Consider the following 57,553-nt stretch of genomic DNA (forward strand, 5'->3'; position numbering starts at 1 on the left):
TCCTTCCCGAGGAGCTCCTTCCCGAGGAGCATGCCGGCGGCCCGGCTGATGTTCATAACCTGGCCGTTGTCGAACTCCAGCAGTTCCACCCGGTTGGTCGAGGACGCCCAGTTCTTGATGGTGATCTTGTCCTCGATGTCCTTGATCACCAGGGTGTCGTTGGCAAGGTCCCTGATCGAGATGATCAGGTCGTTGCCGTACTTCTGGACAATGATGTCCTCGATCCCGATCCCGGCGCCAAACCGGATCCGGTCYCCAAGCATCATACCGCCGACACTGCTTCCGGGATCCGAAATAGTATCTTTCCCATCGCCCCTTCCAAAGGAATAGCGATCATCCGCAGTCGTTCCCTTGAGCTTGTCCGCACCTGACGTGCCCAGGATGATGACCGATTTGCCGTCGGCATTTATAAGTGTGCGACTAACTTCCGCTACCGATCCATCAGGTTTGTAAGTCGTCGTGACGCGAATTACGCTGCCGTCGGCCTGTGTGGTTGTTTCATCCTTGAGATCTATAGTTCCATCGTTATTGTTGTCCTTCAGGAGGCTGATGATATTGCCGTCAGCGCTGACGGTCATCGTACCCGTGGCGATCGTGGCGCCGGCACTGTTAGTATCGACTATCGAGGTGACGGAGCGACCATCCATCAGGATGCGGGAGGTCTCGACATGCTCGTAGGTGCCATTATTATCGTAGTCGCTTTTGACGACCTTGGTCAGACCGTCGGCGCCGAAGGTTGTCGACAGCTTCGCCGCGACAGCGGAATTCCACGTAATGACCCTCGGATCCAATGATGGCGTCAACGCGGCTTGAGTATTGACGATTGTTGCAGTCCATGCACCTGTTACATCCCACACGACAGTTTCCGTGTGGTCGACGTCGCCATCGCCATCGTCATCTCGGGTGATGGTCTGGGTTCGGCCGTCGGCGCTGGTAACGGTTGTCTCGTTTCGCATCATTGTATTGGATGCGGTATAATTCGTGGCAATCTGTTTCGAGCTGCCGTCGGCATTCTTGGTAGCGACCAAAACCCGCGTCTGGTCAAACGCACCGTCGCCGTCAAAATCCCAATGTAGGGTCGATGTTCTTCCATCGAAGCTCACGGTTTTGACCGTCCGACTCGCTAGGTTTCCGTTGCTCAAGTAATTGGAGATCGTCGTGATCGAGTTTCCGTCGATCGATTGCTCCTTGAGTTCGACCTGGTCGATCTTGCCGTCTCCAAGGAGATCACGCTCGGTCAGCGAGGTCAGTCCGTCACCTTGGACGGTTTTGGTGACGATTGCGGTTACGCTACCATCGGCGGCTTGTTCGGTGGTTACGGTGCGGCTCCCAGTATCGGCCAGGGATTTCGTGGATGCCGTTCGCGTGCGGTCGAAGAAACCGTCGCCATTCAGATCTTCTTGCACGGTCAGCGTCCGACCATCGGCGCTGGCCAGGGTCACGTATTTGGAAAGCGTCGAACCGTCCGACTTCTTGTTGACGACGGTGCGCGTGCGGGTGCCGTCGGGGTTGATCACAGTGATGTCTGTGAAGGTCTCTGTGGTGTTGCCACCAGGCGCAGCCGTTATCCGCGAGACGGATGTGGACAGGCCATTGCCCGAGATTGTGGTCACCTCCTGCATCGTCATGGCGCCGGCAGCGTAGTTGGTGACAGTCCGAGTCTCCGAGCCGTCCTCGTTGAGTGTGATGATGTCCGTCTCGCTCTTGCCATACGAGCCCGAGCCGGTCAGATCCCACTGTCGATTGATGCTAAGGCCATTACCGCTGGTGGTAATGATGGCCTTGTTGCGCAGCGTCCTAACTTCGGACGACGCGTAGGTAACATTGAACTCCGAGACTGTCCGAACACGGCTGCCATCGACATTGGTAGCCGTGATATCTGTCAACGCCCAGTCGAGGCGGTTGAGCGATGCCAAGGACTGCGGCATATGTTCACGCGTTATCGACAGACCATCGGCACTTGTCGTCACCCTCGTCTCGCCGACGACGGTCGATCCGCTGTAATCGATATAGGTTGCTACCGAGCTACCTGTGGGCATGATAGTGACGGTGACGATCTGATCGTTGACCGAATTGCCGTCTAGGTCGGTGGACGTCGTTTTGATCAACCCGTGGTTGCTGACCGTGACAGTGACTTTATCGTTGAGGACGTTGCCGGTCTTGTAGTTGGTGGTGGTGACGACGCTGCTGCCGTCGGCGTTCAAAACCGTCCTCTTCACCTCCTTATGCGAGAAGGCGCCGTTGCCGTTTCCATCCCAAATGCTGGTTACAGTCAGGCCGTCGGCGCTGGTGTCGATCGTGGTGCCGTGCTGGAGTGCATGGCCTCCGTCGAGTTCGGTGACCTTGCGCGTCGAGCTCCCGTCGGCATTGTGGACGGTCGCGTCGGTGATCTCTCGCTCGTAGACGGAATCGCCATCGAGATCGACTTGCACAACACTGATCAGGCCGTTGCCGCTGACCGTTGAGACCGCCTTGGACTCCAACTGCCCGGCGTCGAACGTCGAGGCCGTCGTCGTCTTGCTTCCGTTGCTATTGACGAGAATGGCGGTCGTTTGATCGTTGACAGCGTCGCCATCGAAGTCGGCGTCGATCGTCACCGCCTTCTGATCGGTCGCTGTCGTCGTCACTACCTTCGAGATCAGCACCGAACCGGGTAGCGTATGAAGGCTTTCAGTTTTGATCGTGCCGCCATTGGAGTTCAAGGCGAGGGTGTCGACGCTCTTGACGTCCATGATGCCGTCGCCGTTGTAGTCCGTCTGGGTGACTACAGACAGCCCCGTGGCACTGATGTTGATCGTTTTTTGGCTAAGGACCGAGGCGTTCTGGGCAGTTTCAACAATTGTTTGTGTAGCCGATCCGTCGGCATTGAAACCTGTCAAGCCGGAGACGATCCGCTCGTAGACGCCGTTGCCGTCGCGATCTGCTTTGGTGTTGATCGAGTATCCGGTTGCATCGGTCCAGACGTAGCTTTTCGACAACACGGTATTGTTCGCACTGAGATTGGATACGATATGCGTCGTCGACGAGTCGGCATTGATCGCGGTGACGTCGGTGACGAGGCCATCCCAGGTGCCGTCGCCGTTGACGTCCGTCTTGGTCGTGATCGATAGCTTGCTGGCGGAAGTGACCTGCTCGACGTTGCTCTTCAGCGTGCCGTTTGCGTTGTATTCGCTGTTCGTCAGCATGCGGACGCCGTCGATACCAATGGAATCCACCACCGTCACATCGTTATGGAAGTCGCCATTGGCATCGGTCTGCGTCTTCAGCGTCCGCTTGTCGGCGCTGAGAGTTGACGTCGTCTTCTGCATCATCGAGCCGTTGCGACTGGTGGCAATGGCAGTCGTGGTGCGGCTGCCGTCGCCGTTCAGCACGACTGTCCTGGTCGCCGTCGAATCGAAATACCCGTCACCGGTGAGGTCCTGCTGCGCCGTTGTCGTCAGGCCGTCGGCGCTCCGCGTCGTCACGGTCTTAGCGATCAGAGTATCGTTGCCACTTTTCAGAAGCTCGGTAGCAGTGCTACTGCCGTCGCCGTTCAGCGTTACAGCATTGCTTTTCGTGCGGTCGTAGAAACCGTCGCCATCGAGATCGGTCCGCGTGGTAACCGAGAGCCCGTCGGCGTTGGTGTTTATTTGTTCCTGGCCGAGGAGCGTGCCGTTTGAGGCGAGCACCGACGACGTCTTGGTGGTTGCGCCCGTTCCGTCGGCGAGAATCGAGGCGGTGCGATCCCAGGCGCCGTCGCCGTTGATATCCTCGTTCAGTGATATCGTACGCTGGTCGTTGCTGACCGACTGCACCGACTTCGACAAAAGCGTATTGTCGCCGCTCGTTACCGTCTTGGTGGTAACGCGTGTCCCGCCTGCATCGACACTCACCTGGCTCAAGATACGGTCGAGGACGGTGTCGCCGGTCAGATCCTGCTGCACTATATTCGACAACCCGTCGCCGGAGGTCGTGGTTATAGTCCTGCCGTGCAGCGTGTCAGTTCGGTCCCGCTTTTCTTCGGTGATGACGACATCGCCATTTGCGAGCATGGTGGTGACATAGCTCTGCTTGACGTCCACCAGCGCGTCGCCGTTCTTGTCGGTATCGACGGTTCGGATCGCACCGTTGGCGCTGGTCGACGTTGTCTCGCTGGAGATCAGCGCGTTATCGCCACCGCGGTCGCTGACGGTCTTCGTCCGGCCGCCGTCGCCGTTGACGACCGTCGCTTCCGTTCGGGTCAGTTCATAGGCGCCATTGCCCTCGCGGTCCGTCTTGATGGTCTTCGTCAGGCCGTCGGCGGTGACGGTGATCAGCACGTCCTTCAAAAGCGCGCCGCTGACGGAAAGCTCCTTCGTCCGCGTCGACGAACTGCCGTCGGCATTCTCGGTATATTGCTGCGTTTGGTTGTTGACGCCGTCGCCGTCCTGGTCGAGTTCGGTCAGTACCGACTTCAGATCAGCGCTGGTGGTCGTCTTCATCCTGTACGCCAGCGATCCGTCGGCGCGGAAGGTCGAGACGGTCTCGCTCTTCGAGCCGTCACCGTTCAACACCCGCTGCACGCTCTGGGAACGATCGACAACCGCATCGCCATCGTCGTCGTACTGGGTCGTGGTGGTCAGGCCATCGGCGCTGACAGTGATGACTTCCTTGAAGGCGAGGCTGCCATCTGGATTGTAGGCCTTGAGATCCGTCGTCGTCGAACCGTCTGCATTGGTCGTCGGTGTGCGGACGATCTTGTAGCCCTTGTCCTCCATGGCGAAGGCAGCATCGCCGACCAGGCCGGTCGTGCCATCGGCGCGGGTGAAGTTCGAGGTTCCAGCAATGGCAGACCCATCCATAAACGACTGTCCGCTTCCGGTCGCAGTTAAATCTATGGACACGATGCCCAGTGCCGCAAGCGTCACCAACTGGCCGTTGACCATAATCCGAAAGTCGGACCAGCGTGCGTCGCCGCTGTCGAGTTCTCCGTCGTGATCGGTATCGAATACCTTTTTCAGAGCGTCAAAATCGCTCTCTGAACCAGGATCCCATTCGGTAAAGATGAATTCTTTCTTGTCGCTGATCTTTTCGTCGCCGTCAGCATCCAGAACCAGCACGCCGTCGCCCGCATCGACCCAGGCAGTCCGGTGCTCGTAGCCGTCGCCCTCCATCTCGACGAATGTATGGGACGTGTTCAACTGCTCGATTGAAAGACCATCGCCGTCAAGATCGAACAAAACCGGTTTGCCGCTTGACGTGCCACCTGGGCCTGATTGTTCATTCTCTTGCGACTCTCCACCGCCGGACTTGCCGGAAATGCCAGCCGATGGGCTGCTTGGGCGCGATGTCGGAACCGGGCCGATCTCCGGCAGACTAGGGTAACCGCCGGACGATTGAGTTGATGGAAATCCATAACTGACGCTGTGGGATACAAAATCATAGGCGATGAATTCGCTTTGTGGAGCTACGCGATCCGGTCTGGGCGTCGGCACCGGCCCGATTTGCGGCAAACTCGGAAAATTCTCTGACGAAGAGTCGTCCCAATAATAGGTCGCTGGATTCTGGTTGTCCCGCCACGGGGACATAACACTTGGCAAACTATCCGGTCTCGGCGTTGGGACCGGTCCGATTTGCGGCAAATCGGGATAGTTGCTTGAACTGCTCCATTCACCATATGTCGCCGGATTCTGGTTGTCCCGGCGCGGGGACACGGCACCCGTCAAACTGTCAGGCCTCTGGGTCGGCACTGGCCCGATTTGCGGCAAGTCGGGATAGTTATCTGAGATATTCCAGTCGCCGTAGGTCATTGGATTTTGGTTGTCGCGGCGAGGAGCATTTAGCGCCCTCATTTGATCCAGCACGTCCCTACCGTCCAACACCTCCGTCCGAAAATTTTCCCTTTTGAACCCCCCGTCATTAAAATATGTGGTCCGGTCGGTCGACAGGATATCTCCCTTGCCATTCCTGCCTAATATCTGGGTTCTTTCGACGACGGTGGAGTTGGGCGTCGTGTATCGATTTTCGACAGGTAGACCACGTGCGATATAAGGGTCGAGTGGGGCGAAAGGCTTTCCTAGATTCTTGATAAATGCTTCTGCGCCCGTTTCACCCAAATAGCCCCCAATTACGCCGAGTGCGAGCCCGCCAACGAGACCCCCAACGGGGCCAGCAACCATAAAGCCCACGCCGGCGCCCACTTCCCCTAACGCGAATCCCCCCGCAACAGAGCCCGCCAAACCTGCCGACTCCTCCAACACGTTCTGGTGTGTCCCATTTTTCCACGCATCAATGACATCGACTGAACCTATTAACGCTCCGGCGCCGGTCCCTAAATATCGCCCCATGTTGAGACCGGTAAAAAGGTCGACGATCCCATACTTCAACGACATCGTAAAATCGAGGATGAAGGCAACGTCGTCGTCAATACCAAAATCAGGTTGCTGATCTTCTGAAGAGCTGCTCATGGCTATCTCTTATTCAAACGATGAAATAATGCTGCGGTTGAAAAGGCGCACGCTTGAGAGAAAAAAGTAGACATTCCCAAGAGAAATGGGAAAAAATATGCCGTAAAGAAGCGAGACGTGCCAACATATCTTTTTTCAGAAATCCCAACGTGATGGAATAGCAATATGTACGTCAATAAAAAAGCAATAAGATAAAATATCAGCACGCCAATTATCATTCCATTTTCGTATTTTCCGACGAAATATACCGTTTTTTTCTTAGAAAATACAAATATCGCGGAAGAGAATACGATTATGTTCGAGACTATATAACTCAGAACTCCGCTGATATAATAGAACCCGGAAAAATTGTCGTATTTATTTAAATCTTGGAATCGATCTTGAAATGATTTACTCAAATTTAAAGTAGCAAACAATAAATCTTTAAAAAATCCAATAGATAAAAAATACCCTAATAAATATGTCGAGGACGCGACCATTATTATCGATGCTATAGTTGCAATATTTATGTACCTCTGAAGTTGAGGGTGGTCTTTTATGTGGAAGGGGAAAATTTTACTACTGTCGATTTTTGGCATTTTAAGCTCTGAGATTTCGCGGGCTAATCCAGTACAGCAAAAATAACAATTTGCGTGCCCTAACCCTGTACTACATAAGCCCCACCCACAAACCTCGCCCCTGCCGCCTTCATCAATCGATCCGTCGCCTTGATGTTCGAGCCGGTTGTCACGTGAATGGAGGAATGGCTCGCATTGAGCGAGACTGCCCATTGCCTGACAGCGGCGACGAGCGCCAGAAAGATCTTCGCCCGCCGGACCGGCCCCAGCTTCAGGTCTACGGCGATCACGTGCACATTGGCAAACAGCGGACCGTCGGAAAGCATATACGAATCCGCAGTCGCCCACGCCACACCCGACGCCACACCGCCCCATTCCGCTACAATACCGACCATACGCGGCGGACGAGAGAGGATCGTCTCGAAGTGCTTTTTCAGCTTCCAGTCGGAAAAAGGCTGGCTGCGAAACACCGTGGTCGCATGATGCTGGATCATGATGTCGCGTACTACAGGTATGTCCCCCTCGTCAAAAAGGCGAACACGCAGACCAGAAACAGATTTCCGGTCAGCCTCGATTTCTGGGCGAGCGAAAGCGCTCGCGGAAAGCGATTGTTGTGAAATGTCCATAGATGATTTTGCCCCAAACCCTATCAACAGGGAAGGCATCGCACTGCATCCGATGGTTGTCAATCGAGGGTGTGAAAAATATTAACGAAGTAAACCCGATACGCTGCGACAGCCGCTTCGCGGAAGACTTCATAGTGGCATCCTCGATGTTGATACCTGGGGTGACGCTCGTGAAACAACGGGTGAGCGCTGTACCAGGCTGATGGCGAAGCCGAAGCCAGGCAAGCTGGACGATAGTTATTCGTAGCCTCGTGTTCCTAGCTTTCGATACTCTTTGCTCGCCTGTTGCAACCGTGTTGCGCGGACTTGTTTGCACCACAGGCGCAACACGCTGAAAAGCGCAGATGCGCCAAGCACTTAATATCTTGAAAGAAATGGTGCCCGGAGGCGGATTTGAACCACCGACACGCGGATTTTCAATCCGCTGCTCTACCAACTGAGCTATCCGGGCATCGAGGCCTTAGGCCTTCCGGCCGAGGCCGGCGGGGGTCATTTCCCCCGGAGCGAGCGGGGTTATAACATCTTGTTCGGCCATGTCCAGCGCCAGAACCCACTTTTTTGAGAGGTTTGCGAAAATCGCGATTTCCTGAACAAAAACAGGCGCGATCTGCCCGGCTCAGTCGTCCGAACCGTCGGCCTTGGTCTCATCGTCCGAGACCGGAATGGCGTAGGAGCCCGTCAGCCAGCGCGACAGGTCCAGCGTGCGGCAGCGGTCGGAGCAGAAGGGATAGTGGTCGCGCGCCGATGGCTTGCCGCATTCCGGGCAGGGTCTCGTCTTGCGGAGCGGCTCGACCTTGCCACCGGTCTTGATCGGTTCGGATGTCATTTTAGAATACTCCTTTCTACAGGGGGGCGTGGCGCTTCGGCAGCTTTTGATTGCCGAAGACACCCTGCAGGCGCAGCCGGAGCACCTTTCGGCATGCTCCATCGGCTTGCTCTATTGGCCTGCGCCGTCTGAACCAGCCTTTTCAGCCTTCCGGCCAGGCCGCCGCCACGTCGAAGCCTTCGCCGGTCAAAAGCCCCGTCACCTCGAAAAGCGGCAAGCCGACGACGTTGGTGTAGGAGCCGACCAGCTTCTGCACGAACGATCCGGCAATTCCCTGGATCGCGTAGGCGCCCGCCTTGCCGCGCCATTGCCCGGACGCGATATAGTTGTCGATCTCGCGGGTGGAAAGCCGCTTGAAGCGCACCTTGGTCTGCACCACCTTCTGGCGGAACTGGCCGCCGGGGGTGATCAGGCAGATGCCGGTATAGACCCAGTGTCCGCGCCCGGAGAGCAGGTGCAGGGCAGACGAGGCCTGCTCCGTATATTCGGTCTTTTCGAGAATGCGGCGACCGACGGCGACCACCGTGTCGGCCGACAGGATATAGCTGTGCCGCCAGGCCGGATCGTTGCGGATGGCGCCGAGCGCCGCTTCGGCCTTTTCCGTCGAAAGCCGGCGGGCGAGCGAGCGCGGATGTTCGGATTTCTTCGGCGTCTCGTCGATATCCATCGGCATCAGCCGCGCCGGCGCGATGCCGGCCTGGTTGAGGAGGTCGAGACGGCGCGGAGAACCGGAGGCCAGTATCAGCTTTTGTTCCAGCGCCATGAGAGCCCGCCGCGGATGAAGGGATTTTACTTGAAGCGGTAGGTGATACGGCCCTTGGTCAGGTCGTAGGGCGTCATTTCGACAAGCACCTTGTCACCGGCGAGAACGCGGATACGGTTCTTGCGCATGCGGCCGGCTGTATGGGCGATGATCTCGTGTTCGTTTTCGAGCTTCACGCGGAACGTCGCGTTGGGCAGGAGTTCGGTCACGACGCCCGGGAATTCGAGGACTTCTTCTTTAGCCATCTATAGTTTTTCTTCCTGTGTTGGGTTGGGCCGGCAACGCTTTTCGCGCCCGCCCGGAAATTTGCGCGGAAACTACACAATCGTGTCCGCTTTGTGAACCTCGCTTGCGCGCTATTCTCAATGTCGTTTCAAGTCACATCCGGCAGGCCGTTTCAGGCGGTCTCGGCGGGGTGCCGGCTGATGCCGGAAAGCCGCTCGTCGATCAGCCGCCAGAGGTGGTCTCGAACCTCACGATAGGCATCGAGCATCTGGTCGCGGGTGCCGGTCGCAGCGGTCGGATCCATGGTCGGCCAATAGACCACGTCGACGGCATTGGCCCGGGTCAGTTCCAGCGCGGCATGGTGGGCTTCCGGCGTCAGCGTGACGATCAGGTCGAAAAAATCGTCCTCGAGCTCTTCGAGCGTACGCGGCTGGTGGCGGCCGATCGAAAGGCCGACCTCCTCCAGCACCGCATCCACGAAGGGATCGCGCTCTCCGGAGCGCACGCCCGCCGACTGGACGTAGATATCGGGTGGCAGCAGCCGCTTTGCAATGGCCTCCGCCATCGGCGAACGGATGATGTTGAAGCCGCACATAAAAAGGATGGCGCCCGGTCTCTTGGTTTTGGTCTCCGGCGCGAGCACTGCTTCCATGCTCAACCGCGCCAGTAAAGCACGCAGACCAGCGTGAAAAGCCGGCGGGCCGTGTTGAAATCGACGCGGATCTTGCCGTCCAGCCGGTCCATCAACGTCTGCGAGCCTTCGTTGTGGACGCCGCGCCGACCCATGTCGATCGCCTCGATGCGGCTCGGGGTAGAGGAACGGATCGCCTCATAATAGCTTTCGCAGATCATGAAGTAGTCCTTGATGATCCGCCGGAAGGGCGTCAGCGACAGGATATGGGTCGCGACCTCGTCGCCCCTTTCGGTGGTGATGCCGAGCACCAGCTTGGCGTCGACGAGCGAGAGCTTCAGCTTGTAGGGGCCGCCGGCATGGCCGGACGGCTCGAAGGAGTTTTCCTCGACCAGGTCGAAGATGGCGACCGCCCGCTCGTGCTCCACATCGGGCGTCGAACGCCCGATCGAGTCGTCCAGGACGACATCGTAAAGCCGGAAGTCGCCTCGCCCCATCCGTCAGCCCTCGTCGTCGAGGGGCAGGCCGTTCAGGCGGATTGCGACGGAACGGGCGTGCGCATCGAGCCCTTCGGAATGCGCAAGCGTGATCGCCGCCGGCGCCAGCTGGCGCAGCTGATTCGGCCCAAGCCGCAAAATCGAGGTGCGCTTGACGAAATCGAGCACCGAAAGGCCCGAGGAAAAACGGGCCGAACGGGCGGTCGGCAGCACGTGGTTTGAGCCGCCGACATAATCGCCGATCACTTCCGGCGTATGGCGGCCGACGAAGATCGCGCCGGCATTGCGGATGCCCGGCAGCAGCGCGTCAGGATCGGCAACGGCGAGTTCCAGGTGCTCGGCGGCAATCCGGTTGGCGAGCGGTAGCGCCGCCTTGAGGTCCGGCACCAGGATGACAGCGCCGAAATCGCGCCAGCTCGCCGCGGCGGTTTGCGAACGCGACAGGGTTTTCAGCTGGCGCTCGACCGCCGCCTCCACCGCCTTGCCGAGCCCGGCGTCATCGGTGACGAGGATCGACTGGGCGCCGGCATCATGTTCGGCCTGGGCGAGCAGGTCCGCGGCCAGCCAGTCCGGATCGTTTTCGCTATCGGCAATGACCAGGACTTCCGAAGGACCGGCGATCATGTCGATGCCGACCGTGCCGAAGACATGTCGCTTGGCGGCCGCCACAAAGGCATTGCCGGGGCCGACGATTTTGGCGACAGGGGCGATCGTCTCTGTGCCATAGGCGAGCGCTGCCACGGCCTGGGCGCCGCCGACGCGGTAGATCTCGGTCACGCCGGCGATGCGGGCGGCGGCCAGCACGGCGGGATTGATCGTACCGCCGTTGGCGGGCACGACCATGACCACGCGCGGCACGCCGGCGACCTTTGCCGGCACCGCATTCATCAGCACCGAGCTCGGATAGCTGGCGGTGCCGCCGGGAACATAGAGGCCGACCGCCTCGATCGCCGTCCAGCGGGAGCCCAAGCCGACGCCGATCGCGTCCTCGTAGATGTCGTCCTTCGGCATCTGGCGGGCATGGTGGCGCTCGATACGCTCGGCGGCGAACTTCAGGGCGCCGACGACCTTCCGGTCGGTCTCGGCGAAGGCGGCGTCGATCTCGGCCTCGGTCACCTTTATTCCGACCGTGGCGAGGTCGATACCGTCGAAACGGGCGGAATAATCGATCAGTGCCTGGTCGCCGCGGGCGCGCACATCGTCGATGATGGCGCGTACCACCGTATTCACATCTTCCGAGACCTCCCGCTTGGTCGAGAGAAATGCGGAAAACTTCGCCTCAAAATCCTGCGACGCCTGATCCAACCAGATTGCCAAGCGGATATCCCTTCCAGCTCAAAAAACGATGTTATCCCGCTCAGACCGTTCGGGCAAAGGGGCCAGATCAGGGATGACGGGGCTTCGACGCCGTTTCCCATGCGCCGCCGACATCCGCAAGAGCAACTTCGATGCATTCGACATCGAGCGCAATCGTCGATTTGCCGGAAAGCACCAGTTCGATCGTCCCTTCCGGGCCGTCGCCCTTCTGCGAGAAGGTGATCGCCAAAAGCGACAGGACCTCGTCTTTCCGGCCGCGATTGACGCCCGTCGAGCGCACCGCCTCGACCCGCTTGAAGACGATGGCCGAGCGGCGGCGTTCGAAACTTTTACGTTTTTTCTCACCGGCATTTTCCCAGACGAAGCGGTTGGCCGCGAGCGAGAAGTTTCGTTCGGGCTGCGACCAGCGCACGTCACCCACCTTGAAGACCGCATCCTGCATATGGGCGGAAATGACACCCAGGTCGTCCGGGTCGAGGGCCAGCAGCTTCAAGTCGGTCATCGCTTCCAATATCCATTAAGAGGCGCGCGTTCACGCGAATGTTCCTGGGACTTGAGATAGGATGTGGCGAGCCAAGAAGCAACGGCGGCAAGCGAGACAGCACCAGGCCCTATCGCCAGCTGCTTTCGTCCTTGAATCAATCGGACCCTCATTAGCAAACATCTACTTCGCCGCCTCCGCGCTGAGCTACCGCCGGCCGCGAAGAACATCGTCGCCCCCATATCTTGGTCCGCCCAAATAATTTTGCCGTGCCAGCTCGTCGATCAGTTGATAAACGTCACAGGCTGAGAATGGAGCCTTTACTAGATCCCACATCTCCGATTAATGAAGACATTCTTTTTCGTTGGGCAACATGCATATGCAGATTAGATACGAAATGCGGCCGGGTGCTTAAGCGACGAGTTGTGCAACTGCTAGTCGCAAGTGCGATCAGCGTGCTGTCTATCTTCCTGCTGATGAGGGCGGTGGATTGGCGACATGCGGTTGAGATCTTCCATCAGGGGGCATCCGTTCGCTGGCTTGCCCTGTTTCCAATCGCCGCAATCGGCATCGTGGTCCTTTGCGGACTTAGATGGCGTATGATGGTTGGATCCAACCTCAACAGTGGTGCCGCTTTCATCGCTGCCATCCTGGGACTGGGCGGGAATATGCTCCTTCCTGCCAGAGGTGGCGACCTAGTGCGGGCCCATTACACCCGGGAAAAGGCCAAGATCCCCTATTCGAGTATCGTTAGCAGACTTCTTGTCGAGAAAGTGATCGACTTGTCTACCGTTTTCGCACTTGGAATAATTGGTATCTTCGTAGTTGGAGGTCCTTATTCCATACGTGATTCCAGTGTTTTGGTCTGGGCCATCGTGATAGGAGGAGGCAGTACTGCGCTTTTTGTTATAGTGCTGGTGCGATTCCAAAGTGCCCTGGTATCGATATTGCAACCGTTGTTCCGGCTCGTGCGCACGCCGCATTTCTTTGAAAAGCATGTTGTTCCATTGCTCAGCGATGTCAGAGAAAGCCTGTCCTTCTCGCTCATGACGGTACCTGCAATAATAACGCTAGCTATGTGGCTTTTTGTTTATTCACCTGCGTATATCGTAGTTGCCAATTTCACCGGAGTGGTGCTTTCCTATCAGGAAGCGCTACTTGTGCTGTTTGCTGGCACACTCGGTCTTATGATCCCCGCGGCCCCCTCCGGTATTGGAACATATCACGCTTCGGTCGTCTCGGTCTTTATTCTCATGGGGCGCCCAGCATCCGAAGGGCTGTTGCTTGCCACGGCTGTCCATTTCCTGTTCTTTCTAGTCTATGCCATTCCTGCATTGTTGATGTTCGGCTGCATAAGTGCCGCCCGCATGCTGCCAAGGAACGTTGAATGAGACGCTATTTCTACACCTTGCTTCGAAGGTATCTATCTCTATTTGTCCTCGATCAAAACGTGGTCGTTGAAATCGATCCGACTACGAATGCAATCGTTGGGGAAATGCCCAATGGCCGAATTGCGTTTCGCAATCTACCGGGAGCAGGATCTCCGACAAGTTCTTTCCCGGTTGAGAAAGTAATCGAGTTTTCGCAGATAAGGGATGCAGAACCCGAGTATCTCGTCATAACCGGGCTGATCCACTATGAGCGCGATATCCAAAGCCTCTTCCGCAGCGTCCGGGAGGTTTGTCCGCCTGATTGTCGTTTGTTGTTGACTTACTATAGCAGCTTATGGAAGCCGCTTGCCACGCTTGCCTCCAGACTTGGGTACCGGACAAAGGCACCCGAACCGAACTGGCTCGCTCATGAAGATGTAAGCAATCTCCTGACCCTTGAGGGTTTCGAGCTTATTCGTTTGGACCAAAAGGTCCTGATCCCACTCTACGTTCCCGTGATCAGCAATTTTGTGAACCGTTATCTTGCACCTTTGCCGATTATCCGTAATTTTTGTCTGCTAAATATAGCTTTGGCAAGGCCGGTGCTCGATGTTGCACCTTCTATTACTCCCTCGGTTTCCATCGTCGTGCCTGCCCGAAACGAAGCACTTAACATCGAGTCGATTGTCACTCGTATTCCGCCGATGGGACCTGAGGACGAGATCATCTTTATCGAAGGAAACTCGACAGACGGCACTTGGGAGGCGATCAAGGCCGCTCAGGCGCGTCACCCGGAGCGGCGAATTCTCATCGGTCAACAGGAGGGCAAGGGAAAAGGGGATGCCGTACGCAAGGGATTTGCGATGGCAACGCGGGATATATTGATGATCCTCGATGCCGACATGACAGTCCCACCAGAGGATCTTCCCAAATTTTTCGATGCGATTAGAAGCGGCAAGGGTGAATTCATCAACGGTACCCGCTTGGTATATCCGATGGAAAAGAAAGCGATGCGCTTCTTCAACCTTCTCGGTAACAAGTTCTTTGCTGTGGCCTTCTCATTCGTCCTGAGCCAGCGCTACAAGGACACGCTCTGCGGAACCAAGGTGATTAGCCGAAGCAATTACACGAAACTAAGTTTCAACCGCTCGTTCTTTGGCGATTTTGACCCATTCGGCGATTTCGACCTGATCTTCGGGGCGGCAAGAATGGGGCTCAAGATCATTGAGGTGCCGATCATCTACCGCGAGCGGCAGTACGGTGAGACGAATATTTCCCGTTGGCGTCATGGCACAATTCTGCTCGCGATGCTCATCTTCGCGGCGCGTAAGATAAAGTTTCGCTGACATGGAAAGCACTTCCTATGAATCTGATCTTGAGGAAACGCTGGGCAACCGCGAGCGACTGCGATCCAATCCCAATCTGTTATACTGGTACGAGCAATTGTATCGATATCAGTTCGCTTACGAGCCCGGCATTGAATCGGCCAAGATCCTCGAAATCGGAAGCGGTACCTCACCACTCAAGCAATTTGTCCCTAATGTCACCACATCCGATGTGCTGGCCCTTGACTATCTGGACCTGGTTTTCGATTGTCACCGCATTCGCGATCTCGCCGAGATTCCAGACCGGAGCGTTGATGTCATCACGATGACAAATGTTCTTCATCATCTGAAAGATCCTCTAGCATTCCTACGTGACGCAACCGCGAAGTTGGTTCCAGGTGGTCGAGTCTATTTTGCAGAGCCGTTCTTTTCGGTTCTTTCGTATCCGATGTATCGGCTGCTTCATCACGAACCCGTTGATTTCAACATCGAGAGACCTGTGCTGAACCGGGTGCATGGTCCTCTTTCGACTTCGAACCAGGCGATGCCGCATATGATATTCTTTTCGCGGCCGGAGTGGCTCGCGGAACTGGGGGATGTTTACGATCTCAAACAGACGGATGTGCGATATTTCTCAGGTATTTCCTATCCGCTCACCGGTGGCATATCACGGCGTTTTCCGATTCCGGCACCCATATACAAACTCGTCCACAGCATCGATCAGGCGCTGGTGAGGCGTCTCCCACGTGTTCTTGCGTCGTTCTTTGTCGGGACCCTGGTAGCCTCCAAATGAAAGCAAAGCATGCAGTTTATCGGATCGCGAACGGCTTTTTCGAATATGGCTACCCCATTTATTTTCCCCTCTATTCTGGGTGGAAGGCTTTTGCCGATCGTCGCGAACGGGCGCTGATCCGTGGCATTCTCCGACGAGGAATGACCGTTATCGACATAGGTGCGAACATCGGCGTATATACTCGCTTTCTCTCGCGCAGAGTCGGCTCCTCGGGCGAAGTCCACGCATTTGAACCGTCGGAACTTAATTTCCTGCGACTCGGCCAGTCGGCATCGAAGCTTAACAATGTATTCCTCAACCAAGCGGCTGTGGGGGATCGCAGCGGGACTACGATGCTTTTTGTCTCCCAGGAACTTAATGTTGATCATCGCACTTTCGATAGCGGTGATGGTCGCAAAGAGGTGCCGGTCAGGGTCATTGCACTCGATGACCACTTCTCCCCTGCAAAACGCATCGATTTCATGAAAATCGATGTCCAAGGGTTCGAGCTAAGTGTGTTGAAGGGGGCAACTCGAATCCTCAAAGAAAACCGAGATCTTAAAATCTTGATGGAGTTCTGGCCCTTCGGGCTGAAACAGGCGTCGACCTCTGCGCGCGAGTTGATCGATTTTGCCCGAGATTTAGGGTTTTCCGTCGAACCGGTGCCTGACTCAGGTTCACCATCAATCGAGATGATGCTCGCAGCGCCCGTCAGCCTCGAAAACTACTGGAATGTTGTCCTTTCTCGTACGTGAAAGGACTGTGGGGGAAACGCAATGTTATCGACTGCGGCTAAAGTCAGGATTGCCCGCTGGCTTTCTACAATCGTCCTCGGTGGTCGGAGCCTTCTGGGGCTCTCGTCCAACGTAACGGTTCATCGACGAGGCATCAAATGGCAGTTGAACCTGAAGGAAGGTATCGATCTAGCAATCTATGTATTGGGCGGCTTCGAGGTGAGGACGCTCAAGCGTTATGAAGTGCTAATCAAGGAGGGCGATGTCGTGTTGGACATCGGAGCCAATATCGGCGCGCATACCCTGCCCCTTGCAAGTCTTGTTGGTTCATCGGGCAAGGTCTATTCGTTCGAGCCGACAGCCTATGCCTACAGCAAACAACTCGTAAATATCGGCCTGAACCCAGGTCTGGCCCCTCGCATTGCTGCAAACCAGATCATGCTGACAGACTCCGACTCGTCTACATTGCCGGAGGCAATATATTCAAGCTGGCCACTTGAGTCCGCCGAAGATTTGCACATTGAACATCGTGGACGCCTGATGGGCACCGAGGGAGCAAAAGTTTCTACCTTGGACGCGTTCCTTGAAGGGAACGCTGTAAAGCGCGTCGATTTTATCAAGATTGACGTAGACGGCAACGAAGCTTCGCTCCTAAGGGGAGCCAAGGCATCATTGGTCAAATTTAAGCCCCGGATCATGATTGAGCTCGCCCCCTATGTGCATGGGGACAACCCAAATGAATTTGATGAGCTGGTGGCTGGAATTACGGCTCTTGGCTATCATTTCGACGATATGGCAACCGGCAAACGCTTGCCGTCAGATCCTTCCAAACTGAAGGCTTTCATCCCACCGCTGGGTGGATTGAATGTGCTGGCAACCTCAAGCCATTAAATACTGCAGATTCAACAGAAGGCCGTTGCGACTCGGCCTCATCATCGACGACAAAACCATCCGGGCCGGTGGCCGATCCTCACCGGTCACGCGGCGGTTCCGTCGCTTGCAGTCGAATTGGTCTTATGGGCGACGGCCTGTTGATTGGATGTCGTTACGCCCATTGCCGACATAATCACATCGAGGATTGTGAAGGCGGCTATAAGTGGGAGGTTCTTGACGCCAAACACCGAGGCAATACCTGTCTTCCAACCGAACCACTCCTGCGTTAGGCCTTGTAGCGAATAGCTCCAGATGAGTGGCGCCGGCAGGTGCCGTTGTGAGGTTACCGAAAGCCCGGCCCGCTGGAGCAGCCCCGAGAGCCGTTCGAAGTTGTAAAGGTTCAAATGACGCGGGAAATAGTAGCCGCCCCAGGTGCCACGAGCGAAGAGGCGGCGATCCCAGCCGTCGGTATTGGGTGTCTCTATCAACATGCAGCCATTCGGGGTAAGGGCCGATACGAGCCGCCGCGTGCTTTCTTCTGGCTCCCATAAATGCTCAATGAGCTGCAACATCAGGATCAGGTCGAAAGACTGGTACGGAAGCTCCGCCGCTTCAAGCGACGCCTCAATTAGCGCTATCTGGCCAGCTTCTAAGGCCGTCCGCGTGGCTGCTGGAAAATGCCAGTCGAGACCGAAGAGCTGAATATCTGGACGTCGGCTTCGAATGGCCAGCAGCAACTCTCCATTACCGCAACCCACGTCAAGAACGCGCGCTCCACTGGGAAGCGCTCTCATAACGGCATCGATACGCCTCAGGTTCACGACCGTCTTCAACCGTCCAAGCAGGCTGGAGCCGGCGCGAAACCGCTCTGAGAATGTTCCGTAGTTCGACGGGTACATAAGCGGCAGGGAAGCCTGCGTCGGTTGCGGATTGAGGTATATGTGGCCACAAGCGTGGCAACAGACCTGTTGAAACTGCTCGGATGTGCCGTGATAAATGTAATCCTTACCGGTAGCAGCCACCGCGAAATCATGGCTGCCACACCCAGAACATCTCGTCGGCTTTGTTTCGATAGTCACGATATGAGCAGGCTCCAAAATTATTGTCAGGTCGTCAGCGCGTCCTCGACCGGATCGCTGAAATCATCGTGCGTCCGATTCTTAGAAAGTTCGACGAATTTTCGAAATCCGCTCTTTTGCAGACAGCCGGGAAAACGTTTGTAAAACCCTCTTTCCACAAAATGGCGATGTAGAAAAGCGAGATTATGCTGCGGCACGCTCGGAAATAAATGGTGTTCTATATGATAGTTGAAATTGGCTTGATACATCAGCCATTTCTCGAAAAAATTGGGGAGTGTGGTGCGGGCAAGCGGCGTCAAACGAATTTCACCATTGTTCATGGTGGGATAGTCCTCCGGCTGATGCTCGGCAATCGTTCTGATGATGTTCAACACGATAGCTACGGCGATAATTGGATACACCCACAAGAGAAAATATAAATACCAGCGGCCGGTTCCGATGCAGGCTGCGAGCAGAACTAAATTAAAAATGACCGTGACAAGTGGAGCAATCCATTGCGGTGATACCGCGGCTGAAGCCGCCGCGGCCTTTCTCGCCCCTGGACCGTATTTGTTGATTACTAGCCAAAGCCCCAGGCCCCCAGATAGAGCTTTCGCCAGAACCCACGACAGTGCCCAAGGGCCTTTGATCGATTGGCGATACGGATAGCTATCACCATCGTCAGCTGTCCCAAGATGAGCGTGATGTGTCATGTGGCGTGAACGATAAGCGGCTACCGACATCCCCACCGGACCTGCAAAAAACAGGTCGCACCAGATATCGTTGGATCGTTTCCCGAGCCTTAGATGGTAATGGGACGCTTCGTGGACCCACAGCAGCATGGCCTGAGTAATGGCACAGTTGACTAGGAATGGTATCCACGCCAGCCACAATGGGCCATACAGAGCGAGAGCCCAGGACACCAACAATTGTATCCAGATTGCTGTCGTCGCCCAGGATACCGCTGATGGTCGAGGCGTGTAGAGCGACTTCACGTAATCCATGTCGAGCAACGCGCGCGCTGTTTTCATGCAATCGGCAAACTGGGCATCCATAGTTTAAATCCATACCAGAATCTGAATAGGCTTTGGTGCTATACTATTTTTCAGGCGTTATTAAGAGCAACCCTGCCCCGTGGTGGTCCCCACCCGTGGGATAGGGAAAAGGCCGGCTAGGATGTGGTTTGTGGCGGCGGCCTGAATTTATGAGCAGCCACCTCTCCGGCAATGACAATGCCGAGAAAATATAGTGGCCACAATGGGTGAGAGTAGCGTGTATCTCCAACGACGCTCGCCATCAGCGTGGCTGCATAGATCGGCGCCATACACAAGCCAACAATTAGGATCATTTGCCAATTCCTGCGCGCCTTTAATGCGAAGCCCGTAAGCCCTAGAACAACGATTAGGTCCAGTGGGATGAGCCGAGTGATGCCCAAAGCCGGCCTAAACATGGATGCATTATCAAAGATATAAGGCCCTACCCGGCTCGTGTACCAATCGATAGCAGCTTGGCTATAGAGGTAGGGCGGCTGCAAATATACATCGTTGTAACGCTTGAAGGTCCGTTGGTAATTTTTTGCTAACCCAGCGTTCCAACGATAGTAACGTTTAAAATGATCGAGCATTGCTTTCCCGTCGAAGCCTCGCATCAGGCCGCGCGATGGATCGCAGCAGGTTGCCAGGTACTGAAAACCGAGCGATGAAAGCGACAGTTGGATCTGGCGTAGCATGATCTCTGCGGATTGCGTTCTGACGGTTTTGGAGGCGGCGTTAATAAGTTCTCCGGCATGGTCACGACCAATTCCGCGCGCTTCTAGGTCGCTCACCAGCTTTACGACGTCGTTCATGTTGAGAGCGTCGCCCTGCAGTACAATCTTGTCGCGAATAACGGGGTCAAAAACAACTCCATCGAGCGCCCGCTGCGACCGTTCGTCAAGGTCCCAGGCCACGTAACTCGCATGCATCAACATCAAGGCATTGACATTTAGGAGCTTGAAATCACTGCCCGCCGCAGCGCGGTATGCTGGATACGCCAAGATACTTCCCACCGCGACAACCGCGACCACGCCGTAAAGCCAAAACTGACTCCAACGCCTGCGGTCGAAAACGACAAGCGTGGCACAGCCGGCACCGATGACCACAAGATAGGACCGGAACTGGCAGCCAATAATTGTTAGGATCAGCAGAGCAATCAATGCCCGGTAAAAAGGATAGTGGCCATCTAGGCACCGTACTGTAACTCCGATTATCAGCAATGTTATCGATGCGGACAGCGACTCCGTTAGGATCGCGCTGTGAAAACCGGAATAATAGGCGAACGTTTCTATTAGTACGACCAGGATGAGTTGAGAAATTCGACTGATCTGACCATCAAATCCTCTCGCGAAATAGACGCACGCAACGGCGCTAAGGCTGTATTGCAGCGCCGCGAAGGCCGGCCACAACATCGATCCAAAGATCTTTTCGAAAAAAAGGATCAAAAGCGGAAGTCCGGGAACGACGTGCTGAAAGACTAAGCCGAAATTACTCTGATCCAACTGGTGAAATGCAGCTGGGTTAGTGATAACTCTCGCTATTTCGAAATAAATCACAGTATCGAACCAGTACGATGCTCCCCGACTGAATGCCATAAGCCCGTTTAAAAAAAAGCTGACGCTGAGAAGTTTGAGGGTGAAGTGACGCTCGTTGAGAAACCGCTCGAGCATAATTAACTCCATGATGTGCATTGCCGAAATCCAAAACGGCATTGCTGTGCCGTTGACCAATAACCGAACGCTGGATGTCCGTGAAGTGGGTTCCGGCCTGGATATTGGTGCTGATGCATATTCGGACGGTCTGGTTAGCAAGGTATTCGCCGCATCAACCTCCGTCGGGCGGTGCCGGCATACGTGCGGCGTTGGGTGTGGTCTTTGACCGCTGGCCACGATGAGATCCGCGGTGCCGATCGCGCGGTCAAAGGCGCAATGCCGGCAACTTATTTCGGGCGCGCACCAGCACGCATGATGCAGCCACAATTGCTTCGCCTTTGCATAGGGATAAAACGTCGTGAGAGCGGTCAGAACCGTCCCGCTGGAGAAAGCTCTTTTTGGCCGGAGGGTCACCACGACTAATTTCAAACGGACTTGATATAAGCCGACGCGCCAAGCCCCAATGACAGCGGCACAAATCCTTGGACAAGGCCTGTATCGCTTTTGGACTATGGGTGAAATTCTGAGCGCCACCGTCAACCCGAGTTTAAGATCAGCAGGCTCGACCAACATCCCGATTGGGCATGAAAGCGACCACGGATAGCGAAAAGGGTGTGCCTCCCGCGGCGGAGGCGTTCGAGGCGATGGATCGGTTCATCCACGAGCTGCTCAAGGCCGGGCGTCATGGTGGCCGGCGCCGGCCTCAAACCGAGTGCTGAAGCCAAACGAATCGTCTTCGATGGCCCCGGCCGCACGGTCATCGACGGCCCGTTCGCCGAGACCCGCAAGCTGGTGCCGGTTTCTCGATCTGGGAGGTTAGGAACATCTACGAGGCCGTGGCCTGGGCGAAACGCTGCCCCAACCCCATGCAGGGCCGGAGCGAGATTGAGATCCGGCCGTTTCTCGAGGCGGCGGATTTGAGCGAATTTCTGACGCCGGAGGAGCTCTCGACACCCCACCAAGGGGAGCGCGGAAGACTCGGCGTCGCCTGATGCCTCTGGCCTTGACCGAAGACACGGAGTGCCGGGTGCTCGAAGCGACCTTTTCGAATCAAACCCGCCAAGCTCACCGCGGGCATGGCCTGACTGCGCGGGTGCAATCCTGCGCTTTAAATGGCTGCTGTATTTCGAGCATTGGATCAGCTGTGGAAGATCGCCACGGCCAGATTTACGCCAACAGCGGCCCTAATCACACCATCGTCGAGAGAACATTTGTGTCCTGGCCAGCGGCTTGCAAGGTTTTTGCAAAAATCATGAATTCCAAGGATTAACCACGCGAAAATGAATTGTTACTCAATTTTTCCGCGTATATCATGGCACCGGTTTTGTATTGGGGAAACGCGGAGGAGATCATGGACTTTAGTGATAAGCGAACTGAACTTGAGATTAAGTATATTCACGACATGACTTTGAGCAGAATAAAAACAACGCACTCAATGTGGATTGTTAGCTTAGGCTCGATTGCGGCGGCAAATGCCTGGTGCATTAAAGAGGGATATTACGATGTAATGTTCTTTTCGCTTCTGATATCAATACCATTTATTTTATCTATGTCTTATCAGCTTGGATCCATAATCTACTGCAGGTCATATCTGGTAGCAAGGTATTACGAAAATGAACTTTGCTTTGACGACACCCTTTTTTCGCAAAGAGTTTCCGTGAACATGAAGTACATTAGGAACTCAACGGATATCGGAAACAAAATTAGTTTAGGTACAATTGAAATACTATCTCTGCCGTATATTTTTTACATTGCGATTGATATTGCAGTTTGGATTAGGCATCTCATCAGAGATGAAGTTACAAAAAACAACCTAGCAGCGGAGGCGTCGGTTATGATTTTATGTATTGTATCTTTACTTGTCGTTTTATACTATTTTCGCGATCGGTACTCTCATCAGCAATTCGATACGACACTCAAATTTTGGAAAGCTCATATTGAAAAGAAGTCGAAGGCCGATTCAGCGGATACTGGAATCGAAAGCGAGGTGAGCCAGCGATTTGAGCGACCAACTAACATCTAGAATTCTGGAGTCATCCGTTTCGGGCCGCCGGCTGGCCCCACCCCCACCATTCAGCTGGGAAAATCGGCGGAAAGGCTGATGTCCTCCCAGAGTTCGATCTGGGCCAGGCGCTCCTTCAGCTTCTGGGTGACGGCATTATAGGCGATGGCGCCCAAAACCAGGTGGCGGGGCGCCTGATCCGCCTCGGTCGCGGCGATCATCGCCTCGCCGGCGCGCACCGGATCGCCCGGCTGGCGGCCGCTATAGCCGGCTGTCGCGTCCATGCGGGCGGCCGCCGTCTCGGAATAATCGGCGATCGTGCTCGGCGTCTGCTTCAGGGATCGGCCGGCCCAGTCGGTGCGGAACGGACCGGGCTCGACGCAGGTGACCTTGATGCCGAGCGGCGCGCCTTCATGGGCGAGCGCATCGGAAAAACCTTCGACAGCGTGCTTGCTCGCCGCATAATATCCGGAACTCGGAAGGCCCATGAAGCCGGCCATCGAGGTGATGTTGAGGATGTGGCCCTTGCGCTTCGCGCGCATGCCCGGCAGCACGGCGCGGGTCATAGCGAACAAGCCGAAGACATTGGCGTCGAACATCGCCCGGATCTCGTCCTCCTCGCCTTCCTCGATCGAGGCCTGGTAACCGTAGCCGGCATTGTTGACCAGCACGTCTATGCGTCCGAATTTCTGCTCGGCAGCCGAAACCGCATCAGAAACCTGCTTCATGTCCGTCACGTCGAGATCGAGCGCCAGAACATGGTCCCTGCCTTCGGCCAGATCGGCGACGCGATCCTTGCCGCGGGCGGTGACGACGGTCGGCCAGCCGCGCTCGATGGTCAGCTTGGCAAGTTCGCGGCCAAAGCCGGTGGAACAGCCGGTGATGAACCAGACGGGGGCTTGAACATCGGTCATGGGGAAATCTCCGTGGAGGTGCCGGATCAAACAATATGAGGCGGGATTAAAGAAGGGCGTATGCAAGAGATAGACATGCAAAAAAGGACGGCAAGGGCAATGCCCCAACCGTCCTTCATAAATCTCAACCTCTCGGATCGATCAGTCGCTGACGCGCTCGACCACTGCACCGCAGCGGGTGAGCTTTTCTTCCAGCCGTTCGAAGCCGCGGTCCAGGTGATAAACGCGGCTGACCATGGTTTCCCCTTCGGCGGCAAGGCCGGCAATCACCAGCGAGACGGAAGCGCGCAGGTCGGTCGCCATGACCGGAGCGCCCTTCAGCCGGGTCACGCCTTCAACCCGGGCCTTCTGGCCGGACAGCGAAATCCTGGCGCCGAGGCGGGCAAGCTCCTGCACATGCATGAAGCGATTTTCGAAAATCGTCTCGGTAATGTTCGAGACGCCCGAAGAGCGGGTCATCAGCGCCATGAACTGCGCCTGCAGGTCGGTCGGGAAACCCGGGAATGGCTCGGTGGTGATATCGACCGGCTGGATGCCGTTGCCGTTGCGCACCACGCGCAGGCCGGTCTCGGTCTCGGTGATATGGGCGCCGGCCAAACGCAGCGTGTCGAGGGCGTTGTCGAGCAACGATGCTTCCGTGCCCTCGAGCACGACGTCGCCGCCGGCCATCGCCACAGCCATGGCATAGGTACCGGTCTCGATGCGATCCGGCAGGACCCGGTGGCGGGCGCCGGAGAGCGACGTGACACCCTCGATGGTGATCGTCCGGGTGCCGGCGCCGGAAATCCTGGCGCCCATCGCAGTCAGGCATTTTGCGAGATCGACGACCTCCGGCTCACGGGCGGCGTTTTCGATCACCGTCGTGCCGCGGGCAAGCGTCGCCGCCATCATCATCACGTGGGTCGCGCCGACCGAGACTTTCGGGAAGACGTAAGTGGCGCCGATCAGGCCGCCCTTGGGCGCCGTCGCGTTCACATAACCGCCGTCCACCTCCAGGGTGGCGCCGAGCGTCTGCAGGCCTTCGAGGAAGAGATCGACCGGACGCGTGCCGATCGCGCAGCCGCCCGGCAGCGAAACACGCGCCTGTCCTTCGCGGGCAAGCAGCGGCCCGATGACCCAGAAGCTCGCCCGCATCTTGGAGACCAGCTCATAGGGGGCGGTCGTATCGACGATGGTGCGGCAGGTGAAATTGATGGTGCGCGAATAGCTCTCTTCCTGGCGTTCGCGGCGGCCGTTGACGGCGACGTCGACCCCATGATTGCCGAGAATGCGCAGCAGCTGTTCTACGTCGGCCAGATGCGGCACGTTTTCGAGCGTCAGCGTGTCGCTCGTCAGAAGCGAGGCGATCATCAGCGGCAGAGCGGCATTTTTCGCTCCCGAGATCGGAATGGTGCCCTTGAGTTCGTTGCCGCCTACAATTCTGATGCGATCCATAAGTTGTAACTCTTCCTTCTGAGAGCGCGAAAGGAGGCGTCCTTAAACGAAATCCGCCGCTGCTTCAATGATTGCTAAAATGGCCTGCCCGAATAGCCCGTCTGGCGCATAAGCTACGATGATTCGTCCGTTTTTGCGGCAGGCAGTCCCGGTTCTGCGGCGGGAAGTCCCTGGGTCAGATCCTCCTCGCCCGCCCGGCGGGCCCGCGCCTGGGTCTTGCGGCGCATCAGATTCTCGCGAAGCTTGGCCGCAGCCTTCGCCTTGCGCTGCGCTTCGCGGGCTTCCATCGCCTTGCGGTGCCGGTCGCCACGGCCTTCGCCGGTATCCCCACCTTCGGAATCGTGCCGTTCGTCATCATTCGCCATGGCCCTCCATACCGAAAAAGCGGGATTCTTGAAAGCGGAAGCGACGTTTTCCCCACCCGTTGGCAAAGAACTTGGAATTTGCGGCTTGCGCTGCCGGTGAACCTATGGCAATAGGCCGCTGCCGACGACGCGGGTCTTTCGCGCCGGCTGACGCTGCTATAGCTCAGGGGTAGAGCACTCCCTTGGTAAGGGAGAGGCCGAGAGTTCAAATCTCTCTAGCAGCACCATCCTTCCCCGTTGATTTCATTGAAGCTCTTGCTTTTCGGGACCTTTCTCACATTCTTCCGCTGCAAAGACGGTTACAAACGGAAGAACCCATGGCTCGGCAGCCACCCAATTTTACTTAACTGCGACGGTCGCTATTTCGCACGGTGATACCCAAATCGCTTCGTCCATTCCTGGACGGCAGGACAGAGCTTCGAGAAGCGCTGGGTCCCGACCGTAGCATCGGACTTTCTCGGCCCCACAGCGCCGTCGCCGGCCTCCAAAGCAAGATTGCAACTGCTGAACGACAAGAACAAGCGGCACAAGGGGAGTGGTGAGGCCGGACCGTTATCCGTTGACTGTGGAGCAGTTCGCGCCGAGGTACTGCAACGGGCGCCTCACACTCGATGAGCCCCGGCGCAATACAATCCCGGCTGGGCTAGCGTAAGCATCGACGACATGTACGTGGCGGATCTGCGGCCGGCATCGCCATTGAGGCATGAAGTCAAAGATTTAAGTTCATCGCGCTCCACTCTTGCGACTATCACTGGACCGCTGGGTGGTTAATCCGGAAAAGCTGGAAAGGGTTGGAAGCATCGTCTGGTACCCGCACAAGACCCGGCCATTCTTCGCCGCCTGCGAGCGCTGTATACACAGGCGCATCGTCCGGCATCGGTTTCAGCGGAAAGCGGCAGATTGCGACATAGTCGAACGACTCGAGTGCTTGTTGCCTGACATGCGCACCAGGCAAGATAAAAAATTCCAGTACCCGTCTGATGCCAGGAGCCGCCCGATGGAAAGGAATTGCCCCGACGGAAAAACCGTCGGGCATGCCTTCAGCCAGTCGAAGGGACAATCCTTGTGGTGCCATAATTCGCCCCGGCGTAACCTTCCCGAGTACGGAGAAATCGCCGTGCGGGCACTCGTCAAACGCCATGTAGTCGGCCGCGTCGTGGCTCAGTTCGATCGGTGGCATGAACATGCTGGCTGATTGGGCGGCCGCGATCGGCAGTAAAAGAGACGCCAGAAAGATTGAGCGGGTATGCCACCAGGCAACTGGCGTTGCCTGCCCCTGCTTTAGATAGTGATAGGCGATCGGCAGGAACAACGGAATGAAGGCAAATGGGAAACGGACGTAGCGGGCGATTCCAATCGTGAGAAAAAGGCTTGCAGCAGCAATAGCAAAGATGACTGGCCGTCCGGGCTGCTCGCGGCCGCGAGGCCCCAGCATTGGTGGCACGGCAGCCAGCAAAAGAGACCCCGCGAGCCCAACCCACCAGATGACGGCCGGTGGCGTGTGCGCAACCGCGGACCAAAGCGGTTTTTCCTGGAGGATACGGTCAAACCATAGCGAACGAGAAATGGGATCTATGACTTCGTAAGGTCCTGCGAGACATCGCGGGAAAAGCAAGGCAGCGAAAACGACCGCTGCCGCCCCGACGACACATATGATCGCCAATTGCCCCCACCCTGTTATGCGGGGGAAAACTGTAGTGACCAACAGCAGCGGGGCCGAGCATCCGACGAGCAGGAAGATATAGGGAGCGGAAAAAGCGTCGCATTGCGTTGATATAGCAGCCGATGGGCCAAGCAGGACAAGCGCCACTGGCACTGTACAAAGTAAAACAGATGCCGATGCTCCGGCGAGAACTTGTTGTGATGCGCGGGTTCTGCACAGATATGAGATCACCAGCCCCGAAAAGGCGGTGACAACCAAAGGCAGTCCCTCCAATGCTATCGCGACAGAAGTAACGCTGCCCAGCCCTATCAGAATGCCACCGAACCGGTCCCAGCGGACAACGCCAAGCACGATCGTCATCAAGGCGAGGATCTGCATGCCGTGATGATCGATTCGCCCCGGCGCAAATTCGCCCACGGCCAGGGTCATGGAAATAGTTGTTGCGACCAGCAGCAGATAATCTGCCGTCGTGTGGAATTCGGTCAGGCGCTGTAAAATTTGACTGACCAGCATGCTGTAAATGCCCAGCATCAGGGGTGGCCAAATCAGGAATGACCAGGAGATGGCATCGTTATGGCCAAGCATCGGCGACAGGGCGATACTGATCGCAACGTATGGCAGATCGACCAGTCGCGACCAGGGAGAAACATAGGGTTCAGGCATGGAAACGACCGGTAGCACAAGGCTCCACCAGTGACCGGTCGGAGAAAGGAGCTGACGGATCTGGATTGCCCGCATCCGATCGTCGATATCACCCGTCAAGATGTGGCCGTTTGCTATATCCAGCACGGACATTGCCAATGCCGTGATGTAGACGATCAAGAAGATCCGCCAGAAGACAGGCGGACGCCATGTACCAGCTACGTCTTCCGTGACCGATTTCGCAAAATCTCCCATGGCGACTTCCCAGCTCGAAATTCGGGCCGGATTTAGCAAACGTCATTTAAAAATATGCTACCACAGGTTCCGGAATCTAGCCTGTTATGCCCTCATACGGGAAATGGGGCGGTAATCTCGGAGCGAAGCAAAGTCACCGCGGGGATTTCAATCCTCGATATGGATCTGATAGCAGCCGCCATGGGCCACCAGCTGGGCATTGAAATATTGAGCGTGCCGCGTGAATACCCGGCGACATCGTAGGGACCGCGACACGGCCGCGTACGGTGGCGATCGTCAGATCGGCCGGTCCCTTGATGGCAAACAGCTTGTCGTCCAGCGGCAGCCGTTCCGCGGCCGACACGCGGCCGCGATTGGAGGCGAAATCGCGCAGGCCCAGCGTCACCAGCCGGGCGGGCGAGCCGGTGCGGTCCCGGACAGTTTCGTAGGCCAGTTCATGGAGCGTGACGAGATTTGCACCGGCCTTTTCCGATGCCAGTTCGTCGAGCATCGAGAGCATGGTCGCGTAGGCGGCAAATGCCTCCTCATGGGCCCGTCGAGCGTCGTTGTCTGGCGCAAGGTCGTAGCGAAGTATCGATGTGGGATCAGTCTGAGCCACGTCGGCAACACAAAGCACCGCTTTCGTGCTTTCAATAGGCTCGGTTTGCGAGACACTTGCCAATCGCAGGGTTCTTCGTCGGACGGAAGAAGACGTGATAGGGCTTGCAAATATAGTGAGGGGCTTTTTGTCTGCTCGCAGAAATTTTCCGATATCAGGGTTTGCCTCACGGGCGACGATCGGGGATGCCGGGGGAACTTGTTATGCTGCCGTTCATTTTAAGTCTGCTAATTTGGCGCATTACCATTGCTGGGAGAAAACAATGAGAGCGAAACTAATCGGACTGTTGGCCGGTATATCGACCGTGCTTGTCGGGGTCGGCATTCAACCGGCGCCTGCCACCGCCCAAGGATTCGAATTCGAATTCGGAGAGCGCGGCCCTCGGATGGAGCGCCGTTACTATGATGACCGGAGATACGATCGCCGGGAGGAGCGTCGCTATGAGCGTTCAGGCTGCGGCCGGCGTGAAGCTGTGGCCGCCGCCTCGCGATACCTGAACGATCCGTACATTAACGCCGAGAACCGCAATTACTATTATATTGACGGGTATGGCAAACGCGGCGGAGCCCGCAATCGTCCGGATTCCGTCATGATCTCCAAGGCCCCCGGCTGCCCGCGCGTATAGTATTACCGTTTTGGCAACATAGTCAGGCAAGGCTCAGAGAGAAGGAACCTGCCTGACTTGTGCCGAATGTTGCTAGGGGGCCAACTCGGTTGCGCTGGTGATGGGACCGCGATCAGTGGTCCGACGCCTTGTCTAGCGGAGCTTCAGTTCGAGACTGGACTTGGCTGCCATACTCGACACCTGTCCGCCCTGCGCGCGCCAGGTTTGTCAGCTATTGGGCCCGACCGGCCAAATCGCCCGCGACCATTTCCCGCCCCTCACCTCCTCCCCGGCGGATCGTCGAATAACTTATGATGCGCCAGGACGCAGGCTCGCGGCGACGGATAGGCACGTTCCCCGCCCATGCACGCGTGCAACTGCCACGCAGAATCGTATTAGCGTGGTTGGCAAAGTGCGCGCCAAACGTTTAATACGCCGCACATGTGAAAACTTATCGTCGGGTGCGACGAGCGGGGAAGCCCAATTGACCGCCAAAAAGAACAAGAAGAACCACCTGGATTCGGGCGCTGTGACCAGCGTCCTCAAGCGGGTGATCGCCGAAAACGGCAGGGATCATCTGCGCGGTTATGCCTTTGCGATCTTCTGTCTGGTGGCGACAGCCATGTCCACCGCCTTCACGGCGTGGATCATGGAATCGGTTGTCAACGAGGCTTTTGCCAACAAACGCGCCGACATGGTGCTCGTCATCTGCTTTGCGATCTTCGCAGCCTTCGTCATTCGCGGTCTGGCGACCTACGGGCAGGCGGTGACGCTCTCCAAGATCGGCAACAATATCGTCGCCCGTTACCAGCAACGCCTCTATTCGCATATCATGAAGCTTTCGGTCGGCTTTTTCGCGGAATCGCGATCAGCCCAACTCGCCGGGCAGATCGGCCAGAATATCGGCGGCATAAGGGACGTCCTCAACCTTGTGGTCACTTCGACGGCGCGCGATCTGCTGACGCTGGCGTCGTTGATCATCGTGATGATTTCCAAGGACTGGGTTCTCTCGCTGATCGTGTTTGCCGTGGCGCCGCCGCTCGTTCTTGCGATCCGCTACCTATCACAGCGGCTGCGCAGCGTGACACGCGAAGCCGTCGAGGTGAGCAGCAAGGTGCTGGGTGCCATGCAGGAAACGATCCAGGGCATCACCGTCGTCAAAGCGTTCACCATGGAACAACAGCTGGAGCAGAAGGTCCGGCGTATTATCGAAACGTCCGAAAGACAGAGCAACCGGATTGCCCGCCTGTCCGAACGCACCGCGCCGCTCACCGAGACCTTTGCCGGCGTGGCGATCTCCAGCGTGATCGGTTATGCCGCCTTCCGTTCGATCTATGACAATGTTGCCCCCGGCGCCTTCTTCGCCTTCATCACGGCCTTGCTGATGGCCTACGACCCCGCCCGCCGGCTTGCCAGGATGCAGGTGCAGCTCGAACGATCCGTCATCAACGCCCGGATGATCTACAACCTGCTGGATATGCAGCCGTTGCAGCGGGAAAATCCGAGCGCGCCCGACCTTGTCGTCACCAAGGCGCAGATCGAACTGAAGGGCGTCGTGTTCGCCTATGGCAGCGGCCAGCCGATCCTCAAGGGGGTAGACCTCATCGCGGAAGGCGGCAAGACCACCGCCCTGGTCGGCCCGTCGGGCGCCGGCAAGTCGACGATCATCTCGCTGATCCCGCGGTTCTACGATCCGGCCGAAGGCCAGATCCTGATCGACGGACAGGACATCGCCCATGTGACCAAGGCGTCTCTGCGTCACAGCCTCGCCTATGTCACGCAGCAGCCCTATCTGTTCGAAGGAACGATCCGCGACAACATCCGCTATGGACGGCCCGAAGCGACCGACGCCGAAGTGGAGGAGGCCGCCCGCCTCGCCCATGCCCATGAGTTCATCCTCATGCAGCCGGCAGGTTACGAAACACCGGTCGGCGAAAACGGCATGACCCTCTCCGGCGGCCAACGGCAACGCTTGTCGATTGCACGCGCACTCGTGCGCAACGCGCCGATCCTTCTTCTCGACGAAGCCACCTCGGCGCTCGACAACGAATCCGAAGCCGCCGTGCAAAGGGCGCTCGATTCGGCCATGCATGGGCGAACCGTCGTCGTCATCGCCCATCGCCTGTCGACGGTCGTCAATGCCGACAAGATCATCGTCATGCATGAAGGCCGGGCAGTGGAAGAAGGCACACACGAGGAACTTGCCAAACGCAAGGATGGCCTTTACGCGCGCCTCAACAATCTGCAATCGTCTGAAAAGAGCGCACTTGAATAATCCAGCACTTCCCCCACCCACGGCGGGCGTGGGAGCGGAGGTGTTCTGCCGCTCCTGGACCCAGCCGCTATTCAAGAGAGTATGGGGTCAATGACCGACGCGAGAGAGCGTAAAAAGCTTCTGATTGTGGAGCGAAAGCTCGTCCACAATCGCGGACATCATCATACCCAGATTTCTGCGTTGCGCACATATCTGCCCTATCATGAGACAAGTGTCGTCGCTGGGGAATCCTACGACGGATTTCTGGGAGAGGCGGCCGGAAAACTTAGCGGCAAGCCCATCAAGCTGGCCAAGTTGCGATCACGCTTGCTGCATGGGAATATATTCGAACGACTGGGGGCGGCATTTGGCGCCCTCAAATCCGCGCAGACCATCACGTTGCCCCCGTCGGCATTCGGAGCGAAACTGGCTGAGATATGCCGAAGCCTTCAAATGGGGACAGGCGATCTTGTCATCGTGCCCACGGCAGAACTCGATTCCCTTGAATCGGCCGTTGAGCTGACAGCTATATTGGGAGATGCGGCGCCAAGGATTTGTCTTCGCTTTCTGAATTCGGAATTGGGGGACCGAAACGAGAGGCTCCGTTCAAAGCGGCTCGATGCGATCCTTGCGAAGTTGCCCGCCAACATTCTCCTGTTCACCGAGACAGAGGAATTGGCAGCCTATTTCCGGGAAACTTCCGGCATGCCTGTAGAAGGCGGATTTTACCTGCCATGCAGCATGTATGCCACAATGATCCCCGGCGCCGGGCTCGATCAAGGCGATAGATTTCGCATAGGCGTTTTCGGAGAACCGAGACCCGAGAAGGGAAGCCGACGGCTTGCGGGCATCGTCGCAGCCCTTGCCAAATTGACGGAGGCCCGAGCGGCGCCACCATTCGATTTCCTTATCCAGGGTTCGACGGCTGATTTTCGCGAGGGCGGAGTCTATGCAGCTTTACAAGAATTTCGGAAGGGCGAACGGAATGTCTTCGTGTCGCCGCAAGACAACCGCCTTTCGCCCGAGGAATTCGAACAGCTTTTTCTTTCTGTGGACGCCGTCCTGCTGCCCTACGAAACGGCCATCTACAGCCTTCAGGGATCCGGTGTCGTTCAAGATGCCGTCGCCGCGCGCAAACCTGTCATCCACACTCGGGGTATGTCGATGATGGCATTTCTTTCCCACGGCAATGGCGTCCCTGCGACGACCGACCAGGAATTCGCGGAAGCCATTCTGCGCGTTGTGGCCGATCCCTCGAGCTTTCAGGAAGGTACCGCTCGTGCAGCCGCTTATTTTCAGGATGTCCTCGCTGCCAATCCGCTTATGCGTGTATTGGACACCTCATTGCATGACCGGCAGCAGGGTTCATAAATTCACCAGACCGAACCGGGGACCGGATCGGTCTTGCTTGGGCTGGCTGTCCGATTTTGGCCTACGAAATCTTCTGGATGTCCGCGACAGGTGCTAGATACACTGCCACGGTAGAGGTATAGGCTTCCAATGGGCCACAAATCCTGGGATGAAAAATGATTAAGCGGATAAGTTTCAACGGGACAGAGATTGCGATCATCATATCCAGTAAATTTACGTCGCCGGGTGTGACATTCGTGACGGATGGAAGCTATTCGCAGCAATTGGCCTACATGAAGCGGCCCGAGGGCGAATATATCCGGCCCCATTATCACAATCTCAACGAGCGGGCGGTCCAGCTTACCCAGGAAGTGCTCGTCATCAAGAGTGGCCGCCTGCGGGCCGATTTCTACACATCGGAACAGCAATATATCGGGTCAGAAGAGCTCGGCGCGGGCGACGTGCTGATGCTGACATCCGGCGGACACGCTTTCAAGATGCTGGAGCCCGTCGAGATGCTGGAGGTCAAACAAGGCCCCTACGCCGGAAACGAAGACAAAACCATCTTCGAAGGGGCTTCCGAGCAGGAGATCGTCTCCTTGCCATCCGTCCATTTTTCGATCGATCCAGACCAGAAGGTGAAGGCTCCATGATCCCCGTCAACACACCGTCATTCAAGGGGCGGGAAGCCGAGTACCTCGCAGAATGCATCGAAAGCGGCTGGGTCTCCTCCGAAGGCCCGTTCGTTCGCCGATTTGAAAAGGCCTTTGCCGCCAAGGTTTCGCGCGCCGACGGCGTCGCTGTCGCGAATGGGACATGCGCCCTGGACGTCGCCGTCAAGGCTCTGAAGATCGGAGAAGGCGACGAAGTCATCATTCCGACATTCACCATCATTTCCTGCGCTGCAGCCGTCGTTCGTGCGGGCGCCACACCGGTCGTGGTCGATTGCGATCCCATCACCTGGAACATGACAGCGGAGGCGATCGAGCAGCGCATCACGCCCCGCACAAAAGCCATCATGGTCGTGCATATCTATGGGTTGCCCGTCGATATGGACCCGATCCTCGATCTTGCCAAGCGTCATGGCTTGAAGATCATCGAAGACGCCGCCGAGATGCACGGACAGACCTACAAGGGAAAGCCCTGCGGCAGCTTCGGCGATATCAGCATATTCAGCTTCTATCCCAACAAGCATGTCACGACGGGCGAAGGCGGCATGGTCCTGTCGGACGACCCTGAACTGCTCGAGCGGTCACGCTCGCTTCGAAATCTCTGCTTTATCGAGGAGCAGCGATTCGTGCATCACGAACTGGGATGGAACTACCGGATGTCCAACCTGCAGGCGGCGCTGGGGCTGGCGCAGGTCGAACAACTGAATGACGTCGTTTCGCGCAAGCGAGCGATCGGCGCGGCCTATGAAGAGCGTCTGGGCGATCTCGACTGCTTCGACAGGGCGCCGCGTTCGACCAACTATGCCGATAATATCTATTGGGTTTTCGGTCTCGTGGTCCGCCCCTCGGCGAAAAAGACCCGCGCCGAGATCGTCTCGGCCTTGTCCAGCCGGAAGATCGGCACGCGCCCATTCTTCTGGCCGATGCATCGTCAGCCGGTATTCGAGAAGATGGGGCTTTTCGCAGGTGAACATCACCCGGTCTCGGAGCATATCGGCGCCAACGGCTTCTATCTTCCAAGCGGTCTCGGGCTGTCGGATGCGGATATCGACGAGGTCGCCAGCGCCGTCCGCGAGATCGTTCGATGAGCGTGTTCGCGAATTACGCGGAAATCTACGACACCCTCAATGCCGGCAAAGACTATGCGAAAGAGGCTGAATTCGTCGCGCAATTGCTGCGGGAGATTGCGCCGGGCGCCCGAACGCTGGTGAATTTCGGATGCGGCACCGGCCAGCACGATCTGATGCTGGCCAAAAGCGGCTTCGAAACCCTGGGCGTGGAATTGAGCCCTCACATGCTCGCGCAGGCGCAGGCAAGAGGCATGGCAGCCGATATCCCTGAAGGACGCGCGCACTTCACGCAGGGCGATTTCCGGAACTTCGACGCTGGACGGTCCTTCGATGCGGTTGTCTCGCTGTTCCATGTCATGAGCTATCAAACGAATGAAGCGGACGTGGCGGCCGCATTCACGACATTGAGCGCCCACATGTCGAACGGATCCGTCGCTCTCTTCGACCTGTGGCACGGGCCGGCGGTAGAGCATGAGCTCCCCGAAACCCGAGTCCGCCGGGCTGAAAACGACAGTTTCAAGATTGTCCGGATCGCGGAGCCGCAGCACGACAGCAGCGCGCATGTCGTGACCGTCAAATTCACCTTCTTCGTCGAAGACAAGAAGACGGGCGCGATTTCAAATTTCGAGGAACTCCATCCGATGCGGTATTTCTTTCCGGCGGAAATCCAAAGCCACATAGAGGCCGCCGGCTTGAAGCTGAAAGAGACCGGCGAATGGCTGACACGGAATTCTCCTTCGCGAGATACCTGGAGTGTCTACTATCTCGTTGAAAAAACCGGGCACTGACGATGGCGACAGCGGATGCAGTGGCGAAGTCACGGCTAAAACTTGCCGTGATTCTGGAAAAGAAGATCTCTGTCGGAGGCGGCTTCAACCAATCGATCACCGCGGCCCTGCAGATGCTCCGCATCGCCCCGGAGCCCTATGACGTCGAAATCTACACGACTATCAGGAGCAATATCGAGACCCTCGCCGCCAGCGGCTTGAAGGCCAAGCATTTCGTCAAGCCGAAGCGCAAACTGTCCAAGAAGATCGTGCAGGCCTTCCAGTCCGCGCGCAGGCGGCGTGAAGAGATGACGGAATTCGAGCTTGAGATAAAGCGGCAGGGAATAGATCTCGTCTACTTCACCGCCCCGAGCGGATATGCGCTCGACCTCCAGGCGACGCCTTACATTTTCACGATCTGGGACCTCTGCCATCTGGAACATCCCGAGTTTCCCGAGGTCACCGAAAACCGCGAATTCGAGAAGCGCGAAGAGCTTTATTCGCGCGCGGTCGTCAAGGCGGCCGCGACATTGACAGATGGGCTCCACACCAGCCAACTGGCATCACAGCGCTACGGCGTCGCCAGCGACCGCTTCATAGAGATGCCTTTTTCTCCCGCTCCGCTGCTGCGGGAGGCGGCGTCAACCCCGGACGCACTCGCAGCGATGTTCGAGCGTTACGGTCTTGCCCCCGGCTACCTGTTCTACCCGGCGCAATTCTGGGCACACAAGAACCATGTCAGGCTGCTGGAGGCCTGTTCGCTTCTGGCCAAGCGGAACGGCACGGCACCCAGCGTCGTCTTCGCAGGCGGCGACCAGGGGCATGCCGGCACGATCCGGCGCATGTCGGAACGCCTCGGCCTATCGGACAGCACACACTTCCTCGGCTTCGTGCCATCGGAGGATATGAGCCTGTTGTATCAGGGCGCAAGGGCGCTGGTCATGCCAAGCTATTTCGGCCCCTCCAATCTTCCGCCCATGGAGGCATGGGTGCTGGGCAAGCCGGTCCTTTATCCACAGCGATTTGCTGATTTCGTCGGTGACGCCGCACTTTTTTTCGACCCCGATGACGCGCATTCGCTTGCCGACTGCATCGAACGACTTGCGCAGGGACCGGGCGATGGCCGCTGGCAAGAGCTGGGCCGGCAGCGCCTGGAGCATTTCGAACGTGAAAGACAGGCCGCCGAAGACCGGCTAAGGCTGCTGCTGTCCCGCCTTGCGTCGAGGATGCCTACGTCGGCCTGAGTTAGCAGGACAGGGGGCTGGATCGTTCACCTGCGGCTCCGCAAGCCCACCCGTCTCCCGCACGTCCCTCGCTTGCTCAAAGGCCAAATCTGGTTTACGAGACCGGACGGAATGGACGCTGTGCCGGTGTCGCGCAATACCATCCGTTTAAAGGGGTCTCCAGACTTTGGACGGCGATTTCGATCCCCTTCAGGTCCGTAATCGAGTGGATAGATGAACGAAGCAAAACCGATCGCCCCAGTAGTCTTCATCATTTTCAACAGACCAGATCTCACCGAGTCGGTGTTCCGGGAAATTGCCAAGGCGCGCCCAAGCAAGCTTTTCATTATCGCCGACGGTGCGCGAGCGGACCGCGCAAACGAAGCGGAGAAATGCGCCAGAACAAGGCAGGTGGTCGAGAATGTCGATTGGGATTGCGAAGTCTTCCGCAATTATTCCGACATGAACCTCGGCTGCCGCAAGCGGATTTCCTCCGGACTGGATTGGGTATTCTCGCAGACCGATCGCGCGATCATCATCGAAGACGACTGTCTGCCGGATCCTAGTTTCTTCCCCTATTGCACCGAACTTCTCGAAAAATACGAGGATGACGAGCGCGTTGGCTCCATCAATGGCTCGAATCTGACGCATGGCCGCGTAACGGTCGAGGATAGCTATTTCTTCAGCCGATATCCGCTCATCTGGGGCTGGGCCACCTGGCGGCGGGTCTGGCAAAATTACGACGTGTCGATATCGCGCTGGGGAACCTTGCGCGAGAACGGCTGGCTCAACACCGTCGCGTATCCCGATGAATTCGCGCATTGGATCAAGGCATTCAATCGCGTGTTCGAGGATGGGCTGGACGCCTGGGGCTACCAATTCGTCTTTTCGCAGTGGCTTCAAAGGCAGATCAGCATACAGCCACAGCACAATCTGATCAGCAATCTGGGCTTCCGGGCAGACGCAACCCATACCTTGGATGCCAGCAACGTCGCCGAACTGCCACGACAGGGTGTGGAGTTTCCGCTTCGTCACCCGCAGGTACCCGCCACCAACTTCCTCTCCGACGAGATCTATATGCGCGAGCATTGCTATAGCAAGAAGAAGGAAAAGGGGCTGAAGCGCGTCCTGAGAAAGATATTCCCCAAACACTGACAGAAACCGGTGCCGCAGGCCCACTATCCCTCGTTGGCAAATCTGGAGCCGCACCTCGCTCGTTGCGGATTAACGGAGTGAATTTCGATGCCCAGACTGCGTTCTCCTTTTAAAAAGAAGAAGCCTGTTAGTGCGTATTTCGGGCTCAACGAGTTGGATCGGAAGATCGAGAAATATGTCGACTACGATAACGGGTTCTACGTAGAACTCGGTGCCAACGACGGCATTCGCCAGTCCAACACCTATTATTTCGAAAAAAATCGCGGATGGAGCGGGATTCTGATTGAACCCTCTCCAAACAATTTTCTGGAATGCCGAAAGAACCGCAGCGAGAAGAATGCGATATTCTGCAATGCCTGCGTGCGATTCGGTTACCCTCACAAATACGTGGACATGAGCTACGGCAACTTGATGAGCGTCTCCACAAATGTCGAGGTCGACTTGGAGAGCGTATCGGCCCATCTGGAACTTTCGCGCCAATTCCTGAGGAATCGGGAAGCGACATTCGAGTTCGGTGCAGTCGCAAAGCCGCTCAGCACGATCCTTGACGAGGGCAACGCGCCAGCACTGATGGATATCCTGTCGCTGGATGTTGAAGGTGCCGAGCTCGAAGTCCTGATGGGTGTTGATTTTGACCGCCATAATTTCAGGTTCATGGTTATAGAATGCCGAAACATTGACAGGATGCAGAGCTTCCTCGAGGCCAAGGGCTATACGCTTCTGGATCAGCTCACGGAGCACGACTACTTGTTCAAGTTCAACGCAGCCGGGACGGCGTGACAAAAGCTGAGACCTCGGGAGGCTCCAGCCCGGACGCCGTCCATTTTACGGGGATATCCCTGCGGCCATCGGCGGGCGGCGCTTGTTTTCCGGATCAGATAACCCACTCCGAATGCAACGGATCGGCCCCCTTTCGCGTTGCGAGGCATCGGCTCGCGTTGTGCGGGTTATCGGAACGGCATGCTGATGCGGCTCGGCGGAATTCTTGATCGCTGGAACGACCAATCCCTCGCCCGGCAGTTTCTGCTCGCGGGCGGGCTGGTCGCGTTCGCCGCGATGCTTTTGGTCGGCGCCTATGTGACGAGCGTGATCGAGGCGACGGTCACCCGTAACTCCGCCGCGTCCACGGCCCTTTATGTCGATAGCATCATTGCTCCGCTGCTTCCGGACATGAAGACCAATCAGACGCTTGATGACGTCACCACGCGTGCGCTCGACGAGACCTTCGGCCAGGGTGCTCTCGGGGGACAGGTCATATCCTTCAAGCTCTGGCGCCGCGACGGCACGGTCCTTTATGCGACCGACAAAAGCATGATCGGGCAGAAATATGGGCCGAGCGACAATCTCAGAACCGCATTTTCCGGACAGATGGTGGCACGGTTCGGGCCTGCCGAAGACCCCGAAAGCAATTTTGAGCGGTCGACCGGCCTGTCGCTTCTCGAAATCTACAATCCGATCCTGCAGCCCTGGTCGGGAGAGGTCGTCGCGGTCTCGGAGTTCTACGAGGTCGCGGGCGATTTCCAGCGCAGCCTCTATCAGGCCCAGCTTCGAAGCTGGGGGGCGGTCGCCGGCGTTACGCTCGCCTTCTTCCTCATTCTTTCGGCGATCGTTTTCCGCGGCAGCCGGACGATCGACCACCAGCGACAGGCGCTGACGCAGCGGGTGGCGGAACTGTCCGATCTGCTGTCGCAGAACGAGGCTCTTCACGCGCGGGCGCAGCGGGCCTCGCGGCGCGCCACCGCCCTTAACGAGAGTTATCTGCGCCGGCTCGGCGCCGACCTGCATGACGGGCCAGCCCAACTCGTGGCCTATGCCGCGCTTCGGGTGGACAGCCGGCTCCTGACCGATCCTGCGACGTCGCCGACCGCGCGCGAAGAGGAGGTCACCACCATCAAGGCCCGGCTCGACGAGGCGATGGACGAGATCCGCAGCATCTGCAGCGGTCTTGTCCTGCCGCAGATCGAGGCCGCCGAACTGCCCGACGTACTGCGGCGCGCCGTCAATGCTCATCGGCAGCGGACCGGTGTCGATGTTGCTCTCAAGACGTCGAGCCGATCGAGGCCGCTTTCGCCTTCGGCCAAGATCTGCATCTATCGTTTCGTCCAGGAAGCGCTCAACAACGGCTTCCGGCATGGCGGCGGCTTGGATCAAAGCGTTCGCCAGAGTTTTGACAACGGCAATGTCGTCGTCGAAGTCGGCGATCGCGGCCCGGGTTTCGATCCCCAGCGCATACGCCCTGAAGGTCTCGGGCTGGCAGGTTTGAGAGAGCGCATCGAAAGCCTCGGCGGAACATTTGCAATCACCTCATCGAAAGACGGCACCACGGTCAGGATGTCGCTGAACACGCATGAAATGGAGCAGGCTTGATGGCAGGAATAAAGATAGCGGTTGTCGACGATCATCCGTTGTTCCGGGAGGGAGTGACGCGCAGCTTGGGGGAGATCGAGGATTTCGAAATGGTCGGCGAAGGCGGCTCTCGGGAGGACGCACTGCGCATCGTGCGAGAATTGTGCCCGGATGTGATGCTGATGGACATTTCGATGCCCGGCAACGGCCTCGAGGCGATAACCGAAGCGCTCGATTTTTGCCCTGACCTCAAGATCGTCATGCTGACCGTTTCGGAGGCGAGCGAAGACATCGCCGCCGCCCTGAAACTGGGCGCCAAAGGCTATGTTCTCAAGGGCGTCGGTTCGAGGGGCCTGGCAGACGTGGTCAGAACGGTGGCGTCCGGCGAGAGCTATGTTTCGCCCGGCCTCTCGGCGCGGCTGATTGCCGGCCTATCCGCTCCCACCGAGGTCCAGGCAAAGCCCGACCTCTTGTCGGAACTGACGGACCGCGAACAGGAGGTGCTGAGCCTCGTTGCATCCGGGCTCAGCAACAAGCGAGTGGCGCGGCAGCTTGATCTTCACGAAAAGACCGTCAAGCATCACATGACCCGCATCCTTTCGAAGCTGAAGGTGACCAACCGGACGGAGGCGGCACTCGCCCTTCGTGATGCGACCGACCAGCGGTCAACGGCCGAACGATCGCAGTCTTGAGGCATCCGAGGGGGTTGCGGTCCGATTGACGATGGTGCGGGATTGCGAATCCCGCATCTCGTAACGCCCTTGAGAGATTCGTTCCGTCGCGCCGTTGTGATGTCTGACTGTTATCGACGTTCCGCGAACATCGACCTCGACGCCGGCTTTCGAGGGAGCCGCCGGTGCCGGGGCTGCGGGCTGGGCAGGAGACGCGGCGGCTTTGCCGGGATTTACAGCTTCGCCTGCCGGAGCCGATCCCGCTCCGGTACCAGGACCGGTTCCCGAGCCGGTACTGCCGCTGCCGGTATCGGTTCCAGCGGCGTTACCGTTACCGCCGCTATTGCCGTTGCTGGAACCATTGCCGTTATTGCCAGAACTGCCGCCATTGTCGCTGCCGTTCCCGCTGGAGCTGCCGCCGCCGTTTCCGCTGCCGCCATCACCATTGCCGTCCTTAGCGGCAACGGTCGACAGAGCGATACGCGGCAGACCGTCCGCGCCGGCGACAACCTTCCACGGCAGCACCGCTGCAATGACTGCGGTGAGCGCTCCGCTCAGGACAAGCATTCTACGCGTCGGCATCTCTCGCTCCTCGTGTGGCCATCTCCTGCGTGAGGCATTTTCGAACTGTTTTGCAAGGTCTAAACCGGACGCCCCCCTGATGGTTCCGCGCCCTGTCGCCGCTCAAAGAGCCCGCCGACCCATAAACACGGCAGCCGGCGGGCAAGGTTCTGCGCTGAAAAGGACCGATGATCGCGCAGGAACCGGGGTCTGCATCCGTCAGACGGCAAGCGCTTCCAAAGTGGCGATGAAGATAAAAAGCCCTGCGACGGGGATCAATAGCCATCTGGCCTGGGAAACGCTGCTGTCGATGACGGAACCTCCTGAAAAACCTCCAGGATCAACGGCACCTTAACAGCGCAATTCCTCGATTTCATCCCCCCTTGGACCTTTAGCCTGCCCCATCAGACCAAAGGCCCAGAAAGGGTCGGCCTGAAGTCCGGTCGCGTCAGACTGAAGCCCAAAACCCGGAACGAGCCGTGGCAGTCGCAGTTCGAGGTGTGAGTGCGACCCATTAACGGGCTCGCAGGTGAACCAGAAAGTAGAGGAAACATCATGAAACTCTCGATGAAACAGACGCTCGCGATTGCGCTTCTCGCCGGATCGACCCTTTCGGTGGTGCCGGCCATCGCTCAAACCCAGGCTCCCCAGAGCGGTCAGGACGGCAGCAATCAGGTCTTGCCCCGCAAGGTCAAGCCAGGCTCGAACGATTCGTCCGGCGCCAAACAGGCTCAGCCGCAGCAGAATATGGGCGCGGCGACACAACAGCCACAGGGCTCGGCCGGCGGCAATGACAAAACGGGCGCCCAGGCCCAAAGCGGCGACCAGCAGCGCCTGAAGCCCCTGAAGCCCAAGAACGGTGACAACGCTGCTCAGGAAAAATCGACCGATTCCATGAAGGCACAAACGGGCGATACACAGCCAGGCGCTAAGGACAACACGGCACAGCAGAAGCCTGCCGGCCAGAACGACAGTTCGACGACCGCCAATTCCGGCTCGGGTTCGGGAACGGATGCCCGCAAACCGGCAACCGATGACACTGCCCGACAGAATAATGGTGCTCAGCAGCCCGGTTCGAACCAGGCCGCCACCGATAAACCTTCCAACGAGACCACGGGCAGCATCAATATCTCGACCGAACAGAAGACCGAAGTGCGCAAGATCCTCGTCCAGAACAAGGTCGAGCCGGTGAATGTGGATGTTGACGTCAATGTCGGCGTCGCGGTTCCAACGACCGTGAAACTGCATCCGTTGCCGCCGCGCATCGTCGAGATCGTGCCCGCCTATCGCGGTTACGAATACTTCGTCCTGGCGGACGGGCGGATCATCATCGTCGATCCCTCGACCCATGAGGTTGTTTACATCCTGGTCGGCTGAGCGCTGAACACAGGAGAAAACCATGAGTGACCGAGAACCGATAGTGATCCGTACGAGCGGCAGCGGCGGCTGGGCCGTTGCCGTCATCCTGCTGGTGGCCGTCATCGCAGGTGGGTTCTTCCTCTTCGAAGCTGGTTATCTCGGAAACCATGACGTCGATATCGGCGTCACCCTGCCGAAGATCGAGCCGCCTGCGCCAGTCACGCGATAGACGGCCTCGATCCCGTTCGAAGGGCGCGGCTCAAATCACCCGCCCGCTCACAACATGTAGAAGGAGACTATCATGAAGACCCAGATCATCGTTCTTTCCGCCGTGGCCCTTGGCGCCCTCGCGCCTGCTGCTTCCGCCCAGCAAGGCACCGTCAACGGAGCCGCCGGCGGCGCCGTTACCGGCGCCATCATCGGCGGCCCGGCGGGTGCCGCCGTCGGCGGGGTCGCCGGTGCAGCTGTCGGTACCGTCATCGACCCGCCGCCGCAACGCGTCGTCACCTATGTCGAACAGGCCCCTGCCCCGGCATCACCGGTCGTCGTCAAGGAAAAGATCGTCGTCGGCAAGCCGCTTCCTTCAAGCGTCGTGCTGACCCCGGTTCCCGACAGCCCGAAATATGCCTACGCGGTCGTGAACAAACAGCGCATCATCGTCGACCCGCGGACCCGCACGGTCGTGCAGGTCGTCCGGTAAATATGCCCCCTTCTGCCGAAACAAGATCGGGGAGAGGCGGGATCCCGTCTCTCCCCGATCTGCGTTCAAAGAGAAAATGGTTGGGAAGACTGCCGGCTCACTGCGTCGTGTCGTCGTCGCCGATGCCATCGACATCGGAAAGACGCACGAATTCGACGCCCCGGCCTTTCAGGGCCAGGAGAGCGCGGGCGACGCCCTCGCCGGCCGCATGGGTCGGCTGGTTGATATGCGCGAGGACGACATCGCCGTCCTTGGCGGCAGCGATGCGTTTTTCGGTGACGCCGGCGCCGAGCAGCGAGCCGCCGTCGCCATTCAGCGAATAACCGGCGACCCGGTATCCCATGTCGCGGATCTGGCGGATCGCCGAAGGATCGTATTTGGCCGTTGAGCCCCGAAACCAGCGCGGTGCGGCGATGCCCGCCGCCAGCATCGCATCGGCGCCACCTGCCACTTCCTGGCGAACGGCTTCCGGTGATCCGGCCGCGGCGATGCCATAGATCAGGACCGGAGCATCGACCGCCGGCACATGGTTCTGGCCGTGGTTCTCCAGTTCAAACAGATCGAGGTTGTTTAGAAAGACCGCGACCGCCTGCGGGTTCTTTTTCAGCCAGCGGGCGGTGACGAAAATGGTCGCGGGAATGCGCTCCCGGACAAGCGTCGAAAGGATGCGTTCGTCGGCCTGCCCCATGCAGGCATCGAAGGTCAGCGCCACCCGAGGGCGGCTGACATTGCCGGAACGGCTGACATGCAGATGCGGCTCGACCAGTTTGGGCGTGCCCGCGGCATGCTGCGTGACAGGCGGGATTGAGGGCTGCTTTGCAGGCAAATTCTGGGCGCCCGCCGTCAGAGGCAGCAACAGGAAGATGGTGGAAAGCAGAGCGCGTCGCATCATGGATACCGATGTTGAGAAGGCCCCTCTTTATCGGCAAACGCTTGAAAACGCCATGCGACGGAATCTCCAGACGCAAAAAGGCCGGACGATGCCGGCCTTTCTTCGCTAAAATGTATCTGCGTCAGCAGTCCGTAGCCTGACCGTTGGTGTTGGTGCCGGCCTGGCCCGAAGGAACCGATGCGGTGCCCGTCGTGTCAGGCGTGGTGGCCGAGCCCCTGGTCTGCAGGTTCGGAGCGCAGTTGGTCCGCGTGTCCTTGGTGCCTGCAGCATTGCCCATGGCGCCGCCTGTGGTGCTGTTGGTGGCGTTCGGGTCGATCTTCTTCTGGCCGTCGCTGCTATCGCTGGCCGACGTGCCGGTGGAGCTTGCATTTCCCTTGCCGCTGGTCTGGGCAAGAGCGCCACCGGCCGCGAGGCCGAGAGAAAGGATCGAGACGGTAATCAGCTTGAAAGTCATGGGAATTTCCTCCGTTGAAATACCGGCAGAACCGGCGGATTCGATTTGCCCGCGTAGTTCAAACCCCAGACAACCGAGGATGTTCCATAAAAACTGTTCCGGTCCGGAACCTTAGAACCGTGCCGAGGCCAACCTGCTCTGCAGCGACTTGAGATCTTCGGCCTTGCGCGAGGCGAGGCCTTTCTCCCAGGTAATCGCGGTCTCGACGATAAAATCCAGATCGTCGTGGCGCGGCTTCCAGTCGAGCAACCGGCGCGCCAGCGTCGAATTGGCGACCACGCTTGCCGCGTCGCCGGGCCGGCGGGGTCCATAGCGGATTTCGAACTTGCGGCCACCGACGCGCATCACCGCGTCCAGAACCTCCAGGACCGAATAGCCGCGGCCGTAACCACAATTGGCAATCAACGGTTCGCCGCCACGGCGCAGGTAGCTCAACGCTTTCAGATGCGCGTTCACGAGGTCGGTGACATGGATGTAGTCGCGGATGCCGGTGCCGTCAGGCGTCGAATAATCCGTCCCGTAGACATCGACGCCACGGCGCTTGCCGAGTTCAGCCTCGCAGGCGATCTTGATCAGATGGGTGGCGCCTTCGGTCGACAGGCCGGTGCGGCCGAGCGGATCGGCGCCGGCGACATTGAAATAACGCAGGGCCACGAAACGGAAATCATAGGCCGCCGCGGCATCGCGCAGCATCATTTCCGACATCAGTTTCGACTGGCCATAGGGGTTCTTCGGGTGCAGGTCGGCGCTTTCGAAGACGGGCGTGTCGTCCTTCTGATCGCCATAGACTGCTGCAGTCGACGAGAAGACGAAATGGCGGATGCCTGCCTCGATCGCAGCGGCAGCGAGCAACCGGGTATTGCCGGTGTTGTTCTCGTAATAATCCAAAGGATGGGCGACTGATTGCGGCACGACGATCGAGCCGGCGAAATGCAGGATCGCGTCGATGTCGTTTTCGGCAAAGATCTGCGAAAGAATGGCGCGATCACCGACGTCGCCCAGATAAAACCGCGCCTCGGCCGGCACGGCCCAGCGAAAACCGGTCGAAAGCCTGTCGAGGACGACGACTTCCTCGCCCGCATCGAGCAAAGCCCAGATCATGTGGCTGCCGATGTAACCCGCGCCGCCTGTCACCAGAACTGCCATGTCTAAGCTTCCCTGCTTTCTTATCGTTGGCAGGACGAAAACACGGGCAGTCTTCAACAATGCTTACCCGACGCGGGTTGCGCCGGGTTTATCTCGGGTCAAGGCAAACAGGCACTTGAGCAAATCGCTCGAATTTTAGCGTTTGCGTGCCGGATCGGATCAGAGCCGCTTGATATAATCAGAGAGGCGGCCGGCGGCGTCTTCGATCTGTTTCGGATCGCGCAGGAAACAGGCGCGCAGGAAAAGCTCGCCGCCCTTGCCGAATGCCGAGCCAGGCGCCAGCGCCACGCCAATCTTGTCAACGATATCGAGCGCCGCGCTGCGGCTGTCGGTAATGCCGTCCACCTTGACGAAAGCGTAAAGCGCGCCGTCGGGTTTGAGCGTTTCGACACGGTTGGTGGCAATCAGCGCGTCGCAGAGGATGTCGCGCGCTTCGGTCGCCCGGGCGATATTCGCATTTACGAAGTCGTCGCCCTGGTTGAGCGCCACGACGGCACCGCGCTGCAGGAACTGCGCCACGCCGGAATTCGAATACTGCACCAGGTTTTCGATAACCTGTCCCATTTCCGGGGGAGCGACGATCCAGCCGACCCGCCAGCCGGTCATCGACCAGTTCTTGGAGAAGGAATTGGCGAAGATGATCCGGTCGCCTTCCTCCATGATGTCGAGGAAGGACGGAGCCCTTGCGGCGCCACCATAATAATAACGGGCATAGATCTCGTCGGCGACGATCCAGATACCGTGCTTGCGGGCGAGCGCCAGGATGTTCTTCAGGTCTTCGAGCGTCGCCGTCCAGCCCGTCGGGTTGGCGGGCGTGTTGATGAACAGGCCTTTGGTCTTCGGTGTGATCTTCGCCTCCAGCTTGGCGAGATCGAGCGACCAGCGGCCACCGACGAAATCGAGCGGCAGGCCGACGGAATGGGCGCCGGAAATCTCGATCGCCGAGATGATGTTCGGCCAGGTCGGCGACAGATAGATCATCTCGTCGCCGGGAGAGGTCACGGCCTGCACCGCCAGCATGATCGCATGCATGCCGGAGCCGGTCACATAAAAATGCTCGACCGGCAGCGAGACGGAGAAATGCCGCGCGTAATAATCCGACAGCGCCTGGCGCAACTCGGGGATGCCGCGCTGCCAGGTGTAGAAGGTCTCGCCGCCGAGCAGCGCCTCGGTTGCAGCGCGGTTGATGAAATCCGGGCTCGGCAGATCCCCTTCACCGGCCCAGAGCGGGATCAATCCCTCTCGCCCGCGGGCGTAATTCAGGACCTCGACAATGCCGCTTTCGGGCGCCGCGACGGCGCGGGGGCTGAGACTGGAGATGATCGACATGGAATTCCCTCGGGGCTGTTTCCCACTTCTTTAGCGCAGGAAAGCCTCGGAATCCCATGATAATCCGTGACGCAGGGATCGATTCCGCTGATGAATTCGCCGGGCGTGATCAAAAGATCACTTTGCCTTCAGCAGGTCGCGGATTTCGGTCAGCAGCTGGATATCGGCCGGTGGCGGAGCCGGCGTCTCGTCGGCCGACTTCTTCTCATCCGCGAGGCGCATCTTGTTCACGGCCTTCACCATCAGGAAGATGATGAACGCCAGGATCACGAAATTGATGAGAACGGTGATGAAGTTGCCATAGGCAAAGACCGCACCCTGTTCGCGGGCAGCGGCGAGCGACGACGCCGTGACCGCGCTCGACAGCGGCAGAAAGTAATTCGAGAAATCGAAGCCGCCGCCAGTGATCGCGCCGACGATCGGCATCACGATGTCATCGACCAGCGATTTTACGATACCCGTGAAAGCGGCGCCGATGATGATACCGACCGCAAGATCGACGACATTGCCCTTGGCAATAAAAGAACGGAATTCGCTGATCATTGACATCGCCAATATCCCCCATGGCTTTTCAGTTTCGGTAAAACGCAACATAGCGCTTTCTGCGGATGTGAAAAGACGGCGCCCGCCGCAGGCTTAAATACGATCGTCTATTGGACTTTTTGCCGAGAGCCCCCCTGATTTCCAAGCGCATGCTTTTCCCCTAATGTTTGAGCCCTGAAGCTCTTTGCGGAGGAGCAATGCTTCCTGGCTGGGTCATTTTCGTTTCGGCTTTCGCCTATATCCTGCTGCTGTTTGCGGTGGCGAGTTATGGCGACCGGCGAAGCCGTGTCTTCGGCGTGCCGAAGAACGGCCGGCCGATCGTCTATGCGCTGAGCCTTGCGATCTACTGCACCTCCTGGACCTATTTCGGCGGCGTCGGGCTTGCCTCGCAGAAGGGACTGGAGTTCACCGGCATCTATATCGGCCCGATCCTCGCCTTCACGCTCGGCATGCCGATCATCCGGCGGATCGTCGAGCTCGCCAAGGCCGAGAAGCTGACGTCGGTCGCCGATTTCATCGCCGCCCGCTACGGCAAGAATTCCACCGTCGCGATGATCGTCGCGATCATCGCCCTGGTCGGTGCCGTGCCCTATATCGCGCTGCAGCTGAAAGCGGTGTCGAGCTCGGTCGCCGCCATGGTCAATCCGTCGGACTACGGCATCGGCAGCGGCAACCTCTATTTCATCGACCTGGCGCTGATTGTCACGCTGATGATGGCCTGTTTCGCCGTCATCTTCGGCACCCGCCACACGGATGCGACGGAACACCAGGACGGGCTGATCCTGGCCGTCGCCATGGAATCGGTGGTCAAGCTGTTCGCCTTTGCGACGGTCGGCTTTTCGGTGTTCTTCATCCTGTTTGACGGCCCGTCCGACCTGCTTGCCAAGGCATCGGAAAACATGCTGGTCGGTTCGGCGCTCGCCTACGAGACGCCGATCAGCCGCTGGCTGATCCTGATCGCGCTGTCGGCGTTTGCGATCATCATGCTGCCGCGGCAGTTCCATGTGACCGTGGTCGAGAACCGCACGACGAAGGAGCGCAAGGTGGCGAGCGCACTTCTGCCGCTCTACCTGATCGCCATCAACATTTTCGTGCTGCCGGTGGCCATGGCCGGGCTGATCACCTTCGGCGGCACCGGCGACGCCGACCTTTACGTGCTGACGTTGCCGCTCGCCGGCGAGCTGAAGGTCGTTTCGCTGATCGCCTTCATCGGCGGCTTTTCCGCAGCCACCGCCATGGTCATCATGGAATCCGTGGCCCTTTCGATCATGGTGTCGAACGACATCATCATCCCGATATTCCTCAGACAACGGCTGATGGCGGCGCGCTCCGGCCAGCGCACCGATTTTACCCGCACGCTGCTGAACATCCGCCGGGTTGCGATCTTCGGCGTTCTGATCCTCGGTTATGCCTATTACCGCATGGCCGACAGCCAATCCGGCCTTGCCTCCATCGGCCTGCTGGCGTTCGCGGCGATCGCTCAGGTAGCTCCTGCCCTCCTCGGCGGCCTCGTCTGGCGCCGTGCCAACGCCCGCGGCGCAATCCTCGGCATGTCCTTCGGCTTCCTTGCCTGGGCCTATCTGCTGTTCGTGCCAAGCCTTGGCGGGCCTGACAATTCCCATGTGGCGACGGCCGTCCTCAATTTCCTGTTCCCGGGCACCGGCATCTTCTCCGGGCCGCAGACGGACCCGCTGGTCAACGCGACGATCTTCAGCCTGACGCTCAACATTCTCGCCTTCGTGCTGGGATCGCTGTCGCGCAATCCGCGTCCGGTCGAGCGAATCCAGGCCGGCATCTTCGTCAAAAGGCACCTGCGCTCGCAGTTTGCCACCCGCGGCTGGAAAACCCGCGTCGGCGTCGGCGACCTGAAGACGGCGATCGCCCGGTATCTCGGCGAGGAACGCATGCGTCGCTCCTTCTCCAACTACGAGAAGACGGCCGGCCGCAAGTTCGGCGACGACCAGCCCGCCGACATGGCGATGATCCATTTTTCCGAACAGCTGCTCGGCAGCGCGATCGGCTCGTCCTCGGCCCGGCTGGTGCTGTCGCTGATCTTGCAGAAGGCAGAGGACACCAATTCCGACACCGCCTGGCTGCTCGACCAGGCAAGCGAGGCGCTGCAGTATAACCAGGACATGCTGCAGACGGCGCTTTCGCAGATGGACCAGGGCATTGCCGTGTTCGACAGTTCCGAACGCCTGACCATCTGGAACCGGCGTTTCCGCAATCTGCTGGACCTGCCGGAACAGGTCGGCCAGGTCGGCTTTCCGCTGGCCGACATGGTTGCCATCCTTTCGGAACGCGGCGATCTCGCGGCCGTCGAGCAGGCGGAGGTGATCCGTAAGTTCCAGACGCTCGACGCCCCCTTCTCGCTGGTGCTGAACGGCGGCGAGCGGATCATCGAGGTTCGCTCCAACGCCATGCCCGACAAGGGCATCGTCGCGACCTTTACCGACATTTCCGATCGTGTCGCGGCAGACCAGGCGCTGAAGCAGGCAAACGAGACGCTCGAACAGCGGGTCGGCGAACGCACCGCCGAGCTCACCCGCGTCAATAAGGAGCTTGCCGAGGCCCAGGCATCCGCCGACGAGGCCAATATCGGCAAGACCCGGTTCTTCGCAGCCGCCGGCCACGACATCCTGCAGCCGCTCAACGCCGCCCGGCTTTATTCCTCGGCGCTGGTCGAGCGGCTCGGATCGTCTGACAACAACGGTTCGCTGGTGCGCAATATCGATTCCGCGCTGGAATCCGTCGAGGCGATCCTTGGTGCGGTTCTCGATATCTCCAGGCTCGATACAGGCGCCATGAAGCCGCGTTTCACCTCGGTGCCGCTCGACGACCTTCTGAAACGCATCGAGACCGACTACGCGCCGATGGCCCGTGAGAAGGACCTGGAATTCGTGGTCATGCCGACATCGCTGAAGGTGCGCTCCGACGCCAACCTGCTGCGCCGGCTGGTGCAGAACCTCGTCTCCAACGCCATCAAATACACGATCGACGGCAAGGTACTGATCGGCGCCCGCCGGCGAGGCGACCAGGTGGTGATCGAAGTACTCGATTCCGGGATCGGCATCCCGCCCTCGAAATTCCGCACCGTGTTCAAGGAATTCGCCCGGCTGGACGAGGGTGCGAAGACCGCGGCCGGCCTCGGTCTTGGCCTGTCGATCGTCGACCGCATCTCGCGAGTGCTCAACCATCCGGTCCAACTCGCCTCGACGCCCGGGCGAGGCACCGCCTTCCGGGTCCAGGTGCCGATGGACCTGACCGCATCGCAGGCAGTCCAGGCCGCTGACCAATTGGAGCGCCGCAAGCGCTCGCAGCCGCTGAACGGGCTCCGGGTTCTCTGCATCGACAACGAACCGCGGATCCTCGAGGGCATGGCGCTGCTGATCACCGGCTGGGGCTGCACCGTCGGCCAGGCGGACTCGCTCGCCGCTCTCGACGACATCGTCGACCGCCACGAACCGCCGCCGGAAATCATCATCGCCGATTACCATCTCGACGACGGCAACGGCATCGAGGCTGTCCTGAAACTGCGCGCCAGATATCAGGCGGATATCCCCGCGCTGATCATCACCGCCGATCGCACGCCCGAGGTCCGTGCCGAGGCGGAGCGTCACGACATCGGCGTGCAGCACAAGCCGGTAAAGCCGGCGGCCATGCGGGCGTACCTCACGCAGGTTGCAGGCCTCAAACGCGTCGCTGCTGAATAGTGTGAACCTCACCCAACCCGGCGTTCATCGCGGAGTCATCACGGACAGTTTACGGTAGATAAGGTCTAAACGCCCAAATAGGGCTGGAACTGTCCGGCTTTTTGCCGCGTTTAGCCGCGTACATCCTGGCCCGCAGAGGCCTTACGGACCGAAAGGCGAAAGCCCCATCGGCACCGGCAAAGACGGAGACCGCGACCGATGAAACGCTTTGATATTATTGATGGTATGCGAGGATATTTCCTCGTTTTCATGGTTCTCAACCATCTGATCTTTGCTGGCGGCTATCTTCTGGTGAAGATCAACCACAATCAGCTCGCCTTCGTTGAAGACGCCCAGGGCTTCGTTTTCCTGTCCGGCCTGCTGATCGGCATGGTCTATGCCAAGAAGATGCTGAAGAACGGTTATGCGGCCGGCCGCACGGCCATCTACAACCGCGCATTCGAGCTTTATCGTTATGCGATGGGCATCGTGCTGGTTGTGCTGGTCGCGCAGATGCTTTTGCCGGGCGCCTATTCGATCTGGTTCAACTGGCTGGGTTACACGACCTTCGACGACCCGCTGCGCCTCGCTGCGATCGCGACCTTCCTCTACCAGCCGACCTTCATGGATATCCTGCCCCAGTATATCGTCTACATGCTCTTCGCGCCGATGCTGGTGAAGCTCGTGCTGGAGGACAAGTGGCATTATGTGGTGGCCGGTTCGGTAATCCTGTGGATGGCGGCCCAGCTCGGTCTGCAGCAGATCGCCACGACGCCGATCAACGATCTGGTCATGGGCGCGGACGACCAGGGCATCCGCGTGTCGTTCAACCTGCTCGGCTGGCAGGTCGTGTTCTATTCGGGCCTCGTGCTCGGCGCGCTGACCTCGGCCGGCAAGATCAAGTGGAGCAACATCCTGTCGCCAGACAATACGTTCATCCCGAAGGTGGCGCTGCTGATGGTTCTCTTCTTCCTGCCGCTGCGTCTGATCACCGCGCATGAGCTGATGCCGCCGCACATGATCGGCAAGTTCGCCTCGATGGAAATCCGTGCCGATTTCGGTCCGGTCTATCTCCTGAATTTCGCAGCCGTCGCCATGCTTGTTACCTGGCTGATCGTCGCCGGCCCGAAGCACAGGGACGAATGGGTGCGCCGCATTGCCGGTGCGGTCACCTGGGTGTTCTCGATCAAGTACCTGCAGCTGCTGGGCCGCCACTCGCTCTATGTCTATGTGTGGCACGTCGCGATCGTCTATTTCGTCTATTATTTCGACGGACGGACGCCGGAGCTCAACGAGTTCACCAAGACGGCGATTGCGCTGGTCTCGATCGCGCTGCTGTCGCTGCCGGCCCTGTGGCGCGAACGCGACAAGCTGTTCGGCACGGCGGAACCGGCTCCGGTCAAGGTGCAGCAGCCGGCAAAGCCCGGCGCACCGCAGCAGATGATCATTCGGTAAGGCCGGGTCTAGGCAAAATAAGGGCAGTGGCCCAGGCCACTGCCCTTGGACTGCAGGCACCTCGCAACATACTCGAGGTCGTCCTCGGGCTTGACCCGAGGAGCCATGGGCTGGCGGTGCGGATGCTGGATCCTCGGGTCAAGCCCCGCGCTCAACCGACGGGTTCGGAGGCGTGCAGCATACGCCAATGCCATTCACCGCAACGCCAGCTTAAGACGCCAGACATTCGGAAGGGGAAACCGGTTTCGCCCTCTAAACTGCCGACAAACGCTTTACCGTTGGAAAAAACAGCCAGTGTCGCCCTCCACACGAGTTTCCAGTAAGTCCCAAGCCCATCGAACCGTAAAATCCTTGCCCATATTCGTGATGAAATGCTGCCGGACGCCCGAGGCATCGACGAAGATGTCCGCTGCTTCCGACCCACAGCCTACGGCATCGTGCTCGAATTCGTCAGCCAGGCCGACATCTTTGATGAAGCGTCGGATGCTCAATCGTTCCACAGCCGATTTGAGCATGGTTAGTTTGTGGTCATGTCCTTTTCGTGCTCCACGCATGCTCGCCAATCCATGAATTGTTTCTTGTCTCATTGACGATAGTGGAGCGTCTGCCAGCCAGTCCGGAAGCCAAACGGAAACGATTCTGAAATCTTCAGCGTTGAAGCAGCCGGATCGCGTGTGCAGTCGCGTTCCTGACTGTCCAGCGTTCGACGGGTCTATCCCCGGTCGGTTGGCTATCTGACAGTGCGGCAAGAAGGTCGGCGGTCTTGCTGCGGATGACGCGTTCGAACCGCTCGGCTTCCTCCTGCGGACGATCGTTGGTACGCTTTGCATAGTGGGCGAGCAGGGCAGCGTTCGTTAAGTCGCCGTTCAACGCAAGATAGAAGGCGGCGAGTTCGATATGTGTACGGATCAAAGCAACGTCGCCGAGACGTTGATCCATATCGAAGAGATCAAGGAGGTCTTCTCGATTTTTGGCAATCTCCCCGCCGATCAGACGATAGGCAACCAGGAGTGTGCCGACGAGCACAAGGTCGTTGAGGTCGTCGGCTTCGCGTGCCGTCGCAACGGCTTCAGCCGAGAGGCGAATTGCGGTCCGCACGTCGTCATGCTCGAACGCGATCTCCGCTCGCGTGACATGGGCTCGGACAAAGCCTGACTGATAGCCGATGGAAGCGGCGATTTCGGCCGCTTCATCGATCAAAGGCTCCGCCTCGCGGGGTAGGCCCTTCCAGATCAGCATCGTTCCCCAATAGCGCAGGGTTGCCGAGAGCGCTCGTGTGGGGCCGAGTGGCCGTAAGGCGGCCTCGCCAGCGGTGATAAGGGGCCAAGCCTCGTCCCAGCGTCCCTCATATCCATAGCCGACGGCCTCCATTGCCAATGCGCGCCCCTGCCACAACGACGCGCCGGCCTCCATGAACAGTCTGGCTGCCTCGCCCGAGAGCTCCTTGTCCCAATGACGGACCCAGCTTGAACGCATGGCGCCCCACAGGTTCAGCTTGCCAAGTAGGAAGGGTGGCGTTTCGCCGGTCGCTGCCCTCATTGCCCTGTCGATCCATTCGCGGCGCTCCGTCAGCAGCGACATCTCATCGAACAAGGGAGCCGATGCCGTTGCGAGCGCGATGGCCAGATCCGTTTCGCCGGATTGTTCGAACACCCATGCGAGCGCGGCCCGCAGATTGTCGAGGCCGGGCGCGTAGCGATTTCGCCACGTGATGGTTGCCTCAGTCTCGATCCCGATTTCCGCTTCAGTGAAAATATCGATCATGCGCCTGACGAGACGCAGCCGCGCGGCGTGAGAATGCTGCGCGTCCAGACGCTCGGCAGCGTATTGGCGGGTCGTCTCCAAGAATCCGTAGCGGGTTCGTCCCGAAGGATCGCGAATGGAAATCACAAGCGATTTGTCGAACAGCGAAAGTAGCACCTCGTCCGCGGAGCGATGATCGCCGCCGCGGCAAACGGCAGCGATATCCTCGATCGAGGCGTGACCGGCAAAGACGGCAAGTTCGGCAAAGACGGCCTGCTCATCAGCGGCCAGCATATCGTAGCTCCAGTCGATCATGGAGCGAAGCGTGCGCTGACGCTGTGCCGAACGGCGTGGGCCGCTTGTCAGCAAATCGAAACGCCGGTCGAGGCTCGCGGCCAGGTCCTGAAGGCTCATCGCGGCCAAACGAGCCGCCGCGAGAACCAGAGCGAGAGCAATGCCGTCGAGCCGTCGGCAAATATCCACCGCTGCCGGCACATCCTCCTGTTCGAGGACGAAGCCATCCAGCGCCAGCGCCGCCCGCTCTGCGAGGAGCGCAACCGCGGGATAGGTCAGGGCTTCCGTGGCCGTGCATGTCGGCTCCGGGGGATAACGAAGGGTGCCGAGGCGAAAGAGCTGCTCGTCTTGAAGCCTTAACGGCTCGCGGCTGGTGGCAAGGACGCCAACGCCAGGGGCGGCGGCAAGGATGGAGCCGACGACATCGCCCGTCGCTTCGACCAGATGCTCGCAATTGTCAACGAGGATCAGCATCGATTTGTCGGCAAGGAAGTCCAGAACCGCCGTGAGATGATCGCCGGTCGTTTCCAGCCGCAGGGCCGAACGAAGGGTGCTGGGGATCAACGCGGCGGACTGTATCGGCCCAAGTTCGACAATCCAGACACCATCCGGATAGCTTTCGGTAATCAGCCCAGCTGCCGCAATTGCAGCCGAGGTCTTTCCGACACCGCCGGCCCCGATCACCGTTACAAGCCGTTTGTGGGCAAGAAGATCGCCAATGCGCCGCACGTCTTCGGCGCGACCGATGAGCGGCCTTGCCGAAGCCAGGTTGCCGGGTCGCCGCGGATGTGCGGCGACGTGAGGCAATGCACGAAAGGTCAGACGTTCGTCGGTCGCGTCGGCTTCCCATCCCGACAGCATATAGCCGCGACCGGAAATCGTGCGGATGGTGTCGCGCAGAGCTGGCCCAAGAGCGTTACGGATATCGGAGATGCATTTTGTCAAGGAATCGTCGGTTACCGCAATGCCGCTCCAGTTTTCCGCCACTAGCTCGTCTTTCCCGATGACGTGATCCGGCTTTCCGGCGAGGTAAAGCAACAGTCCGAGGGAGCGCCTGCGCAAGGTGACGTGCCTGCCCGACGAGTCGCGCAGTTCACGCCTCTTCAAGTCGATTAACCAGCTCCCGTCCTGCACACTCCCCTCCAGCACGCGCATCGGCCAACCTCGCTCCGCGCTTATCGACCATTATTCTTCCTGAATCCCGGCTTGCTTCAACCCGCTGAAGCAGAGGTCCAGCATCCACTTGTGCCGAAACCGGCTTTTGCCGGCCTTGCTAGCGTGCAACAGCCGAAGCGACCGCCGGCGCAACATCATTGACTGCTCGGAGCTATCCAGAAGCTCGCTCCTTTCCAGATCGATTGATATAACCGCCCGTTTTCCCAACGAAGCCCCAAGAGGAGCGAGATCATACTCATCGCCTCTGCGCAAGCTTGGGAATTCAGGAAAATTTCAAGTTCGTTTCCGGACGCCTGCCGCCGGTCTCTCTTATTGTTGAAGTCATTCGACAAATAGGGGAGCTCCGACATGGCAGGCTTTTTCGAAACGGAACAGCATCTGGCGCTGCATACTGCGGCCAGCAACGACCCTCTCGTTTACGCTTCGTCGCATGCATTGACATGTGGCGCGAGCGACGATCGAGAAAAGAGCGCGCCACGGTGGTTATCGGCCCGGATCGGCGCGATCCTATCGGCTCTTTTCGGATTGCGTAATTCGCTCGCCGAGCTTTCCGACGCACAGCTTAGGGATGCCGGCATTCCGCCGGAACGCGCCGGACGCGTGCGCGCGGCGGATGTGTATGCGGCGACTATCGCCAATCTGACCGCAATGCGGTGACCGGCATCCATTCCACCATCAACCCGACGCCATTTTGGGAGGCATCGATGATCCGTGTCGACAGGGATACGCTTGCTCGCGTTCGCGGCGCTTCCCCGTTGCATGTCGCGGACAGCGAGGGCTTCCTTTTCGAAGACGTCCTAATCCTGAACCGTTCGATACCGTTCCATCTATTCCGCCGCCGGCACGTCCTAGCTGTATTCATCAGGCAACGGAATCTTGGCGAGAGGATGTCCTCATGAGCGCAACCGCATTCCTCGTATTTTGCGCTACGTATTTTGCATTCTCGGCCGCTCCTGGACCGAGCAAGATGACGGTGATGTCAACAGCCATGTGGCTCGGCCCGGCATGCGGCCTTGTCTTCGGTGTGGGCGTGGTTACAGCTTCGTTCGCGTGTCTGCT

General features: G+C 58.4%; 49 protein-coding genes, 2 tRNA genes and 2 pseudogenes (1 of these 53 cut by a window edge). 27 read left to right on the forward strand and 26 right to left on the reverse strand.

All coding sequences use genetic code 11. From position 1 onward, the window contains the following. The 10 genes from AC1DLT_RS27820 to AC1DLT_RS27865 all read right to left on the reverse strand — a co-directional run. Window positions 1–6,425, reverse strand: a 6,425-nt coding sequence (locus tag AC1DLT_RS27820) for a calcium-binding protein (protein WP_477488878.1), incomplete at its 3' end; no start/stop codon positions are given. Between the two features lie 637 nt (window positions 6,426–7,062). Continuing rightward, a complete protein-coding gene (locus tag AC1DLT_RS27825; RefSeq protein ID WP_477488879.1) occupies window positions 7,063–7,647 on the reverse strand; it encodes a GNAT family N-acetyltransferase in 585 nt (194 codons plus the stop codon). Between the two features lie 336 nt (window positions 7,648–7,983). Continuing rightward, window positions 7,984–8,059: transfer RNA gene (locus AC1DLT_RS27830), tRNA-Phe, on the reverse strand. Between the two features lie 165 nt (window positions 8,060–8,224). Further along, a complete protein-coding gene (gene yacG, locus AC1DLT_RS27835) occupies window positions 8,225–8,434 on the reverse strand; it encodes a DNA gyrase inhibitor YacG (protein WP_046607348.1) in 210 nt (69 codons plus the stop codon). Window positions 8,435–8,576: 142 nt separating this feature from the next. Then, window positions 8,577–9,197 carry a Maf-like protein gene (locus AC1DLT_RS27840; protein WP_247036656.1) on the reverse strand — a complete coding sequence of 207 codons (621 nt, stop codon included), beginning with the start codon at window positions 9,195–9,197 and terminating at the stop codon, window positions 8,577–8,579. Window positions 9,198–9,223: 26 nt separating this feature from the next. Continuing rightward, on the reverse strand, window positions 9,224–9,442 hold the full coding sequence (infA, locus tag AC1DLT_RS27845; RefSeq protein ID WP_004435948.1) for a translation initiation factor IF-1: 219 nt from the start codon (window positions 9,440–9,442) through the stop codon (window positions 9,224–9,226). 152 nt (window positions 9,443–9,594) lie between these two features. Next, on the reverse strand, window positions 9,595–10,074 hold the full coding sequence (locus AC1DLT_RS27850) for an arsenate-mycothiol transferase ArsC (protein WP_040124542.1): 480 nt from the start codon (window positions 10,072–10,074) through the stop codon (window positions 9,595–9,597). Window positions 10,075–10,076: 2 nt separating this feature from the next. Then, a complete protein-coding gene (locus AC1DLT_RS27855; protein ID WP_247137069.1) occupies window positions 10,077–10,550 on the reverse strand; it encodes a UPF0262 family protein in 474 nt (157 codons plus the stop codon). Between the two features lie 3 nt (window positions 10,551–10,553). Next, window positions 10,554–11,867, reverse strand: coding sequence for a histidinol dehydrogenase (hisD, locus tag AC1DLT_RS27860; protein WP_477488880.1), 1,314 nt, complete (start codon window positions 11,865–11,867; stop codon window positions 10,554–10,556). 67 nt (window positions 11,868–11,934) lie between these two features. Then, a complete protein-coding gene (locus tag AC1DLT_RS27865; RefSeq protein WP_247039173.1) occupies window positions 11,935–12,369 on the reverse strand; it encodes a DUF2948 family protein in 435 nt (144 codons plus the stop codon). A 404-nt stretch (window positions 12,370–12,773) separates the two neighbouring features. On the opposite strand from AC1DLT_RS27865, the gene AC1DLT_RS27870 reads away from it, so the two are divergent. From AC1DLT_RS27870 to AC1DLT_RS27890, 5 genes are read left to right on the forward strand one after another with little or no spacing between them, the layout of a single operon-like run. Beyond that, window positions 12,774–13,739, forward strand: a complete 966-nt coding sequence (locus AC1DLT_RS27870) for a lysylphosphatidylglycerol synthase transmembrane domain-containing protein (RefSeq protein WP_477488881.1) — start codon at window positions 12,774–12,776, stop codon at window positions 13,737–13,739. Then, window positions 13,736–15,064 (forward strand): glycosyltransferase family 2 protein, encoded by a 1,329-nt coding sequence (locus AC1DLT_RS27875; RefSeq protein ID WP_477488882.1) that lies wholly within the window; start codon window positions 13,736–13,738, stop codon window positions 15,062–15,064. The genes AC1DLT_RS27870 and AC1DLT_RS27875 overlap by 4 nt, the downstream gene beginning before the upstream one ends. 1 nt (window position 15,065) lies before the next feature. Beyond that, window positions 15,066–15,836, forward strand: coding sequence for a class I SAM-dependent methyltransferase (locus AC1DLT_RS27880; protein WP_477488883.1), 771 nt, complete (start codon window positions 15,066–15,068; stop codon window positions 15,834–15,836). Continuing rightward, the gene (locus tag AC1DLT_RS27885; protein WP_477488884.1) at window positions 15,833–16,570 is read left to right on the forward strand and encodes an FkbM family methyltransferase; all 738 of its coding nucleotides are present in this window, start codon (window positions 15,833–15,835) and stop codon (window positions 16,568–16,570) included. The genes AC1DLT_RS27880 and AC1DLT_RS27885 overlap by 4 nt, the downstream gene beginning before the upstream one ends. Before the next feature lie 21 nt (window positions 16,571–16,591). Then, window positions 16,592–17,440, forward strand: a complete 849-nt coding sequence (locus AC1DLT_RS27890; protein ID WP_477488885.1) for an FkbM family methyltransferase — start codon at window positions 16,592–16,594, stop codon at window positions 17,438–17,440. Between the two features lie 86 nt (window positions 17,441–17,526). Here AC1DLT_RS27890 and AC1DLT_RS27895 read toward each other — a convergent pair whose 3' ends face one another. The 3 genes from AC1DLT_RS27895 to AC1DLT_RS27905 all read right to left on the reverse strand — a co-directional run bounded on the left by AC1DLT_RS27895 (window position 17,527) and on the right by AC1DLT_RS27905 (window position 21,205). After that, window positions 17,527–18,501: a class I SAM-dependent methyltransferase gene (locus AC1DLT_RS27895; protein WP_477488886.1), complete on the reverse strand. Its 975-nt coding sequence runs from the start codon at window positions 18,499–18,501 to the stop codon at window positions 17,527–17,529. Between the two features lie 26 nt (window positions 18,502–18,527). Then, complete coding sequence (locus AC1DLT_RS27900) at window positions 18,528–19,535, reverse strand: fatty acid desaturase family protein (RefSeq protein ID WP_477488887.1); 1,008 nt, start codon at window positions 19,533–19,535, stop codon at window positions 18,528–18,530. Between the two features lie 116 nt (window positions 19,536–19,651). Then, window positions 19,652–21,205, reverse strand: coding sequence for a hypothetical protein (locus tag AC1DLT_RS27905; protein ID WP_477488888.1), 1,554 nt, complete (start codon window positions 21,203–21,205; stop codon window positions 19,652–19,654). Window positions 21,206–21,750: 545 nt separating this feature from the next. On the opposite strand from AC1DLT_RS27905, the pseudogene AC1DLT_RS27910 reads away from it, so the two are divergent. The 3 genes and pseudogenes from AC1DLT_RS27910 (at window position 21,751) to AC1DLT_RS27920 (ending at window position 23,189) form a co-directional block, all read left to right on the forward strand. Next, window positions 21,751–22,158 (forward strand): annotated as a pseudogene (locus tag AC1DLT_RS27910) (YciI family protein). Between the two features lie 35 nt (window positions 22,159–22,193). After that, complete coding sequence (locus AC1DLT_RS27915; protein WP_477488889.1) at window positions 22,194–22,436, forward strand: hypothetical protein; 243 nt, start codon at window positions 22,194–22,196, stop codon at window positions 22,434–22,436. Window positions 22,437–22,517: 81 nt separating this feature from the next. Further along, window positions 22,518–23,189 (forward strand): hypothetical protein, encoded by a 672-nt coding sequence (locus AC1DLT_RS27920; protein ID WP_477488890.1) that lies wholly within the window; start codon window positions 22,518–22,520, stop codon window positions 23,187–23,189. A gap of 50 nt (window positions 23,190–23,239) precedes the next feature. Here the strand turns inward: AC1DLT_RS27920 and AC1DLT_RS27925 are convergent, their stop codons facing one another. From AC1DLT_RS27925 to AC1DLT_RS27935, 3 genes are all read right to left on the reverse strand, one after another. Then, window positions 23,240–24,082 (reverse strand): oxidoreductase, encoded by an 843-nt coding sequence (locus tag AC1DLT_RS27925; protein WP_477488891.1) that lies wholly within the window; start codon window positions 24,080–24,082, stop codon window positions 23,240–23,242. Window positions 24,083–24,223: 141 nt separating this feature from the next. Further along, window positions 24,224–25,516: a UDP-N-acetylglucosamine 1-carboxyvinyltransferase gene (murA, locus tag AC1DLT_RS27930; protein ID WP_041364592.1), complete on the reverse strand. Its 1,293-nt coding sequence runs from the start codon at window positions 25,514–25,516 to the stop codon at window positions 24,224–24,226. Window positions 25,517–25,629: 113 nt separating this feature from the next. Then, window positions 25,630–25,881 (reverse strand): hypothetical protein, encoded by a 252-nt coding sequence (locus AC1DLT_RS27935; RefSeq protein WP_040124531.1) that lies wholly within the window; start codon window positions 25,879–25,881, stop codon window positions 25,630–25,632. Between the two features lie 152 nt (window positions 25,882–26,033). Here AC1DLT_RS27935 and AC1DLT_RS27940 point away from each other — a divergent pair. Next, window positions 26,034–26,108: transfer RNA gene (locus AC1DLT_RS27940), tRNA-Thr, on the forward strand. A 521-nt stretch (window positions 26,109–26,629) separates the two neighbouring features. Here AC1DLT_RS27940 and AC1DLT_RS27945 read toward each other — a convergent pair. Together AC1DLT_RS27945 and AC1DLT_RS27950 are read right to left on the reverse strand one after the other, a co-directional pair. Then, a complete protein-coding gene (locus tag AC1DLT_RS27945) occupies window positions 26,630–28,441 on the reverse strand; it encodes a hypothetical protein (RefSeq protein WP_477488892.1) in 1,812 nt (603 codons plus the stop codon). 156 nt (window positions 28,442–28,597) lie between these two features. Then, window positions 28,598–29,057 (reverse strand): annotated as a pseudogene (locus AC1DLT_RS27950) (PspA/IM30 family protein); the annotation flags it as partial. A gap of 244 nt (window positions 29,058–29,301) precedes the next feature. On the opposite strand from AC1DLT_RS27950, the gene AC1DLT_RS27955 reads away from it, so the two are divergent. The 11 genes from AC1DLT_RS27955 to AC1DLT_RS28005 all read left to right on the forward strand — a co-directional run bounded on the left by AC1DLT_RS27955 (window position 29,302) and on the right by AC1DLT_RS28005 (window position 41,171). Then, the gene (locus tag AC1DLT_RS27955; protein WP_477488893.1) at window positions 29,302–29,664 is read left to right on the forward strand and encodes a hypothetical protein; all 363 of its coding nucleotides are present in this window, start codon (window positions 29,302–29,304) and stop codon (window positions 29,662–29,664) included. A gap of 463 nt (window positions 29,665–30,127) precedes the next feature. Further along, window positions 30,128–31,918, forward strand: coding sequence for an ABC transporter ATP-binding protein (locus AC1DLT_RS27960; protein WP_477488894.1), 1,791 nt, complete (start codon window positions 30,128–30,130; stop codon window positions 31,916–31,918). Between the two features lie 90 nt (window positions 31,919–32,008). After that, a complete protein-coding gene (locus AC1DLT_RS27965) occupies window positions 32,009–33,268 on the forward strand; it encodes a glycosyltransferase family protein (protein ID WP_477488895.1) in 1,260 nt (419 codons plus the stop codon). 236 nt (window positions 33,269–33,504) lie between these two features. Beyond that, window positions 33,505–33,900, forward strand: a complete 396-nt coding sequence (locus tag AC1DLT_RS27970) for a cupin domain-containing protein (protein WP_477488896.1) — start codon at window positions 33,505–33,507, stop codon at window positions 33,898–33,900. Beyond that, the gene (locus tag AC1DLT_RS27975) at window positions 33,897–35,006 is read left to right on the forward strand and encodes a DegT/DnrJ/EryC1/StrS family aminotransferase (RefSeq protein WP_477488897.1); all 1,110 of its coding nucleotides are present in this window, start codon (window positions 33,897–33,899) and stop codon (window positions 35,004–35,006) included. The genes AC1DLT_RS27970 and AC1DLT_RS27975 overlap by 4 nt, the downstream gene beginning before the upstream one ends. Then, the gene (locus AC1DLT_RS27980; protein WP_247136582.1) at window positions 35,003–35,776 is read left to right on the forward strand and encodes a class I SAM-dependent DNA methyltransferase; all 774 of its coding nucleotides are present in this window, start codon (window positions 35,003–35,005) and stop codon (window positions 35,774–35,776) included. Before AC1DLT_RS27975 ends, AC1DLT_RS27980 begins: the two co-directional genes overlap by 4 nt. Before the next feature lie 2 nt (window positions 35,777–35,778). After that, complete coding sequence (locus AC1DLT_RS27985) at window positions 35,779–36,999, forward strand: glycosyltransferase family 4 protein (RefSeq protein WP_477488898.1); 1,221 nt, start codon at window positions 35,779–35,781, stop codon at window positions 36,997–36,999. 213 nt (window positions 37,000–37,212) lie between these two features. Then, window positions 37,213–38,133, forward strand: coding sequence for a hypothetical protein (locus AC1DLT_RS27990; protein WP_477488899.1), 921 nt, complete (start codon window positions 37,213–37,215; stop codon window positions 38,131–38,133). An 87-nt stretch (window positions 38,134–38,220) separates the two neighbouring features. Continuing rightward, window positions 38,221–38,913 carry an FkbM family methyltransferase gene (locus AC1DLT_RS27995; protein WP_477488900.1) on the forward strand — a complete coding sequence of 231 codons (693 nt, stop codon included), beginning with the start codon at window positions 38,221–38,223 and terminating at the stop codon, window positions 38,911–38,913. A gap of 186 nt (window positions 38,914–39,099) precedes the next feature. Beyond that, window positions 39,100–40,500 carry a sensor histidine kinase gene (locus tag AC1DLT_RS28000; RefSeq protein WP_477488920.1) on the forward strand — a complete coding sequence of 467 codons (1,401 nt, stop codon included), beginning with the start codon at window positions 39,100–39,102 and terminating at the stop codon, window positions 40,498–40,500. Then, the gene (locus AC1DLT_RS28005) at window positions 40,497–41,171 is read left to right on the forward strand and encodes a response regulator (protein ID WP_155414692.1); all 675 of its coding nucleotides are present in this window, start codon (window positions 40,497–40,499) and stop codon (window positions 41,169–41,171) included. Before AC1DLT_RS28000 ends, AC1DLT_RS28005 begins: the two co-directional genes overlap by 4 nt. Here AC1DLT_RS28005 and AC1DLT_RS28010 read toward each other — a convergent pair. Next, the gene (locus AC1DLT_RS28010) at window positions 41,145–41,732 is read right to left on the reverse strand and encodes a hypothetical protein (RefSeq protein WP_477488901.1); all 588 of its coding nucleotides are present in this window, start codon (window positions 41,730–41,732) and stop codon (window positions 41,145–41,147) included. The genes AC1DLT_RS28005 and AC1DLT_RS28010 overlap by 27 nt on opposite strands. A 534-nt stretch (window positions 41,733–42,266) precedes the next feature. On the opposite strand from AC1DLT_RS28010, the gene AC1DLT_RS28015 reads away from it, so the two are divergent. The 3 genes from AC1DLT_RS28015 (at window position 42,267) to AC1DLT_RS28025 (ending at window position 43,770) form a co-directional block, all read left to right on the forward strand. Beyond that, entirely contained in the window at window positions 42,267–43,088 is an 822-nt protein-coding gene (locus AC1DLT_RS28015) for a DUF1236 domain-containing protein (RefSeq protein WP_477488902.1), read from the forward strand. A gap of 22 nt (window positions 43,089–43,110) precedes the next feature. After that, on the forward strand, window positions 43,111–43,299 hold the full coding sequence (locus AC1DLT_RS28020) for a hypothetical protein (RefSeq protein ID WP_040124522.1): 189 nt from the start codon (window positions 43,111–43,113) through the stop codon (window positions 43,297–43,299). A 72-nt stretch (window positions 43,300–43,371) separates the two neighbouring features. Then, window positions 43,372–43,770, forward strand: coding sequence for a DUF1236 domain-containing protein (locus AC1DLT_RS28025; protein WP_040124521.1), 399 nt, complete (start codon window positions 43,372–43,374; stop codon window positions 43,768–43,770). A 97-nt stretch (window positions 43,771–43,867) separates the two neighbouring features. On the opposite strand, the gene AC1DLT_RS28030 is transcribed toward AC1DLT_RS28025, so the two are convergent. The 5 genes from AC1DLT_RS28030 to mscL form a co-directional block, all read right to left on the reverse strand. Continuing rightward, the gene (locus AC1DLT_RS28030) at window positions 43,868–44,659 is read right to left on the reverse strand and encodes a polysaccharide deacetylase family protein (protein WP_477488921.1); all 792 of its coding nucleotides are present in this window, start codon (window positions 44,657–44,659) and stop codon (window positions 43,868–43,870) included. Between the two features lie 124 nt (window positions 44,660–44,783). Further along, window positions 44,784–45,116, reverse strand: coding sequence for a hypothetical protein (locus AC1DLT_RS28035; protein WP_247037430.1), 333 nt, complete (start codon window positions 45,114–45,116; stop codon window positions 44,784–44,786). Window positions 45,117–45,227: 111 nt separating this feature from the next. After that, window positions 45,228–46,262 (reverse strand): UDP-glucose 4-epimerase GalE, encoded by a 1,035-nt coding sequence (galE, locus tag AC1DLT_RS28040; protein ID WP_477481957.1) that lies wholly within the window; start codon window positions 46,260–46,262, stop codon window positions 45,228–45,230. Window positions 46,263–46,421: 159 nt separating this feature from the next. Next, window positions 46,422–47,591 carry a pyridoxal phosphate-dependent aminotransferase gene (locus tag AC1DLT_RS28045; RefSeq protein WP_477488903.1) on the reverse strand — a complete coding sequence of 390 codons (1,170 nt, stop codon included), beginning with the start codon at window positions 47,589–47,591 and terminating at the stop codon, window positions 46,422–46,424. Window positions 47,592–47,708: 117 nt separating this feature from the next. Continuing rightward, window positions 47,709–48,134: a large conductance mechanosensitive channel protein MscL gene (mscL, locus tag AC1DLT_RS28050; RefSeq protein WP_040125733.1), complete on the reverse strand. Its 426-nt coding sequence runs from the start codon at window positions 48,132–48,134 to the stop codon at window positions 47,709–47,711. A gap of 197 nt (window positions 48,135–48,331) precedes the next feature. On the opposite strand from mscL, the gene AC1DLT_RS28055 reads away from it, so the two are divergent. Next, window positions 48,332–51,847, forward strand: coding sequence for a hybrid sensor histidine kinase/response regulator (locus AC1DLT_RS28055; protein ID WP_477488904.1), 3,516 nt, complete (start codon window positions 48,332–48,334; stop codon window positions 51,845–51,847). Between the two features lie 198 nt (window positions 51,848–52,045). Next, window positions 52,046–53,281 carry an OpgC family protein gene (locus AC1DLT_RS28060; RefSeq protein ID WP_477488905.1) on the forward strand — a complete coding sequence of 412 codons (1,236 nt, stop codon included), beginning with the start codon at window positions 52,046–52,048 and terminating at the stop codon, window positions 53,279–53,281. Window positions 53,282–53,553: 272 nt separating this feature from the next. Here the strand turns inward: AC1DLT_RS28060 and AC1DLT_RS28065 are convergent, their stop codons facing one another. Together AC1DLT_RS28065 and AC1DLT_RS28070 are read right to left on the reverse strand one after the other, a co-directional pair. Beyond that, window positions 53,554–53,835 carry a hypothetical protein gene (locus AC1DLT_RS28065; protein WP_477488906.1) on the reverse strand — a complete coding sequence of 94 codons (282 nt, stop codon included), beginning with the start codon at window positions 53,833–53,835 and terminating at the stop codon, window positions 53,554–53,556. Between the two features lie 94 nt (window positions 53,836–53,929). Further along, entirely contained in the window at window positions 53,930–56,425 is a 2,496-nt protein-coding gene (locus AC1DLT_RS28070; RefSeq protein ID WP_477488907.1) for a winged helix-turn-helix domain-containing protein, read from the reverse strand. A 417-nt stretch (window positions 56,426–56,842) separates the two neighbouring features. On the opposite strand from AC1DLT_RS28070, the gene AC1DLT_RS28075 reads away from it, so the two are divergent. Both AC1DLT_RS28075 and AC1DLT_RS28080 read left to right on the forward strand, forming a co-directional pair. Further along, window positions 56,843–57,151: a hypothetical protein gene (locus AC1DLT_RS28075; protein WP_477488908.1), complete on the forward strand. Its 309-nt coding sequence runs from the start codon at window positions 56,843–56,845 to the stop codon at window positions 57,149–57,151. Window positions 57,152–57,389: 238 nt separating this feature from the next. Next, window positions 57,390–57,553, forward strand: partial view of a LysE family translocator gene (locus tag AC1DLT_RS28080; protein ID WP_477488909.1) — the beginning only. The gene runs 460 nt beyond the window's last position; only the first 164 of its 624 coding nucleotides appear in the window; the start codon lies at window positions 57,390–57,392; its stop codon lies beyond the right edge, outside the window.

This window comes from Neorhizobium sp. 05N33, from assembly GCF_056397445.1.

What these genes read in the sequence shown, in the direction of transcription:
- AC1DLT_RS27825 (WP_477488879.1), bottom strand. Translation starts at nt 7,647, where the DNA reads ATGCCTTCCCTGTTGATAGGGTTTGGGGCAAAATCATCTATGGACATT.
- yacG (WP_046607348.1), bottom strand. Translation starts at nt 8,434, where the DNA reads ATGACATCCGAACCGATCAAGACCGGTGGCAAGGTCGAGCCGCTCCGC.
- AC1DLT_RS27840 (WP_247036656.1), bottom strand. Translation starts at nt 9,197, where the DNA reads ATGGCGCTGGAACAAAAGCTGATACTGGCCTCCGGTTCTCCGCGCCGT.
- infA (WP_004435948.1), bottom strand. Translation starts at nt 9,442, where the DNA reads ATGGCTAAAGAAGAAGTCCTCGAATTCCCGGGCGTCGTGACCGAACTC.
- AC1DLT_RS27850 (WP_040124542.1), bottom strand. Translation starts at nt 10,074, where the DNA reads ATGGAAGCAGTGCTCGCGCCGGAGACCAAAACCAAGAGACCGGGCGCC.
- AC1DLT_RS27855 (WP_247137069.1), bottom strand. Translation starts at nt 10,550, where the DNA reads ATGGGGCGAGGCGACTTCCGGCTTTACGATGTCGTCCTGGACGACTCG.
- AC1DLT_RS27865 (WP_247039173.1), bottom strand. Translation starts at nt 12,369, where the DNA reads ATGACCGACTTGAAGCTGCTGGCCCTCGACCCGGACGACCTGGGTGTC.
- AC1DLT_RS27875 (WP_477488882.1), top strand. Translation starts at nt 13,736, where the DNA reads ATGAGACGCTATTTCTACACCTTGCTTCGAAGGTATCTATCTCTATTT.
- AC1DLT_RS27880 (WP_477488883.1), top strand. Translation starts at nt 15,066, where the DNA reads ATGGAAAGCACTTCCTATGAATCTGATCTTGAGGAAACGCTGGGCAAC.
- AC1DLT_RS27885 (WP_477488884.1), top strand. Translation starts at nt 15,833, where the DNA reads ATGAAAGCAAAGCATGCAGTTTATCGGATCGCGAACGGCTTTTTCGAA.
- AC1DLT_RS27890 (WP_477488885.1), top strand. Translation starts at nt 16,592, where the DNA reads ATGTTATCGACTGCGGCTAAAGTCAGGATTGCCCGCTGGCTTTCTACA.
- AC1DLT_RS27900 (WP_477488887.1), bottom strand. Translation starts at nt 19,535, where the DNA reads ATGGATGCCCAGTTTGCCGATTGCATGAAAACAGCGCGCGCGTTGCTC.
- AC1DLT_RS27905 (WP_477488888.1), bottom strand. Translation starts at nt 21,205, where the DNA reads ATGCACATCATGGAGTTAATTATGCTCGAGCGGTTTCTCAACGAGCGT.
- AC1DLT_RS27920 (WP_477488890.1), top strand. Translation starts at nt 22,518, where the DNA reads ATGGACTTTAGTGATAAGCGAACTGAACTTGAGATTAAGTATATTCAC.
- AC1DLT_RS27925 (WP_477488891.1), bottom strand. Translation starts at nt 24,082, where the DNA reads ATGACCGATGTTCAAGCCCCCGTCTGGTTCATCACCGGCTGTTCCACC.
- murA (WP_041364592.1), bottom strand. Translation starts at nt 25,516, where the DNA reads ATGGATCGCATCAGAATTGTAGGCGGCAACGAACTCAAGGGCACCATT.
- AC1DLT_RS27935 (WP_040124531.1), bottom strand. Translation starts at nt 25,881, where the DNA reads ATGGCGAATGATGACGAACGGCACGATTCCGAAGGTGGGGATACCGGC.
- AC1DLT_RS27945 (WP_477488892.1), bottom strand. Translation starts at nt 28,441, where the DNA reads ATGGGAGATTTTGCGAAATCGGTCACGGAAGACGTAGCTGGTACATGG.
- AC1DLT_RS27955 (WP_477488893.1), top strand. Translation starts at nt 29,302, where the DNA reads ATGAGAGCGAAACTAATCGGACTGTTGGCCGGTATATCGACCGTGCTT.
- AC1DLT_RS27965 (WP_477488895.1), top strand. Translation starts at nt 32,009, where the DNA reads ATGACCGACGCGAGAGAGCGTAAAAAGCTTCTGATTGTGGAGCGAAAG.
- AC1DLT_RS27975 (WP_477488897.1), top strand. Translation starts at nt 33,897, where the DNA reads ATGATCCCCGTCAACACACCGTCATTCAAGGGGCGGGAAGCCGAGTAC.
- AC1DLT_RS27980 (WP_247136582.1), top strand. Translation starts at nt 35,003, where the DNA reads ATGAGCGTGTTCGCGAATTACGCGGAAATCTACGACACCCTCAATGCC.
- AC1DLT_RS27985 (WP_477488898.1), top strand. Translation starts at nt 35,779, where the DNA reads ATGGCGACAGCGGATGCAGTGGCGAAGTCACGGCTAAAACTTGCCGTG.
- AC1DLT_RS27990 (WP_477488899.1), top strand. Translation starts at nt 37,213, where the DNA reads ATGAACGAAGCAAAACCGATCGCCCCAGTAGTCTTCATCATTTTCAAC.
- AC1DLT_RS27995 (WP_477488900.1), top strand. Translation starts at nt 38,221, where the DNA reads ATGCCCAGACTGCGTTCTCCTTTTAAAAAGAAGAAGCCTGTTAGTGCG.
- AC1DLT_RS28000 (WP_477488920.1), top strand. Translation starts at nt 39,100, where the DNA reads ATGCGGCTCGGCGGAATTCTTGATCGCTGGAACGACCAATCCCTCGCC.
- AC1DLT_RS28010 (WP_477488901.1), bottom strand. Translation starts at nt 41,732, where the DNA reads ATGCCGACGCGTAGAATGCTTGTCCTGAGCGGAGCGCTCACCGCAGTC.
- AC1DLT_RS28015 (WP_477488902.1), top strand. Translation starts at nt 42,267, where the DNA reads ATGAAACTCTCGATGAAACAGACGCTCGCGATTGCGCTTCTCGCCGGA.
- AC1DLT_RS28020 (WP_040124522.1), top strand. Translation starts at nt 43,111, where the DNA reads ATGAGTGACCGAGAACCGATAGTGATCCGTACGAGCGGCAGCGGCGGC.
- AC1DLT_RS28025 (WP_040124521.1), top strand. Translation starts at nt 43,372, where the DNA reads ATGAAGACCCAGATCATCGTTCTTTCCGCCGTGGCCCTTGGCGCCCTC.
- AC1DLT_RS28030 (WP_477488921.1), bottom strand. Translation starts at nt 44,659, where the DNA reads ATGCGACGCGCTCTGCTTTCCACCATCTTCCTGTTGCTGCCTCTGACG.
- AC1DLT_RS28035 (WP_247037430.1), bottom strand. Translation starts at nt 45,116, where the DNA reads ATGACTTTCAAGCTGATTACCGTCTCGATCCTTTCTCTCGGCCTCGCG.
- galE (WP_477481957.1), bottom strand. Translation starts at nt 46,262, where the DNA reads ATGGCAGTTCTGGTGACAGGCGGCGCGGGTTACATCGGCAGCCACATG.
- AC1DLT_RS28045 (WP_477488903.1), bottom strand. Translation starts at nt 47,591, where the DNA reads ATGTCGATCATCTCCAGTCTCAGCCCCCGCGCCGTCGCGGCGCCCGAA.
- mscL (WP_040125733.1), bottom strand. Translation starts at nt 48,134, where the DNA reads ATGATCAGCGAATTCCGTTCTTTTATTGCCAAGGGCAATGTCGTCGAT.
- AC1DLT_RS28055 (WP_477488904.1), top strand. Translation starts at nt 48,332, where the DNA reads ATGCTTCCTGGCTGGGTCATTTTCGTTTCGGCTTTCGCCTATATCCTG.
- AC1DLT_RS28060 (WP_477488905.1), top strand. Translation starts at nt 52,046, where the DNA reads ATGAAACGCTTTGATATTATTGATGGTATGCGAGGATATTTCCTCGTT.
- AC1DLT_RS28065 (WP_477488906.1), bottom strand. Translation starts at nt 53,835, where the DNA reads ATGCGTGGAGCACGAAAAGGACATGACCACAAACTAACCATGCTCAAA.
- AC1DLT_RS28075 (WP_477488908.1), top strand. Translation starts at nt 56,843, where the DNA reads ATGGCAGGCTTTTTCGAAACGGAACAGCATCTGGCGCTGCATACTGCG.